This is a genomic window from Streptomyces sp. NPDC007189 (assembly GCF_040703635.1).
Classification (GTDB): Bacteria; Actinomycetota; Actinomycetes; order Streptomycetales; family Streptomycetaceae; genus Streptomyces.
In genome coordinates, this window is record NZ_JBEYEY010000001.1 from 443,040 (window position 1) to 499,088 (window position 56,049).

General features: G+C 72.8%; 51 protein-coding genes and 1 riboswitch (1 of these 52 cut by a window edge). Of the genes, 22 read left to right on the plus strand and 29 right to left on the minus strand.

The window, feature by feature from the left end:
* Positions 1-210 precede the first annotated feature (210 nt).
* The 4 genes from AB0950_RS02050 to AB0950_RS02065 all read right to left on the minus strand — a co-directional run bounded on the left by AB0950_RS02050 (position 211) and on the right by AB0950_RS02065 (position 3,865).
* Positions 211-1,311, minus strand: a complete 1,101-nt coding sequence (locus AB0950_RS02050; RefSeq protein ID WP_366777583.1) for a hypothetical protein — start codon at positions 1,309-1,311, stop codon at positions 211-213.
* Positions 1,311-1,973, minus strand: a complete 663-nt coding sequence (locus AB0950_RS02055) for an RNA polymerase sigma factor (RefSeq protein WP_360149194.1) — start codon at positions 1,971-1,973, stop codon at positions 1,311-1,313. The genes AB0950_RS02050 and AB0950_RS02055 overlap by 1 nt, the downstream gene beginning before the upstream one ends.
* 291 nt (positions 1,974-2,264) lie before the next feature.
* The gene (locus AB0950_RS02060) at positions 2,265-3,080 is read right to left on the minus strand and encodes a hypothetical protein (RefSeq protein WP_366777584.1); all 816 of its coding nucleotides are present in this window, start codon (positions 3,078-3,080) and stop codon (positions 2,265-2,267) included.
* A gap of 143 nt (positions 3,081-3,223) precedes the next feature.
* Positions 3,224-3,865 carry an RNA polymerase sigma factor gene (locus AB0950_RS02065; protein WP_366777585.1) on the minus strand — a complete coding sequence of 214 codons (642 nt, stop codon included), beginning with the start codon at positions 3,863-3,865 and terminating at the stop codon, positions 3,224-3,226.
* A gap of 336 nt (positions 3,866-4,201) precedes the next feature.
* On the opposite strand from AB0950_RS02065, the gene AB0950_RS02070 reads away from it, so the two are divergent.
* Complete coding sequence (locus AB0950_RS02070) at positions 4,202-6,826, plus strand: FG-GAP-like repeat-containing protein (RefSeq protein WP_366777586.1); 2,625 nt, start codon at positions 4,202-4,204, stop codon at positions 6,824-6,826.
* Between the two features lie 42 nt (positions 6,827-6,868).
* Here the strand turns inward: AB0950_RS02070 and AB0950_RS02075 are convergent, their stop codons facing one another.
* The 3 genes from AB0950_RS02075 to AB0950_RS02085 form a co-directional block, all read right to left on the minus strand.
* The gene (locus AB0950_RS02075) at positions 6,869-7,255 is read right to left on the minus strand and encodes a hypothetical protein (RefSeq protein ID WP_360149206.1); all 387 of its coding nucleotides are present in this window, start codon (positions 7,253-7,255) and stop codon (positions 6,869-6,871) included.
* Positions 7,256-7,449: 194 nt separating this feature from the next.
* Positions 7,450-8,013 (minus strand): hypothetical protein, encoded by a 564-nt coding sequence (locus AB0950_RS02080; RefSeq protein ID WP_360574582.1) that lies wholly within the window; start codon positions 8,011-8,013, stop codon positions 7,450-7,452.
* 92 nt (positions 8,014-8,105) lie between these two features.
* Positions 8,106-9,728, minus strand: coding sequence for a glycoside hydrolase family 20 protein (locus tag AB0950_RS02085; protein WP_366777669.1), 1,623 nt, complete (start codon positions 9,726-9,728; stop codon positions 8,106-8,108).
* A 193-nt stretch (positions 9,729-9,921) separates the two neighbouring features.
* On the opposite strand from AB0950_RS02085, the gene AB0950_RS02090 reads away from it, so the two are divergent.
* The 7 genes from AB0950_RS02090 (at position 9,922) to AB0950_RS02120 (ending at position 15,352) form a co-directional block, all read left to right on the plus strand.
* Positions 9,922-10,476 (plus strand): 2-oxo-4-hydroxy-4-carboxy-5-ureidoimidazoline decarboxylase, encoded by a 555-nt coding sequence (locus AB0950_RS02090; protein ID WP_360574583.1) that lies wholly within the window; start codon positions 9,922-9,924, stop codon positions 10,474-10,476.
* 124 nt (positions 10,477-10,600) lie between these two features.
* Complete coding sequence (sdhC, locus tag AB0950_RS02095) at positions 10,601-10,981, plus strand: succinate dehydrogenase, cytochrome b556 subunit (RefSeq protein ID WP_360149215.1); 381 nt, start codon at positions 10,601-10,603, stop codon at positions 10,979-10,981.
* A gap of 8 nt (positions 10,982-10,989) precedes the next feature.
* Entirely contained in the window at positions 10,990-11,484 is a 495-nt protein-coding gene (locus AB0950_RS02100) for a succinate dehydrogenase hydrophobic membrane anchor subunit (protein WP_360149218.1), read from the plus strand.
* Between the two features lie 19 nt (positions 11,485-11,503).
* Positions 11,504-13,258 (plus strand): succinate dehydrogenase flavoprotein subunit, encoded by a 1,755-nt coding sequence (sdhA, locus tag AB0950_RS02105; protein ID WP_360149221.1) that lies wholly within the window; start codon positions 11,504-11,506, stop codon positions 13,256-13,258.
* Positions 13,258-14,037 (plus strand): succinate dehydrogenase iron-sulfur subunit, encoded by a 780-nt coding sequence (locus AB0950_RS02110; RefSeq protein WP_360149224.1) that lies wholly within the window; start codon positions 13,258-13,260, stop codon positions 14,035-14,037. Before sdhA ends, AB0950_RS02110 begins: the two co-directional genes overlap by 1 nt.
* A gap of 103 nt (positions 14,038-14,140) precedes the next feature.
* The gene (locus tag AB0950_RS02115; protein ID WP_366777587.1) at positions 14,141-14,551 is read left to right on the plus strand and encodes a VOC family protein; all 411 of its coding nucleotides are present in this window, start codon (positions 14,141-14,143) and stop codon (positions 14,549-14,551) included.
* Positions 14,552-14,590: 39 nt separating this feature from the next.
* A complete protein-coding gene (locus AB0950_RS02120; protein WP_360574585.1) occupies positions 14,591-15,352 on the plus strand; it encodes a TetR family transcriptional regulator in 762 nt (253 codons plus the stop codon).
* Here AB0950_RS02120 and AB0950_RS02125 read toward each other — a convergent pair whose 3' ends face one another.
* Positions 15,353-16,897: an ABC transporter substrate-binding protein gene (locus AB0950_RS02125; RefSeq protein WP_366777588.1), complete on the minus strand. Its 1,545-nt coding sequence runs from the start codon at positions 16,895-16,897 to the stop codon at positions 15,353-15,355.
* Positions 16,898-17,137: 240 nt separating this feature from the next.
* Complete coding sequence (locus AB0950_RS02130) at positions 17,138-17,377, minus strand: hypothetical protein (RefSeq protein ID WP_360149236.1); 240 nt, start codon at positions 17,375-17,377, stop codon at positions 17,138-17,140.
* A gap of 91 nt (positions 17,378-17,468) precedes the next feature.
* Between AB0950_RS02130 and AB0950_RS02135 the strand changes: the two genes are divergently transcribed.
* Complete coding sequence (locus AB0950_RS02135) at positions 17,469-18,677, plus strand: D-alanyl-D-alanine carboxypeptidase (protein WP_360149239.1); 1,209 nt, start codon at positions 17,469-17,471, stop codon at positions 18,675-18,677.
* On the opposite strand, the gene AB0950_RS02140 is transcribed toward AB0950_RS02135, so the two are convergent.
* Positions 18,625-19,551, minus strand: coding sequence for a YihY/virulence factor BrkB family protein (locus tag AB0950_RS02140; RefSeq protein ID WP_360149242.1), 927 nt, complete (start codon positions 19,549-19,551; stop codon positions 18,625-18,627). The genes AB0950_RS02135 and AB0950_RS02140 overlap by 53 nt on opposite strands.
* 150 nt (positions 19,552-19,701) lie before the next feature.
* On the opposite strand from AB0950_RS02140, the gene AB0950_RS02145 reads away from it, so the two are divergent.
* Entirely contained in the window at positions 19,702-20,436 is a 735-nt protein-coding gene (locus AB0950_RS02145) for a decaprenylphospho-beta-D-erythro-pentofuranosid-2-ulose 2-reductase (RefSeq protein ID WP_360574587.1), read from the plus strand.
* 23 nt (positions 20,437-20,459) lie between these two features.
* On the opposite strand, the gene AB0950_RS02150 is transcribed toward AB0950_RS02145, so the two are convergent.
* Positions 20,460-21,029, minus strand: a complete 570-nt coding sequence (locus tag AB0950_RS02150; RefSeq protein ID WP_366777589.1) for a 2'-5' RNA ligase family protein — start codon at positions 21,027-21,029, stop codon at positions 20,460-20,462.
* A gap of 182 nt (positions 21,030-21,211) precedes the next feature.
* A complete protein-coding gene (gene trpS / locus AB0950_RS02155) occupies positions 21,212-22,225 on the minus strand; it encodes a tryptophan--tRNA ligase (RefSeq protein WP_360149251.1) in 1,014 nt (337 codons plus the stop codon).
* A gap of 146 nt (positions 22,226-22,371) precedes the next feature.
* On the opposite strand from trpS, the gene AB0950_RS02160 reads away from it, so the two are divergent.
* Positions 22,372-23,064 (plus strand): hypothetical protein, encoded by a 693-nt coding sequence (locus AB0950_RS02160; RefSeq protein ID WP_360149254.1) that lies wholly within the window; start codon positions 22,372-22,374, stop codon positions 23,062-23,064.
* A 13-nt stretch (positions 23,065-23,077) separates the two neighbouring features.
* On the opposite strand, the gene AB0950_RS02165 is transcribed toward AB0950_RS02160, so the two are convergent.
* Complete coding sequence (locus AB0950_RS02165; RefSeq protein WP_366777590.1) at positions 23,078-24,523, minus strand: glycine hydroxymethyltransferase; 1,446 nt, start codon at positions 24,521-24,523, stop codon at positions 23,078-23,080.
* A gap of 32 nt (positions 24,524-24,555) precedes the next feature.
* Positions 24,556-24,643, minus strand: a riboswitch (ZMP/ZTP riboswitch).
* A gap of 92 nt (positions 24,644-24,735) precedes the next feature.
* Between AB0950_RS02165 and rocD the strand changes: the two genes are divergently transcribed.
* Both rocD and AB0950_RS02175 read left to right on the plus strand, forming a co-directional pair.
* Positions 24,736-25,941 carry an ornithine--oxo-acid transaminase gene (gene rocD, locus AB0950_RS02170; protein WP_366777591.1) on the plus strand — a complete coding sequence of 402 codons (1,206 nt, stop codon included), beginning with the start codon at positions 24,736-24,738 and terminating at the stop codon, positions 25,939-25,941.
* Positions 25,942-26,028: 87 nt separating this feature from the next.
* Entirely contained in the window at positions 26,029-26,856 is an 828-nt protein-coding gene (locus AB0950_RS02175) for a DMT family transporter (protein ID WP_360149813.1), read from the plus strand.
* Between the two features lie 209 nt (positions 26,857-27,065).
* Here AB0950_RS02175 and AB0950_RS02180 read toward each other — a convergent pair whose 3' ends face one another.
* Positions 27,066-28,487, minus strand: coding sequence for a PLP-dependent aminotransferase family protein (locus AB0950_RS02180; protein WP_366777592.1), 1,422 nt, complete (start codon positions 28,485-28,487; stop codon positions 27,066-27,068).
* Positions 28,488-28,533: 46 nt separating this feature from the next.
* Here AB0950_RS02180 and AB0950_RS02185 point away from each other — a divergent pair, with 46 nt between their 5' ends.
* Positions 28,534-29,034 (plus strand): carboxymuconolactone decarboxylase family protein, encoded by a 501-nt coding sequence (locus AB0950_RS02185; protein WP_366777593.1) that lies wholly within the window; start codon positions 28,534-28,536, stop codon positions 29,032-29,034.
* A gap of 46 nt (positions 29,035-29,080) precedes the next feature.
* Positions 29,081-29,803: an isocitrate lyase/phosphoenolpyruvate mutase family protein gene (locus AB0950_RS02190; RefSeq protein ID WP_360149269.1), complete on the plus strand. Its 723-nt coding sequence runs from the start codon at positions 29,081-29,083 to the stop codon at positions 29,801-29,803.
* Between the two features lie 6 nt (positions 29,804-29,809).
* Here the strand turns inward: AB0950_RS02190 and AB0950_RS02195 are convergent, their stop codons facing one another.
* From AB0950_RS02195 to AB0950_RS02215, 5 genes are read right to left on the minus strand one after another with little or no spacing between them, the layout of a single operon-like run.
* Complete coding sequence (locus AB0950_RS02195; protein WP_360149272.1) at positions 29,810-30,766, minus strand: ABC transporter substrate-binding protein; 957 nt, start codon at positions 30,764-30,766, stop codon at positions 29,810-29,812.
* 1 nt (position 30,767) lies between these two features.
* Complete coding sequence (locus AB0950_RS02200) at positions 30,768-32,714, minus strand: ABC transporter permease subunit (protein WP_360149275.1); 1,947 nt, start codon at positions 32,712-32,714, stop codon at positions 30,768-30,770.
* Entirely contained in the window at positions 32,714-33,811 is a 1,098-nt protein-coding gene (locus AB0950_RS02205) for a glycine betaine/L-proline ABC transporter ATP-binding protein (RefSeq protein WP_360149278.1), read from the minus strand. The genes AB0950_RS02200 and AB0950_RS02205 overlap by 1 nt, the downstream gene beginning before the upstream one ends.
* Positions 33,808-35,340 carry a GMC oxidoreductase gene (locus AB0950_RS02210; RefSeq protein ID WP_366777594.1) on the minus strand — a complete coding sequence of 511 codons (1,533 nt, stop codon included), beginning with the start codon at positions 35,338-35,340 and terminating at the stop codon, positions 33,808-33,810. The genes AB0950_RS02205 and AB0950_RS02210 overlap by 4 nt, the downstream gene beginning before the upstream one ends.
* 51 nt (positions 35,341-35,391) lie before the next feature.
* Positions 35,392-36,912 carry an aldehyde dehydrogenase family protein gene (locus AB0950_RS02215; RefSeq protein WP_366777595.1) on the minus strand — a complete coding sequence of 507 codons (1,521 nt, stop codon included), beginning with the start codon at positions 36,910-36,912 and terminating at the stop codon, positions 35,392-35,394.
* Positions 36,913-37,388: 476 nt separating this feature from the next.
* On the opposite strand from AB0950_RS02215, the gene AB0950_RS02220 reads away from it, so the two are divergent.
* On the plus strand, positions 37,389-38,051 hold the full coding sequence (locus AB0950_RS02220; RefSeq protein WP_360149287.1) for a DUF2637 domain-containing protein: 663 nt from the start codon (positions 37,389-37,391) through the stop codon (positions 38,049-38,051).
* 250 nt (positions 38,052-38,301) lie between these two features.
* Here the strand turns inward: AB0950_RS02220 and AB0950_RS02225 are convergent, their stop codons facing one another.
* Positions 38,302-39,228: a LysR family transcriptional regulator gene (locus tag AB0950_RS02225; RefSeq protein WP_366777596.1), complete on the minus strand. Its 927-nt coding sequence runs from the start codon at positions 39,226-39,228 to the stop codon at positions 38,302-38,304.
* Positions 39,229-39,355: 127 nt separating this feature from the next.
* Between AB0950_RS02225 and AB0950_RS02230 the strand changes: the two genes are divergently transcribed.
* Complete coding sequence (locus tag AB0950_RS02230; RefSeq protein WP_366777598.1) at positions 39,356-40,807, plus strand: MFS transporter; 1,452 nt, start codon at positions 39,356-39,358, stop codon at positions 40,805-40,807.
* Here AB0950_RS02230 and AB0950_RS02235 read toward each other — a convergent pair.
* The 6 genes from AB0950_RS02235 to AB0950_RS02260 form a co-directional block, all read right to left on the minus strand.
* Positions 40,804-41,793, minus strand: a complete 990-nt coding sequence (locus AB0950_RS02235) for a malate dehydrogenase (protein WP_360574598.1) — start codon at positions 41,791-41,793, stop codon at positions 40,804-40,806. The two genes, AB0950_RS02230 and AB0950_RS02235, sit on opposite strands and share 4 nt — an antisense overlap.
* Positions 41,794-42,150: 357 nt before the next feature.
* Positions 42,151-43,539, minus strand: coding sequence for a DUF2690 domain-containing protein (locus AB0950_RS02240; protein ID WP_366777599.1), 1,389 nt, complete (start codon positions 43,537-43,539; stop codon positions 42,151-42,153).
* 245 nt (positions 43,540-43,784) lie between these two features.
* Entirely contained in the window at positions 43,785-44,453 is a 669-nt protein-coding gene (locus tag AB0950_RS02245) for a response regulator transcription factor (RefSeq protein ID WP_360574600.1), read from the minus strand.
* A 50-nt stretch (positions 44,454-44,503) separates the two neighbouring features.
* On the minus strand, positions 44,504-45,619 hold the full coding sequence (locus tag AB0950_RS02250) for a sensor histidine kinase (protein WP_366777670.1): 1,116 nt from the start codon (positions 45,617-45,619) through the stop codon (positions 44,504-44,506).
* A gap of 326 nt (positions 45,620-45,945) precedes the next feature.
* Entirely contained in the window at positions 45,946-46,410 is a 465-nt protein-coding gene (locus AB0950_RS02255; RefSeq protein WP_360149305.1) for a DUF3017 domain-containing protein, read from the minus strand.
* Positions 46,400-47,254: a bifunctional methylenetetrahydrofolate dehydrogenase/methenyltetrahydrofolate cyclohydrolase gene (locus tag AB0950_RS02260; RefSeq protein WP_360149308.1), complete on the minus strand. Its 855-nt coding sequence runs from the start codon at positions 47,252-47,254 to the stop codon at positions 46,400-46,402. The genes AB0950_RS02255 and AB0950_RS02260 overlap by 11 nt, the downstream gene beginning before the upstream one ends.
* Positions 47,255-47,506: 252 nt before the next feature.
* Here AB0950_RS02260 and AB0950_RS02265 point away from each other — a divergent pair, with 252 nt between their 5' ends.
* The 4 genes from AB0950_RS02265 (at position 47,507) to AB0950_RS02280 (ending at position 51,151) form a co-directional block, all read left to right on the plus strand.
* Positions 47,507-48,109, plus strand: a complete 603-nt coding sequence (locus AB0950_RS02265; RefSeq protein ID WP_360149311.1) for an RDD family protein — start codon at positions 47,507-47,509, stop codon at positions 48,107-48,109.
* A 149-nt stretch (positions 48,110-48,258) separates the two neighbouring features.
* Positions 48,259-49,017, plus strand: a complete 759-nt coding sequence (locus AB0950_RS02270) for an FHA domain-containing protein (RefSeq protein ID WP_366777600.1) — start codon at positions 48,259-48,261, stop codon at positions 49,015-49,017.
* Complete coding sequence (locus AB0950_RS02275; protein ID WP_360149317.1) at positions 49,014-50,546, plus strand: protein kinase; 1,533 nt, start codon at positions 49,014-49,016, stop codon at positions 50,544-50,546. The genes AB0950_RS02270 and AB0950_RS02275 overlap by 4 nt, the downstream gene beginning before the upstream one ends.
* A 125-nt stretch (positions 50,547-50,671) precedes the next feature.
* Positions 50,672-51,151 (plus strand): hypothetical protein, encoded by a 480-nt coding sequence (locus AB0950_RS02280; protein ID WP_360574602.1) that lies wholly within the window; start codon positions 50,672-50,674, stop codon positions 51,149-51,151.
* A 96-nt stretch (positions 51,152-51,247) separates the two neighbouring features.
* On the opposite strand, the gene purH is transcribed toward AB0950_RS02280, so the two are convergent.
* Both purH and purN read right to left on the minus strand, forming a co-directional pair.
* Complete coding sequence (gene purH, locus AB0950_RS02285) at positions 51,248-52,816, minus strand: bifunctional phosphoribosylaminoimidazolecarboxamide formyltransferase/IMP cyclohydrolase (RefSeq protein ID WP_360574603.1); 1,569 nt, start codon at positions 52,814-52,816, stop codon at positions 51,248-51,250.
* On the minus strand, positions 52,813-53,451 hold the full coding sequence (purN, locus tag AB0950_RS02290) for a phosphoribosylglycinamide formyltransferase (RefSeq protein WP_360149323.1): 639 nt from the start codon (positions 53,449-53,451) through the stop codon (positions 52,813-52,815). The genes purH and purN overlap by 4 nt, the downstream gene beginning before the upstream one ends.
* A gap of 305 nt (positions 53,452-53,756) precedes the next feature.
* On the opposite strand from purN, the gene AB0950_RS02295 reads away from it, so the two are divergent.
* Complete coding sequence (locus AB0950_RS02295) at positions 53,757-54,713, plus strand: hypothetical protein (RefSeq protein WP_360574605.1); 957 nt, start codon at positions 53,757-53,759, stop codon at positions 54,711-54,713.
* A gap of 33 nt (positions 54,714-54,746) precedes the next feature.
* Here AB0950_RS02295 and AB0950_RS02300 read toward each other — a convergent pair whose 3' ends face one another.
* Positions 54,747-56,049 carry the 3' portion of a DUF6350 family protein gene (locus AB0950_RS02300; protein ID WP_366777601.1) on the minus strand. It continues 584 nt past the right edge of the window, so only the last 1,303 of its 1,887 coding nucleotides appear in the window; the start codon falls outside the window, past its right edge — the gene reads right to left on this strand; it ends in the stop codon at positions 54,747-54,749.

Sequence of the window (56,049 nt, forward strand, 5' to 3'; positions counted from 1 at the left end):
GAGACCCCGGCGGAAGCCGAAACGCGGGCCGAGGCCGGGCCGAGACCCCGGCGGAAGCCGAAACGCGGGCCAAGGCCGGGCCGAGACCCCGGCGGAAGCCGAAACGCGGGCCAAGGCCGGGCCGAGACCCCGGCGGGAGCCGAAACGCGGGCCGAGGCCAGGCCGAGACGCGGGCGGGGCCCGAGGTGCGGGTCGAGGTGGGGGTCGGGGTCAGAGGGCCGTGTATGTCGGGGTCGGGGTCGGGCCGAGGGTGGTGGATGTGGTGTGGGCGGGGGCGACTGCGTGGTGGCCCTTGCCGTTGCCCTGGCCCTGGCCCTTGCCGTTGCCCTGGCCGTTGCCGTTGCCGTTGCCGTTGCCCGTGTGGGCGTCGCCGCCGTGGCCGGGGTTGCCCTCGTCGTCGCCGCCCTGGCCGTTCTCGTCGCCCTTGCCCTTGTCCTTGCCCTTGCCTTTTCCGCCGTCGCCGTTCGCGGCGCCCTTGTCGCCGCCCGTCGCGTCGTCGTCGGAACCGGCCGTGGCCAGCACGGCCTTGCAGTACCCGCTCACCCGGGAGCTGCCGCCGGCCAGGTTCTCCAGGGCGCGCCGGCGGGCGGAGTCGAGTTCCCTGCCGGCCCTGAGGTCGCGGCAGGCGGCGGTCGCGTCCTTCCACCGGTTGCCGGAGGTGCCGGTGGGGGCGCCGGAGCCCGAGGGGCTGTTCGTGCCGGTGCGGTCGTCCGGTCCCGCGGCCTCGCCGGAGCCGCCGCGGCCCGCGCCCGCGCCGCCGCTCGGTGCGCCGGGCCCCGGGGACGTGCCCGGGGTGCCCTGCGGCGAGGCCGAGGACAGCGGGGCGCCGGAGGTGCCGTCGGCGGAGACGGAGGCGGCGGGTCCGGGGCGCTCGGGCGCGAACGGCGTGGGCAGGATCCCGGTCCCGGCGGCCATGGCGACCCCGCCGACCGTGCCCACGGCCACCACGGCGGCGAGCGCCAGGCGCACGGGGCGGCCCCAGCGGGGGCGGCGGCCCGGGATTCCGGTACGGGCCGGGGCGCCGATGCGGACCAGGCCCGCGTCGGCGCCGTGGACGCGCGAGCCGGAGGTGCGAGCGGCGGTCCGCTCGGCGTCGGCGGCCTCGCGGGCCTTGCGGAACGCGGCCAGGGCGGCCTGTTCACCGGGGAGTTCACCGGGGGCGGGGGCCGCCTCCGCGGACAGCGCGCCGAGCGCAGCGGAGAGACGTTCGGCCTGGTCACGGGCGGAGGCGTCGACGGCTTCCAGCGACTCACCGCGCAGCAGGCGTTCCGCCGTCTCCCGGTTCAGCCACTTGTACTGCTCGTCGGCCATCACATGTCCTTCTGCGTCCGCGCACGCGTATCCGTCACAGTTGCGGACGACACCGCGCCGCGGCGCGGTTCTCGCTGGGGTGGGAGCGCGCCGAGCACGCCCGCCGATTCCGGATCGTCGCCGAGCAGCTCGGCCAGCCGCTTCAGGCCCCGGTGCGCCGCGGTGCGTACGGCGCCGGCGCGTTTGCCGAGGGTCTCGGCGGCGCTCTTGGCGTCGAGGCCGACCACCACGCGCAGGACGACCGCCTCGGCCTGGTCCTGCGGGAGCCGCGCGATGAGGGAGAGGGTGCTGTCGGTGGCCAGGGCCTCGATGGCCTCGCCGGCCGTGTCCGACTCGGCGGGCCGGCCGGTCAGTTCCGTCTCGTCGCCGCCTATGGCGGGGCGGCGGCCGCGCATGCGTATGTGGTCCAGGGCGCGGTTGCGGGCGATCCTCGCGGCCCAGCCGCGGAACCGGTCGGCGTCTCCGCTGAACCGGTCGAGGTCGCGGGCGATCTGCAGCCAGGCCTCGGAGGCCACGTCCTCGGCGTCGGCATCGCCGACGAGTGTGCGTACGTATCCGAGCAGCCGTGGATGCACCGCGCGGTACACAGTACGGAACGCGGTCTCGTCCCCGTCCTGTGCCGATCGCACCGCGGCGGTCAGCTCCGCGTCGTCCCCCAGCACCTGACTCCCTTACGCCTGTTTACCGGTCGGCGCGAAAGGCACGTTACGGCGTGAAACCGCTCTTCGTCCATGTCCGTAGAAGATGCAACTAACTCGTGACCGGGTACGGATGTGCGCAGGGTGAGGGCCGGCGGTGGCCGGGTGTGACAGAAAAGCCACGCACGGCGCTGTAGAAGGTACGGGCCGTGCGCGGCCCGTCCGCGCGACGGCCGGGGCCTCTCCTGTGGGGGGTGGCGGCCCCGGCCGTTGCCTTTTCCCGGGCCACGACCGCCTTCTGCGACCGGGTCTCGCTCAGCGGCCGTTGGTCGTCTTCGTCTTTCCGGTGGCCGGTTTCGTGTTCCCCGGCATCGGTCTCGGGCCTCCTGCGGTCGGGGTCGGCTTGGATGTCCCGTTGCCCGTCCCCGACTTGGCGTTCGGATTGCCCGATTTGCCGCTGTTTCCCTTGTTTTGGCCGTTGTTGGTTGTGGCGTTCGCCACCGCGGCCGCGCAGTAGGCGGCGACCTTGTCCTCGCCGCCCGCCTCGGTGACGAGCCGCTGCCAGGCCGTCGAGTCCAGCGCGCCGCCCCGCTGCCCGGACCGCTCGTAGGCGCGGCAGTGGGCGACCGTGTCCCGGGCGGTGGCCGGATGGTGCGGGCGGGCGGAGGGGGCGCCGGATCCCCCGCCGCCGGTTCCGGTGGACGCGCCGGGGGCGGCCGGCCGGAGTGAGGTGCTCGTCGACGGGTGAGCGGGTCGTCGGGTGTCCGGGTGGCCGCCGTGGCCGGATGCGGCGGAGCCGATCGCCGCGACGGCGACCCCTCCCAGTGTGAGGCTCGCGAGCGTCACGGAGAGCGTGGTCCTCAGCGACAGCCGCCAACGCCCCGGCGCTGCGGGCCGCCAGTCGTCCCGGCGCCGGGTGCGGGCGCGGGGCGCCGTCGCCTCGCGGGCGGCGCGGAAGGCGGCCACGGCCCGGCGCGCGGCCTCGGCGTCGACACCGCCGCCGCGCAGGGCGGCACCGAGCCGCGCCTCGAATCCCGGGTCCCCGTCCGCGTGGTCCGGGGCAAAGAGGGCGCCGCCGGGGTGCGCGCGCCGGCGCCCCAAGGATCCGTCGCCGCTGTGCCGTTCACCCATGCCCGTCCCTGTCCTCGTCCGCCGTACCACCGGAAGACACGTCTCCTCCCGGCCCTCGTGAAAGGCCCGGCAACACACTGGCGGCCCCAGTCCGCACCGGGCCCCCGTAACCCCCTATGGATACGGCTCCCACGCGGCGGCGTTCATGTCGGCTCCCCCAGCGTCCGCGGGCCGTCGTCCGGCGCAGCCTTGCCGTCCTCGTGCGCCGTGTGCGGGGTGCCCAGGTGCCGGGCGAGACGTTTCAGCCCGCGGTGGGCGGCCGTGCGGACGGCGCCGGGGCGCTTGCCGACGACGCGTGCGGCGGCGGGGCCGTCCAGGCCGACGACCACCCGGAGGAGCACGGCCTCGGCCTGGTCGCGCGGCAGGCTGCGCACCAGCTCCAGCGCCCGTTCGGTGGACAGCGTCTCCAGGGCCTGGTCATGGGTGCTCAGCGGGCCGGGAACGTTCAGCGCGTCCTGCTCCAGGGGCGCGGCCTGCGGCCGTACCCGCAGGCGGCGCAGATGGTCCAGGGCCCGGTGCCGGGCGATGGTCGCGGTCCAGCCCCGGAACCCGGCGCCGTCTCCCCGGAACCGGCCCAGGTCGCGGGCGATCTCCAGCCAGGCGTCGGACGCCACGTCCTCGGCGTCGTCGCCGACCAGGCCGCGCAGATAGCCGAGCAGACCGGGCTGCACCAGCCGGTAGGCCACCGCGAAGGCGGTCTCGTCGCCGTCCTGGGCCCGCGCGACGGCCGCGCCCAGCTCCCCGTCGTACGCCTGCCGGCGGCGGGGTTCCCCTCCGTGGCCCAAGAACCGTCCTCGTCCGTACCCAGCCCAGGACCCGTGCCCGCGCGCGCACCGAGTCCACGTCGTGCGACACGGCCGCACGTGCTCCATGTCCCACGATGATCAGCGCCGGGACGCACAGATGTGTCACAGGCGGCGGTCGGCTCCGGCCGGCAGGGGCGCCCGGTGAGGGGCGGTCCGGTGATGTTCGGAAGGGCCTGCGCGCTGTGTAAGTGGCACCAGTGACTGGTGGTGCCATCTATTCATCGTCTAGGGGTGGGATCAGTGAGTCCTCGCAGGACCCGTGCGTACAAACCGCTGAGTCTGAAGAGACGGGCGTGGCTGACGGCCGGAGCGGTCGTGCTGAGCGGTGCCGGCATCGTCACGTATGCGATGGCGGACCCGGCGGCGCAGTCCGGCGGCAAGGGGCAGAGCCGCAAGGCGGCCGTCCACACGCTGAAGCTCGAAGGCCGCGGTGCGGGCCGCGAGGGACTCGGCCAGAAGGACACCGACCGGTTCAGCGCCCTGCTGCTGACCTGGGACGACGCCCACACCAAGGCCAAGGGCACGCCCGAGGTGCGCACCCGCGACCGGGAGAGCGGCAAGTGGTCCGGATGGCAGAAGCTGCCCCAGGACCCGTACCAGGCGGACGGCGCGGAGGCCGCGCACGCCGGTGCCGCGCGGGGCGGCACGGCCTCGCTGTGGACCGGCGACTCCGACGGCGTCCAGGTGCGTCTGGTCAACGCCGACGGCACCGAGGCGGGCGGCCAGCCGAAGGGCATGGACGTCAGGCTCCTCGACCCCGGCACCGACCCGGCGGGCGGCCGGCAGCCGGCCGCGTTCGCGGCGGACGTCACCCCGACGGCGACCGACTCCACGTCCGCCTCGGCGACGGAGACTCCGGCTCAGACGCCGACGCAGACACCGGCGGACACGCCGACGGACACGCCGACACCGGCCGACTCCACCTCGGCGTCCACCACCCCGGCCCCGACGGACTCCGCGTCGACGACCGTCTCCCCCACCCCGACCAGCACGGTCCCCGCGCCGCGGCCGTCCACGGTCGCCAAGCCGCCGGTCATCACGCAGGCCGAGTGGGGCGCGTCCACGGACTACGACGGCACGCCGAGCTACGGCACGGAGATCAAGGCCGCCGTCATCCACCACACCGGCGTCGACAGCGACAACACGCTGTCCTGCGCCGACTCCCGGGCCCGGATGCGCACCATCCAGCAGGAGCACTTCTCCCGCGGCTACTACGACATCGGCTACAACTTCGTCGTCGACCGCTGCGGGCAGATCTTCGAGGGCCGCAGCGGCGGGATGGACCTGCCGGTCGTCGGCGCGCACGACATCGGGTTCAACACGAACACGGTCGGCATCTCCTACATCGGCAACTACATGACCGCCCAGCCCTCGCGGGCCGCGCTGGACTCGATCGCGCGGATCGTGGCATGGAAGTTCGGCATGTACGGCATCGACCCGACCGGCAAGGTCACGCTGACCTCGGGCAGCCCCAAGGGCCAGGACGGCAACCTGATCCCGCAGGGGCAGCAGATCACGCTGCCGCGGGTCTTCGGCCACCGGGACACCAACTCCACGCTGTGCCCCGGCGACGCCCTCTACAAGAAGCTGTCCCTGATCGCGACGCTCGCGAAGACGCCGGGCGTCTCGCACGCCCTGCCGACCTCGGACGTCGACCGCGACGGCCTGCCCGACCTGGTCGCCGGCACCCCGAAGGCCAACTCGGTGACGGTCGTGCCGGGCGGCGTGAACGGCCCGGTGACGGCCAGGAAGATCACCCTGACCCAGAACAGCCCGGGCGTGCCCGGCTCCAGCGAGAGCGGTGACGACTTCGGCGCCGCGACCGCCTGGGGCGACGTGAACGGCGACGGCTACGCCGACCTCGCGATCGGCTCCCCCGGCGAGGACGACACCAGCGGCCACGCCGACCGGGGCTCGGTCACCGTCATGTACGGCCCGGCCCTCGACACCGGTTTCTCGTACACCACCTCCGGCAGCGTCACGGCGACCGGCGCCAAGCTCGGCTCGACGGTCGCGGTCGGCGACTTCAACGGCGACGGCAAGGCGGACGTGTTCAGCGCCGGCACGGGCAAGGGCGGCACCTACAACGTCCGGCTGACCGGCGGCGCCACCACCTCCGGCACGCTGACCACGGCCACCGGTTCCGTGGCCTACCTGGACGCCGCGACCGGTGACTTCAACCGGGACGGATACACCGATGTCGCCCTCAACTACCGTGACGCGGGCGGCGTTTCGCGGGTGGTCCGGTTCGCGGGCTCGGCGAGCGGGCTGACCAAGCAGGGCGTGCTCAGCGTCAAGGGCGGCCGCTCCATCGCCGCCGCCGACTTCAACTTCGACGGCTACGACGACATCGTCGTCGGGCAGCCGTACACCTCGGAGTCCGGCGCCTACAAGGGCGGCCAGGTGACCATGCTGCTCGGCACCTCCACCGGCTTCACCACCACCGGCATGAAGACGATCAACCAGGACACCAGCGGGGTGCCCGGCGCCGCCGACGACGGCGACGCCATGGGCTGGTCGGTCTCCGCCGGCGACTACAACGGCGACGGCTACCCCGACGTGCTGGCCGGCGTGCCGAACGAGGACATCACCCGCGACGGCGTGAGCCGCGTCAACGCCGGCCAGGTGCTCCTCCTCAAGGGAAGCGCGACCGGGATCACCGGCACCGGCGCGACCGGGATCTCGCAGGACACCTCGGGCGTCCCCGGCTCCACCGAGAGCGGCGACCAGCTCGGTACGGCGGTGTCGCTGACCGACCTGTCCGGGTACGGGCGGGCCGACCTGACGTTCGGCGTGGGCGGTGAGGACGGCGGCGACGGCATCCTCATGTACCTGCCGAGCAACAGCTCCGGCCTCGGCTACGCGCAGACCGCGGTCCTCGGCAAGACGGCCCTGGGTACGCCCACCGACGCGGCCCTCGGCTCCAGCCTGACGCCGTGACGCTCCCGGCCGGGGCCCGCCGCGCGTGCGGGCCCCGGCCGGTCAGCGCGAGCCGGTGGCGTCCCGGCAGAGCAGGCGCAGCGAGCCGTGGCCCTCGTAGGCGCGGCGGGCCTCGTCCAGGGGGTCCCAGAGCCGGCCGTCCGGGGTGCGCACCCAGTGGTCGCCGCCGCTCGCCCACCACTCGGCGCCGCTCTGGCGGATGATCACCTCGCCCGCGTACGCGCCGAAGCCGCGCAGCACGCTCTCGACGGCGGCGTACGGCGGTCCCTCGCGGCGTATCTCGTCGATCATCCGGTCGACCCGCCACAGGCTCTGCGCCGAGTAGTCGAGCCGGATCCGGGCGCCCTCCCGCATCGTCGCCACGGCGTCCGCGGCCCACCGCACGGGCTTCGCCGCCGCGTGCGGCCTGGTCTCCTGCTGTGCTGTCACGTACTGGGCTGTCACATAGGGAAAAGCGAGGCGGCCCGCCTCGGCGTCACCGGGTTCCGGTGCGTTTCGCCGAACGTGCGGAAGTGCCCCACATCCCCCGCATGACAGTCACAGGACTCGCGCACGGCAGGGGGTTTGACCGGCGCCGGGTCGCTCGCGGTCCGGTCGCGCGGTTCCCCGCGCCTTCGGGGCGCTCAGCTCCCGGTCCCCGACTCGTTCCGCTCCCGGCGGGACACCACCGCCCGCAGCACCCGTCGCCCCTCGGTCGACAGGTCCAGCGCGCGGCGCAGGCCGTGCGTCCCGTGCGCGGCCAGCAGCTCCAGCACCGCCGTCTGGCGCCGCAGCTCCGCCGCGACCAGGGGAGGCAGGTCCGCCGTGTCGCCGGCGCGCCCGGCGTCGAGGCCGTCCGTCGAGGCGCCGTCCGCCGCGGGGTCGAGGAGCCGGTGGATGCGCAGGGAGGCGACCGAGCAGGCGTCGGCCCACTGCCGTACCGCGTCGGCGGTCCGTTCGGCGGGGGCCGCGTCCAGCATGCGGCGGGCGAGCAGCGCGGCCTCGTTGTCCTGCTCCCCGGCGGGGAGGGCGGCGCGCGCCTTGAGAAGGCCCGGTGCCCAGTCGGAGCCGTCGGCGAGGCTCGCCCACAGGGGCCGCAGCAGCTCGTCGTCGGCGCCGAGCAGCGGCAGGCACCGATCCAAACAAGCCAGCCCGCCGGCGGCCAGTCCCCGTTCGTCGGCCTGTGCGATCAGTTCCACCAGGCTCATGAAATGTCTCCCTCGCCGGGGCGCCGACCGTTACGGAGCCCGCACTTCCCTTTACTGCGTGAGACGGCGCGGGAGTGTCACAGTGGCTGTTTTCAGCCAAGCCGGTTCGCGAGACTCCGGAAGTCGGCCCAGGACAACGGCGGCGTGCCCGGGTACCACAGCTTCTGCACGGTGGCCCGCAGCGGCATCCGGATCCCGGCGGCGACCTGCGCCTCGGTCTGGGCGTTGGGGAAGTCGCACCACACCGCGAACGAGCCGCCGAGGATCTGCCCGTCGTACTGTGCCGGGACGGCGGTCGTGCCGCGCAGCACCCGCGGGTTCCACTGCTGGTAGATCCGCTGACCGGTCGGATAGACGAAGGTCTGCGGCTGGCCGAGGACGTAGTAGAGGAACTCGTCGTTGTAGTTGAGCACCTTGCGGCCCGCGCTCAGGTACTCCACCGGCTGCCGGGCGCCGATCTCCTTGCCGGTCCAGTACGCGACCTGCAGGTCCTTGGCCGCCTGCACGGACGTGCCGCGGTAGAAGCCGTCGTTCCAGGCCCGCATGGCCTTGCCGTGGGCGCGGACGGTGTTCGCGCGGTCGTTGAGCCAGCCGGTGGTGAGGTCGGCGACGCTGCCGCCGGTGCCGTACTTCTGCCGGGCGGCGGCCGCGAGCTGCGGGTAGGAGGCCTGCGGGTCCTTCACGGTGAGCGCCTGGTACTCGTCGCCGCCCAGGTGCCACTGGTTGCCGGTGAACAGGCCCGCGTACTCGTTCAGCAGGTCGTCGACGAGCTTGGCGGAGGCGGGCTTGGAGATGTCGATCGCGCCCTTGGTGACGGTCCCGCTCGCGTTGCGCAGCCGCAGGTCGGGGTGGGCGGCGAGGACGGCCCCCAGGTGCCCCGGCGAGTCCAGCTCGGGCACGACGGTGATGTGCCGGCTGTCGGCCAGGGCCACGATGTTCCTGACCTGTGCCTTGGTCAGATGGTCCCGGGAGACGATCTCGGGGTGGGTGCTGGACTCGATCCGGAACGCCTGGTCGTCGGAGAAGTGCAGCCCCAGCTCGTTGAACTTCAGGTCCCCCAGCTCGCGGATCCGGTCCTCGATCCAGGTCTCGGAGAACGGCTTGCGGGCGATGTCCAGCATGAACCCGCGCACGGGCTTGGCCGGCTCGTCGCGCACGACGCCCTCCGGGGCCGTACCGCCGCCGTGGACCTCCTGCTTCAGCGTGCGGGTGCCGTAGAAGACGCCGGCCTCGCCGGGCCCGCTGATGTCGACCCGCCCGTCCCGGACGGTCATGGTGTACGACTCCTGGTTCCCGCCCCCGCCGCCGAGCGCGAGCCGGACGTCGCCCGCCCGCACGTCGTCCTTCTCGCCCGCGTAGGTGAGCCCCAGCTCGCCGGCGATCAGCCGGCCCTCGTCGGCCAGCTCGCCGTCGCTGACGACCACCCGGTCCGCCTTCTGCGGCTTCCAGCCGGGTCCGCGCGCCGCCGTGTGGGAGCGCACCGCGGGGATCGTGCGCGGCGCCTGGGACAGCGGATAGGACCGGGTGGTGCCGGCCGGGGGCGTGGCCGCCGTGCCGGGCGAGGTGCCGGCCACCCGGCCGGACGACGTCCGCGGCGGCGCCGCGCCGCCGTCCGGCGTGCCGCCGCCCCCACCCGAGGAGGCCCATACGCCGATCCCCGTGCCGAGCGCGACGGTCCCGACGACCGCGGCGGCCACCACCGCCCGCTTCCGCATCACCTGCTGCGCCGGAGCACGGCGCTTGTGCTGGATCACCCCGCCAACGTACGACCGATACGCCCGTCACCCGTCATCCGGAGGCTCCGAAACTCTTCCGTCCGGGTGAATTTCCGCTACCTCAGCGACACACAGTGACCACTCTCGATAACCTGACGACACACATTTCACAGCATCCCCTGCCACGCCACCAGTGACGCGAGGACCCACGCTGGCCGCCCACCGCCTCCCCTCGATCCCCAAGCCCCTCGACGCCTTCAACGCGGCTCCCGCCGACGAGGCCCGCGCGCTCCTGCTGCACTGCCTGCGCAGCCTGCGCTGGGCGCACCGCCTCGCGGACCACCGCCCCTACCCGGACCTGGACTCGCTCCTGGCCGCGGCGGACGAGGCGGCGTACGACCTGTCGCCGACGGATCTGGCGCAGGCCCTGGCGGGGGAGACCCTTCCCGAACTGCCGGCGGACGCCTACTCGGCCGCCCACATGGCGCTGAGCGCGGCCCGCGCGGCCTACGAGGCCCGGTTCGGACACGCGTTCGTCATCTACCTGGGCGACGCCCCGCCGGACGAATGCCTCGACCGGGTCCTGGAGGCCATCCGGTCACGATTGGCGAACGATCCCGAGGAGGAGCGGGTGACAGCGGCGGACGAGCTGCGGCGCCTGGCGAGGGCGAGACTGACGGCGTCCCTCAGGGGCGCGGTTCCGCATCGCCGCTCCCCCATCCGGTGCCAATTTGATCACACCAGGTAGGCCCCCCGTAAAGCACGGCGCGGGGCCTCGCTACGATGCTGGGGGCCGGTGGACCGTACCCGGCCGGGCCCGACCGACACCGAAGCCGGCGCGGCCCTAATCCCCGCTCCCGGAGGGTTCTTCCGTGCCGGCTGGAACGCTGTACCGCGGCCGGGAAGGAATGTGGTCCTGGGTGGCTCACCGAGTCACCGGCGTCCTCATTTTCTTCTTCCTGTTCGTTCACGTGCTGGACACCGCTCTCGTGCGTGTCTCCCCCGAGGCCTACGACAAGGTCGTGGCCACGTACAAGACGCCGATCGTCGCGCTGCTGGAGTACGGCCTCGTCGCCGCCATCCTCTTCCACGCGCTCAACGGCCTGCGCGTCATCGCCGTCGACTTCTGGTCGCAGGGCCCGCGCTACCAGAAGCAGATGTTCTGGGCCGTCATGGGCGTCTGGGTCGTGCTGATGCTCGGGGCGATCTACCCGGTCCTCGGTCACGCTTACCGCGTTCTCTTTGGGAGCTGACGCCGCCGATGTCGAACAACACCGTCACGACTGACACCACCGCGTCCGGAGTCGGCCCCGTCGAGGGGACCGCCGGCTACTCCGTCGACAACCCGGCCCCGCTGATCGAGGCGCCGCGCAAGCGCACCAAGAAGTCCCCGAAGTCGACCCGGGGCAACTTCGAGCTGGCGGCGTGGCTGTTCATGCGCCTGTCCGGCATCGTGCTGGTGATCCTGGTCATCGGCCACCTGCTGATCCAGCTCGTGCTGGACGGCGGCGTGTCCAAGGTCGGCTTCGCCTTCGTGGCCGGCCGCTGGGCCTCCCCCTGGTGGCAGGTGTGGGACCTGCTGATGCTGTGGCTCGCGATGCTGCACGGCGCCAACGGCCTGCGCACGGTCATCAACGACTACGCCGAGCGGCCGACGTCCCGCATGTGGCTGAAGGCCCTGCTGTACACCGCCACGGTGTGGACCATCCTGCTGGGCACGCTGGTGATCTTCACCTTCGACCCGAACATCCGCTAGGCACGGGGCTGCGAGAATCATGAAGATCCACAAGTACGACACCGTCATCGTCGGCGCCGGCGGCGCGGGCATGCGCGCGGCCATCGAGTCGACGAAGCGCAGCCGCACCGCCGTGCTGACCAAGCTCTACCCCACCCGCTCCCACACGGGCGCCGCGCAGGGCGGCATGGCCGCCGCGCTCGCCAACGTGGAGGAGGACAACTGGGAGTGGCACACCTTCGACACGGTCAAGGGCGGTGACTACCTGGTCGACCAGGACGCCGCCGAGATCCTGGCGAAGGAGGCCATCGACGCCGTCCTCGACCTGGAGAAGATGGGCCTGCCGTTCAACCGGACGCCCAACGGCACCATCGACCAGCGCCGCTTCGGCGGTCACTCCCGCAACCACGGCGAGGCCCCGGTCCGCCGGTCCTGCTACGCCGCGGACCGCACCGGCCACATGATCCTCCAGACGCTGTACCAGAACTGCGTCAAGGAGGGCGTGGAGTTCTTCAACGAGTTCTACGTCCTGGACCAGCTGATCACCGAGGTCGACGGGGTCAAGCGCTCCGCCGGTGTCGTCGCCTACGAGCTGGCGACCGGTGAGATCCACATCTTCCAGGCGAAGGCCGTCATCTACGCCTCCGGCGGCACCGGCAAGTTCTTCAAGGTGACGTCGAACGCCCACACGCTGACCGGTGACGGTCAGGCGGCGGTCTACCGGCGCGGGCTCCCGCTGGAGGACATGGAGTTCTTCCAGTTCCACCCGACCGGCATCTGGCGCATGGGCATCCTGCTCACCGAGGGCGCCCGCGGTGAGGGCGGCATCCTGCGCAACAAGGACGGCGAGCGCTTCATGGAGAAGTACGCTCCCGTCATGAAGGACCTGGCGTCCCGCGACGTCGTGTCCCGCTCCATCTACACGGAGATCCGTGAGGGCCGGGGCTGCGGTCCCGAGGGCGACCACGTCTACCTCGACCTGACCCACCTGCCGCCGGAGCAGCTGGACGCCAAGCTCCCGGACATCACCGAGTTCGCGCGCACCTACCTCGGCATCGAGCCGTACACGGACCCGATCCCGATCCAGCCGACCGCGCACTACGCGATGGGCGGCATCCCGACGAACGTCATGGGTGAGGTCCTGGCGGACAACACCACGGTCGTCCCGGGTCTGTACGCGGCCGGCGAGGTCGCCTGCGTGTCCGTGCACGGCGCCAACCGTCTCGGCACCAACTCGCTGCTCGACATCAACGTCTTCGGCCGCCGCGCCGGCATCGCCGCCGCCGAGTACTCGGCGAAGGCCGACTACGTGGAGCTGCCGGAGGCCCCGGAGTCCTTCGTCGTCGAGCAGATCGAGCGGCTGCGCACCTCCACCGGCAACGAGCGCGTGGCTAACCTGCGCCGTGAGCTGCAGGAGACCATGGACGCCAACGTCATGGTGTTCCGCACCGAGCAGACGATCAAGACGGCCGTGGAGAAGATCGCCGAGCTCAAGGAGCGCTACAAGAACGTGGCGATCCAGGACAAGGGCAAGCGGTTCAACACGGACCTGCTGGAGGCCATCGAGCTGGGCAACCTGCTGGACCTGGCCGAGGTCATGGCGGTGTCGGCCCTGGCCCGCAAGGAGTCCCGCGGCGGTCACTACCGCGAGGACTACCCGAACCGCGACGACGTCAACTTCATGCGCCACACCATGGCGTACCGCGAGGTCGGCGCCGACGGCTCGGAAACCGTCCGTCTCGACTACAAGCCGGTCGTCCAGACCCGCTACCAGCCGATGGAGCGTAAGTACTGATGGCTACCCCTGTTCTGGACAAGGAAGAGGCGGCCGGCAAGCCCGAGCCCGGTTTCGCCGACTCCCCCTACATCACGGTCACCTTCCGCATCCGCCGGTTCAACCCGGAGGTCTCGGCGGAGGCGGCCTGGGAAGACTTCCAGCTGGAGATCGACCCGAAGGAGCGTGTCCTCGACGGCCTGCACAAGATCAAGTGGGACATCGACGGCACCCTCACCTTCCGCCGCTCCTGCGCCCACGGGATCTGCGGCTCGGACGCGATGCGGATCAACGGCAAGAACCGCCTTGCCTGCAAGACGCTGATCAAGGACATCAACCCCGAGAAGCCGATCACGGTCGAGCCCATCAAGGGCCTGACGGTCCTGAAGGACCTGGTCGTGGACATGGAGCCGTTCTTCCAGGCGTACCGGGACGTGATGCCGTTCCTGGTCACCAAGGACACGAACGAGCCGACGCGCGAGCGGCTGCAGTCCCCCGAGGACCGCGAGCGCTTCGACGACACCACCAAGTGCATCCTGTGCGCCGCGTGCACGTCGTCCTGCCCGGTGTTCTGGAACGACGGCCAGTACTTCGGCCCGGCCGCGATCGTGAACGCGCACCGCTTCATCTTCGACAGCCGTGACGAGGCGGGCGAGCAGCGCCTGGAGATCCTCAACGACCGTGACGGCGTGTGGCGTTGCCGTACGACCTTCAACTGCACGGACGCCTGCCCGCGCGGTATCGAGGTCACCAAGGCGATCCAGGAAGTCAAGCGCGCGCTGATCACGCGCCGCTACTGATCGTCCCGGCCGTCTTCGAGGGCCCCGCTTCCGATCCTCCGGAAGCGGGGCCCTCGGGCGTTTTTGCCGGGTTTCGCGTGCCTGCCGGTTCTAATCTGACGACATGTCAGACGAAGAGTCCTACGAGCTGCTCGGCTTCGACAACGTCCTGGTTCCCGTCGGGGACCTCGGGAAGGCCGTCGAGTTCTACGAGCGGGCCGGGTTCCGGCTGGGGTTCCGGTTCGACGAGGGCGGGATCGCGCTGCTGAAGGTCGGTGCGGAGACGCCGGGGCTCCTGCTGCGCCTGGAGGAGGAGCTGGGTCAGCGCACGCCGCCCTGGCCGGCGCCGCGCATCTGGCTGGAGGTGCCGGACGCGCGGGTGGCGGCGCGGGAGCTGGCCGCCGCCGGGATCGAGCCGCTGGACGGCGTGTTCCCGGTGGCCACCGGCTGGACCGTGGAGATCGCCGACCCGTGGGGCAACGTCCTCGGCCTCACGGACTACACCAGGCGCCCGGAGCTGGGCCGCCGGGGCTGAACACGTGGCGCGCCCGGGCCACTCGTTAGGCTCGGCACCGTGCCCGCGAAGAACGACGGCCCGAAGGCGGCCGGCTCCCCCAGCAGCAAGTCCGAGCAGACCCGCGCGCTGATCCTCGAGACCGCGATGCGGTTGTTCCAGGAGCGCGGGTACGACAAGACCACCATGCGGGCCATCGCCCAGGAGGCCGGGGTCTCCGTCGGCAACGCCTACTACTACTTCGAGGGCAAGGAGCACCTGATCCAGGGCTTCTACGACCGGATTGCCGCCGAGCACCGGGCGGCGGTCCGCGAGGTCCTGGAGCGGGAGACCGACCTGGAGGCGCGGCTCGCGGGCGTGCTGACCGTCTGGCTCGACATCGCCCGGCCGTACCACGAGTTCGCCGTGCAGTTCTTCAAGAACGCCGCCGACCCCGACAGTCCGCTCAGCCCCTTCTCGCCGGAGAGCGAGCACGCCCGCGAGCAGGCGATCGCCGTCCACCGGGAGGTGCTGGCCGGGTCGAAGGCGAAGGTCCCGGCCGAACTGAAGGACGTGCTCCCGGAGTTGATGTGGCTGGCCCAGATGGGGCTGGTGCTGTACTGGATCTTCGACCGGACGGCGGGCCGCGAGCGCAGTTACCGGCTGGCCCGGCGCGGGGCCCGGCTGACCGCCCGCGGTGTGGCGCTCGCCCGGTTCCGGGTGCTGCGCCCCCTGGTCCTGGAGATCCATGAGCTGTTCACGGACTTCCTGCCCGGCATGACCAGGGCGCTGCCGGATCCGCGCCGGGGAGGGACCAAGGAGGCCGGGGAGGACGCCGGCTGATCAGATCCAGGTCAGGCGCCACAGGCGGAAGACGCCGGTGCCGTCGTCCAGGTACTGGCCGCCGCCCACGTCCTCGGTGCTGACCACGTACTCCTTGCGCTGCCACAGCGGGATCAGCGGGACGTCCTGGGCGACGTCCGCCTGGATGTCCCGGAAGTCGTTCGCGGCCCGGCTGCGGTCGGCGTACTGCCGGCTGCCCAGGATGAGATGGTCGACCAGCTTGTTGCTGTACCCGGTGCTCATCGTGGAGCCGGTGCCGACGAGCGCGGCGCCGAAGGTGTCCGGGTCGGGGTAGTCGGCCACCCAGCCGACCGCCCACGCGTCCATCTTCCCGGCGGCCCAGCGCTTCTGGAAGTCGGTCCACTCGTATCCCTGGACGTCCACCTTGAACAGGCCGCCGGTCTCCAGCTGCCGTTTCAGCGCCGCGGCCTCCTCCTTGCCGGCGCCCCGGCCGATGCCGTAGCCGAAGGTGAAGCGCACCGGCAGGCTGACGCCGGCCTGGGTGAGCAGCTCGCGCGCCTTCTTCAGGCTCTGCGTCGGATAGTCGTCGAAGAAGGAGGTGGTGTGGCCGGTGATGCCGGTCGGGATCAGCGAGTACAGCGGGTCGACCGTGCCCTTGTAGACGGTGCTGGCCAGTTCCTCGCGGTTGATCAGCCAGGCCATCGCGCGGCGCACCCGCACGTCGTGCAGGGGCGAGTTGGCGCGGGTGTTGAGGTAGAGGTTGCGGGTCTCGGCGCTGTCGGACTCGCTGACGCGGTTGTCGGGGTCGCTCGGGTTGAGCGCGGAGAGCACGTCCGGCGGCAGCGTCCGGGTGGCGACGTCGATCTGCCGGGCCTTCCAGGCGGTGTCGAGCTTGGCGGAGTCGGCGTAGTAGCGCAGCTCGATGGGGCGGCCGGTGCCGCCGAGGTAGCCCTGGTAGCGGGCGTTCGGCTTCAGGACGGCCTTGTTGTCCTTGGTGTACGACGTCAGCGCGTACGGGCCGGTGCCGTCGACCGTGGTGCCCGTACGCAGGGCGTCGGCCGGGTACGCGTCCTTGTCGACGATCGACCCGGCGCCCGTGGCCACCTTCGAGGGGAAGGTGGCGTCCGCCGAGGACAGATGGAAGGTGACGGTCGTCGCGCTGTCGGCGGTCACCGAGGCGAGGTCGGAGAACAGCGACGCCGGGCCGACATCGGAGTTGATCTTCTTGACCCGGTCGAAGGAGTACTTCACGTCCTCGGCCGTCATCGCGCGCCCGCTCGGGAAGGTGATCCCGGAGCGCAGCGTGCACTGGTACGTCTTCAGGCCGCTGCCCTCGAAGGCGCAGCTCTTCGCCGCGTCCGGGACCGGCTCCACGCCGCCCGGCTCGAAGGTCAGCAGCGACTGGAAGACATTGCTGAACAGGGCCCAGGAACCGGCGTCGTAGGCGCCGGCCGGGTCGAGGTCCGTGACGGCGTCCGTCGTACCGACCGTGATGGTCCTGTCCTTGTCGCCCCCTGACGGCAGCAGCTGCCAGCCGCCGATTCCCACGATCGCGAGCACGAGCAGTGTCACGAGAACGCGCATGCGAACAGATCGCATGGTGGTGCCCTCCCCAGGCCCTTCACAGGCCCTACCCCTGGCCAGCACGAATGCGCCACTCCCCTAGTGGCGCGGCTCACCTAATCACACCTGTTTCAGCCAGCGGAAGGGCTTTCTGACCAGATGTGCAAGAACTTACCGAGGCGTTGTTCTCCCCGGGTTTCACAGCGTCTTCACAGGGGTGGGAGCGCGCCCTCGCCGCCTCGCGTGCCCTCCGGGTCCCGGCTATGACGTCCGGCGCAGTGCGCGCAGACCGCGCAACCCGATGACCCCGATGACCGTCCCCCATACGAAGGAAACGACCGCCAGCAGCAGATGCACCCAGAAGTACGCGGTCGGGTGGCCGTTGTCGAAGGCGAGCCCGCTGCTGTCCTTGACCAGGTTCTTGACGAAAGTGACCCAGATGACCCAGGACCACACCCCGAAGGCGAGCAGGAACCAGGAGACCGGGCGGCTGAGCTTCATGAGGTCAGTATGGCCGGTCGTGGGCCGGTTCCTTCTGGGGGGTGAGGTGGGTCCTGGGACTTCACAGCCCGCAAAAGGTACGTTTCCGATCGTGCCCGCACCGAAGAAGACCGGACGGCGATCCTTGCTGATCACCTCGGCCACCCTCCTGTCCCTGTCCGCCACCGCGCCCGCCGCCCTCGCCGCCCCCACCCCGACCTCGACGGCCACGCCCCCGGCCCGCATGTCGACCGTGGGCGGTGCCCGGCTGGGGCAGCCCGGCACCCAGGTCGACCTGGCGCCGGGCGTCCCGGTGCTGCCGAAGGACATCACCGCACGTTCCTGGATCGTCACCGACGCCGAGTCCGGCCAGGTGCTCGCCGCGCACAACGCGCACTGGGAGCTGCCCCCGGCGAGCACGCTGAAGATGCTGTTCGCCGACACCCTGCTGCCCCGCTTCCCCAAGGACGCGACGCACAAGGTGGCGCCGTCCGACCTCGTGGGCATGGGCGACGGCTCCAGCGTGGTCGGGATAAAGGAGGGCAACACCTACACCGTCCACGACCTGTGGCTCGGGGTCTTCCTGCGCTCGGGCAACGACGCGGTGCACGTGCTGTCCGCGATGAACGGCACCGTGCGGCAGACCGTCCGGGACATGCAGGACCACGCCGAGGAGCTGCAGGCCAGGGACACGCACGTGGTCTCGCCGGACGGCTACGACGAGCCGGGCCAGGTGTCCTCGGCGTACGACCTGACGCTGTTCGCCCGCTCCGGGCTGCAGAAGAAGGACTTCCGGGACTACTGCTCGACGGTGCGCGCCAGGTTCGGCGGCCGGGAGATCCAGAACACCAACCGGCTGCTGAGCGGTGACACCGACGTGCCCGTCTACCAGGGCATCGCGGGCGTGAAGAACGGCAACACCACCAACGCGGGCGCCACCTTCACCGGCGTCGCCGAGCGGGGCGGCAAGGTGCTGCTCGTCACGGTGATGCACCCCGAGAAGCCCGAGCACAACGAGGTCTACAAGGAGGCGGCGAAGCTGCTCGACTGGGGCTTCCAGGCGGACGGCAAGGTCAGCCCGGTGGGCGAGCTGGTGCCGCCGAAGAGCGCGCTGCCGAGCCCGGGCCCCAGCGCCTCCGGGGGCAAGGACGGCTCCGGCGCCAGGCCGGTGGCGGGCTCCTCCGCGCAGCCCGGCTCCCGGGGCGCCGGGACCGCCGCGCTCATCGCGGGCGGGGTGCTGGTGCTGCTGGCCGGCGCGGTGTTCCTGATCAACCGCCGGTGGCCGCTGCCGGACCTGATGCGCCGCCGCTCGCGTCCGTGACCCCGCCGGCCGCGGGCTTCGCGTCCGAGTTGTGCGTGGCCGTCCAGGCGGCGCAGAACAGGACCAGCTTCGCGGTGAAGTTGATCCACAGCAGCAGCGCCACGGGGACGCCGAACGCGCCGTACATGCTCTTCGCGGCGACCTTCTGGATATAGCCGCTGAGCAGCAGTTTCAGCAGTTCGAAGCCGACCGCGCCGAGCAGGGCGGCCACCAGCAGGCGGCGGCGCGCCGGCTCGACCCCGGGCAGCAGGGTCAGGACGTAGAGCAGGACGAGGAAGTCGGCGAGGACGGCGACGGCGAACGCGGCGACCTGCAGCAGGGCGCTGCCCCAGCCGTACGCGGCCAGGCCGAGGTGGCGGGAGACCACGCCGACGGCGGCCGAGGCGAACATGGACGCGGCGAGCGTGACCAGCAGCGCCCCGCCGAGGCCGAGCAGGATGCCCGCGTCCTTGGCCTTGGCCACCACCGGGTTCTGCTGCTGGTCGGGCAGCTCCCACACCGCGCGCAGGCAGTCCCGCATCTGGGCGACCCAGTTGATGCCGGTGAACAGCAGCGCGGCGCCCGCGATGACGCCGACGGTGCCGGCGTTGTCGACGAGCGAGGTGATGTCGAGCCGGCTGGACAGGACGCCGGGGAACTGCTCGGCGATCTTGTGCTCGACCGTCCGCTGCCGGCCGGGGCCGAGCGTGGCGGCGCTGACCGCGGCGGCCACGGTCAGCAGCGGGAACAGGGCGATGAAGCTCACGAACGTCATGGCGGCGGCCAGCCGCGTCCACTTCACCCGGTCGAGCCGCTCGTAGCAGTGCCAGGCGTGCGTCTCCGTCAGCCGGGCGACGAGCGGCCCGATGCCGGGGAGTCTCTTCAGCCAGTCCACGATCCGTCCCTGCCCCCGCGACACGCTCGTATGACATCCCACTAATCACCCGTTGTGTGGAGCGGGCGAATGTTCAGTAACTAATCACCCATATCCGAGCGATACGGTCACCGACATGCCAGGAGACACCGCCGCCATCAAGGAGCTGACGTGAAGGACGCCTTCGGTCTTCCCCGGTCCCTGCTCGTCCTCGGCGGCACGTCCGGGATCGCGCTGGCCACCGCCCGCCGGCTGATCGCCCGCTCCACCCGCACGGTGTGGCTGGCGGGCCGCCCGTCACCGGCCCTGGAGGAGGCCGCCGAGAGCCTGCGGGCGCTCGGCGCCGAGACCCGGACCGTCGCCTTCGACGCCCTCGACCCCGCGTCCCACGAGACGGTCCTCGGCAAGGTCTTCGCCGACGGCGACATCGACCTGGTGCTGCTCGCCTTCGGCGTCCTCGGCGACCAGGCCCACGACGAGCGGGAGCCGCTGCGCGCCGTCCACGTCGCCCAGACCAACTACACCGGGGCCGTCTCGGCCGGCCTGGTCGCCGGCCGCGCGCTGCAGACCCAGGGGCACGGCTCCCTCGTGGTCCTGTCCTCCGTCGCCGGCGAGCGGGCCCGCCGCGCCGACTTCATCTACGGCTCCAGCAAGGCCGGCCTCGACGCCTTCACCCAGGGCCTCGGCGACGCCCTGCACGGCACCGGCGTCCACGTCATGGTCGTACGGCCCGGACACGTCAGGGGCGAGGGGCCGCTGGCCACGACCCCGGAGGCGGTCGCCACCGCCATCGAACTCGGTCTGCGCAGACGGTCGGAGACGGTGTGGGTGCCGGGAGTGCTGCGGGTGGTGATGGCGGCGCTGCGGCACACACCGCGGGCGCTGTTCCGGCGGCTGCCCCTGTGACGGGGCGCGGCGCGGACCCGGCCCTACCAGACGGCGCTGCGCAACGGCCCTGACTGGGAAGGCACCGTGGTCCCCCCGAACGTGTACTCCCGCAGCTTGCGCCACACCCCGTCCGCGCCCTGCTCGTACAGCGCGAACCCGGTGCAGGGCCACTGCGCGTCGAACCCGGCCAGCTCCTCGAAGGCCCGGTCCATGGCCGCCTCGTCGATGCCGTGCGCGACGGTGACATGGGGGTGGTACGGGAACTGCAGCTCGCGCGCGACGGGCCCCGAGGCGTCCCGCACCCGCTGCTGCAGCAGGGTGCACTCCTCGGCGCCCTGGACGACGCGGACGTAGACCACCGGGGACAGCGGCCGGAAGGTGCCCGTGCCGGACAGCCGCATCGGGAACGGCCGGCCGGCCGCGGCGACGTCGCTGAGGTGCGCCTCGACGGCGGGCAGTTCGGCCTCGTCGACCTCGGTCGGCGGCAGCAGCGTGACGTGCGTGGGGATGCCGTGAGCCGCGGCGTCGCCGAAGCCCGTGCGCCGCTCCTGGAGCAGGCTGCCGTGAGGCTCCGGGACCGCGATCGACACGCCGATCGTTACGGTCCCCACGTCGTCTCCTGTCGTCGCGTCTGTCGTCTTGTACGGGCCGTCCCGTTCGTCACGTTCGGGCCGTGGGCTATCGACTGTACGGCCATGGAAGTCCTGTGCGCAGGCGCAGCGGAAGTGATGTGCAGCGCTCCGGCCGCCCGGACATGTGTACGGTCGTGCGCCCCCGCGCCGGATCGTGCGGCTCAGTGCTTCGCCGGCAGGAAACCCACCCGCTCGTAGGCCTGCGCGAGCGTCTCCGCGGCGACCGCGCGGGCCTTCTCCGCGCCCTTGGCCAGGATCGAGTCGAGCGTTTCGGAGTCGTCCAGGTACTGCTGGGTGCGCTCCCGGAACGGCGTCACGAACTCGACCATGACGTCGGCGAGATCGGTCTTGAGGGCGCCGTACATCTTGCCCTCGTACTCCCGCTCCAGCTCAGCGATCGACTTGCCGGTGAGGGTGGAGTAGATGGTGAGGAGGTTCGACACGCCCGGCTTGGCCTCCGCGTCGTAGCGGATGACGGTGTCGGTGTCGGTGACGGCGCTCTTGACCTTCTTGGCGGTGGCCTTCGGCTCGTCGAGCAGGTTGATCAAACCCTTCGGCGTGGACGCCGACTTGCTCATCTTGATCGACGGGTCCTGCAGGTCGTAGATCTTCGCCGTCTCCTTGAGGATGTACGGCGACGGGATCACGAAGGTCTCGCCGAAGCGGCCGTTGAAGCGCTCGGCCAGGTCGCGGGTCAGCTCGACGTGCTGGCGCTGGTCCTCGCCGACCGGCACCTCGTTGGCCTGGTACAGCAGGATGTCGGCGACCTGCAGGATCGGGTACGTGAACAGGCCGACGGAGGCGCGCTCGGCGCCCTGCCGGGCCGCCTTGTCCTTGAACTGGGTCATCCGGCTGGCCTCGCCGAAGCCGGTGAGGCAGTTCATGATCCAGGCGAGCTGGGCGTGCTCGGGCACGTGGCTCTGCACGAAGAGGGTGCAGCGCTCCGGGTCCAGGCCGGCGGCCAGCAGCTGGGCGGCGGCGAGCCGGGTGTTGGCCCGCAGCTCCGCGGGGTCCTGGGGAACCGTGATCGCATGCAGGTCGACGACCATGTAGAACGCGTCGTGGGACTCCTGCAGGGCCACCCACTGGCGGACGGCGCCGAGGTAGTTGCCGAGGTGGAACGAGCCGGCGGTGGGCTGGATGCCGGAGAGCACGCGGGGTCGATCAGAGGCCATGTGCACCATTCTCGCAGAGCTGACGGGTCGAACAGGAACGGGCTGGAAACAGCGGCGATCCGGTCCGTCACCGGGGGTGTAACAGGGGGCATGCTGGTGTGCCCGGCGAGCGATGGGGGCGCGGGATGCGGGGGCGGGGGCTGGTGATGCGGGGATGGCCGGAGCGTGTCCGGCGGTGGCCGGCGGCGCGGGCCGGTGCGGCGGCGGTGCTCCTCGCGGTGACGGTGAGCGTGACGGCGGCGGTGGCGGCGCCCGCGGCAGCGGCCGGCCGGGACCGGCCCGACGTGGCGGTGGTCGTGGCGGCCGGCGGGCGCAGCGAGGCCCGGCATGCCGGTCAGGCCGGCTTCGACCGGCTGCGCGAGCTGCTGGAACCGGAGCGCGACGACACCGAGCCGGTGCCGCAGGAGTGGACGCGGGGCCGCTACCCGCGGGTGCGGTTCACCGTGCTGTGGGGGCTGACCGGGGTCGGGGGATGGCCGCGGACCCATCGGGCGCCGGGCGGGGACGTGGCGATGCTGCGCCAGGACCAGCTGGTCCTGGCCGAGGACGGCACTCCCTGGGTCCGCACCGATCCGGCGCCGGACGTGACGGACGACGACATCCGCTGGCACCGGGCGCCGCAGCGGGTCTACGACCGGCTGGCGGGCGACCGCTTCCTCGGTCTCGGCGCGGCGCCGGCCGCCGCGGGCGACGGCGCAGGTGGTGTGCGGGACAAGGCGGTGTGGGCAGCGGCAGGGCTCGCCGCGGGGATCGCCGGGACGCTGCTGCTGCGCCGCGCGGCGGCCCGGCGCAGTGCCGGGCCGCCGCGTGAGCCGCGTCAGGAGCTGATCGACCTGTGAGCCTCCCAGGGCGTCAGCCGAGGTCGATCTCCGGGTAGAGCGGGAAGCCGGCCACGAGGTCGGTGGCGCGGCGGGAGATCTCGTCGGAGATCTTCGCGTCGAGGACGTGCGCGGCCTTGGACGGGGCGCCGGACTTGGTGGTGCCGGGCTCGGCGGCCGTCAGCACGCGGTCGATCAGGCCGGCGACCTCGTCCATCTCCGCGGTGCCCAGGCCCCGGGTGGTCAGCGCCGGGGTGCCGATGCGGATGCCGGAGGTGTACCAGGCGCCGTTGGGGTCGGCCGGGATGGCGTTGCGGTTGGTGACGATGCCCGAGTCGAGCAGGGCCTGCTCGGCCTGGCGGCCGGTGAGGCCGTAGGAGGTGGTGACGTCGATCAGGTTGAGGTGGTTGTCGGTGCCGCCGGTCACCAGGGTGGCGCCGCGCCGCATCAGGCCCTCGGCGAGCGCGCGGGAGTTGTCGACGATGCGCTGGGCGTAGTCCTGGAAGGACGGCTGCCGGGCCTCGGCCAGGGCGACCGCCTTCGCGGCCATGACGTGCGGCAGCGGGCCGCCGAGGACCATCGGGCAGCCGCGGTCCACCTGGTCCTTGAGGGAGTCGTCGCACAGCACCATGCCGCCGCGCGGGCCGCGCAGCGACTTGTGCGTGGTGGTGGTGACGATCTGGGCGTGCGGCACCGGGTCGAAGTCGCCGGTGAGGACCTTGCCCGCGACCAGGCCGGCGAAGTGGGCCATGTCGACCATGAGGGTCGCGCCGACCTCGTCGGCGATCTCGCGCATGATCCGGAAGTTCACCAGACGGGGGTACGCCGAGTAGCCCGCGACGATGATCAGCGGCTTGAACTCGCGTGCCTGGGCGCGCAGGGCGTCGTAGTCGATGAGGCCGGTGGCCGGGTCGGTGCCGTAGGAGCGCTGGTCGAACATCTTGCCGGAGATGTTCGGGCGGAAGCCGTGGGTGAGGTGGCCGCCGGCGTCCAGGGACATGCCGAGCATGCGCTGGTTGCCGAAGGCCTGGCGCAGCTCGGCCCAGTCGGCCTCGGTGAGGTCGTTGACCTGGCGGGCGCCGGTCTTCTGAAGGAACGGCGCCTCGACGCGGTCGGCGAGGACGGCCCAGAAGGCGACCAGGTTGGCGTCGATGCCGGAGTGCGGCTGGACGTAGGCGTGCCAGGCGCCGAACAGTTCGCGGGCGTGCTCGGCGGCCAGGGCCTCCACCGTGTCGACGTTGCGGCAGCCGGCGTAGAAGCGGCGGCCGACCGTGCCCTCGGCGTACTTGTCGCTGAACCAGTTGCCCATGGCCAGCAGGGTGGCCGGGGAGGCGTAGTTCTCGGAGGCGATCAGCTTGAGCATCGCGCGCTGGTCGGTGACCTCCTGGCCGATGGCGTCGGCGACGCGCGGTTCGACGGCGCGGATGACGTCGAGGGCGGCGCGGAAGGCGGTGGACTCGGTGGACAGGGGCTCTGGCATGAGGACCTCCGGACGGCGTGCGTACAGCGTTCACGTTCGGCCCAGGCGCACGGCACTGTTTCCGCCGGGCCGCTCCCCGATGGTCCGTCCCATCCCAGCGCGCCAGTCACGGCCCGCTGATCAGCCTACCGGGCGGGGCGCGCGGCCAGGTTCCGCGGTCCACCATGCGAGCGACGGTAGGAAGGAGGTTCCACTCATCATGGGAGGCCGCCGTGACCGCTGCGGAAGACCTGATCGCCGCCGCCGACGCGCACAGCGCGCACACCTACCGTCCCCTGCCGGTCGTCGTCGCCACCGCCGAGGGCGCCTGGATGACGGACGTGACGGGTCGCCGCTACCTCGATCTGCTGGCCGGCTACTCGGCGCTGAACTTCGGGCACCGCCACCCGCGGCTGGTCGAGGCGGCCAGGGCCCAGCTGGAGAGGGTGACGCTGACCTCCCGCGCCTTCCACCACGACCGGTTCGCCGCGTTCTGCGCAGAGTTGGCCGAGCTGTGCGGGATGGAGATGGTGCTGCCGATGAACACCGGCGCCGAGGCGGTGGAAACGGCGGTGAAGACGGCCCGGAAGTGGGGCTACCGGGTGAAGGGGGTGCCCGCGGAGATGGCGAAGATCGTGGTCGCGGGCGGCAACTTCCACGGGCGTACGACGACGATCATCAGCTTCTCCACCGATCCGGAGGCCCGCGCGGACTTCGGGCCGTACACGCCGGGCTTCGAGATCGTGCCGTACGGCGATCTGACGGCGATGCGGGCGGCGATGACGGAGAACACGGTCGCGGTGCTGCTGGAGCCGGTGCAGGGCGAGAACGGGGTGATCGTGCCGCCGTCCGGCTACCTCCCCGCCGTCCGGGAGCTGACCCGCGAGCGGAACGTGCTCTTCGTCGCCGACGAGATCCAGTCGGGCCTCGGCCGGACCGGGCGGACCTTCGCCTGCGAGCACGAGGGCGTGGCGCCGGACGTGTATGTGCTCGGCAAGGCGCTGGGCGGCGGGATCGTGCCGGTGTCGGCGGTGGTGTCGAGCGCGGACGTGCTCGGGGTGTTCCGGCCGGACGAGCACGGGTCGACGTTCGGCGGGAACCCGCTGGCCTGCGCGGTGGCGCTGGAGGTGATCGCGATGCTGCGCACCGGTGAGTTCCAGGCCCGGGCGGCCGAGCTGGGCGAGCGGATGCACCGGGTGCTCGCGGCGCTGCCGGGCACGGGCACGGTGACGGCGGTGCGCGGGCGCGGGCTGTGGGCGGGCGTGGACGTCGCGCCGGGGGTGGGTACGGCACGGCAGGTGGCGGAGCGGTTGATGGCCCGCGGGGTGCTGGCGAAGGACACCCACCGCACGACCGTACGGCTCGCCCCGCCGCTGGTCGTCTCCGAGGCGGACCTGGACTGGGGGCTGGAGCAGCTGCGGGAAGTGCTGGCCGGCTGAGCGGCCGGCCCGTGAGAACGGTAAGAGCACCGACCGCAGGGGCCGCCCGGACCGGCGCTCACCTAGAGTCACTCCGTGCTCTTCGGAATGGTGTGCGCCCTCGGCGCGGCGGTCTGCTTCGGCACCGCGACGGTGCTGCAGGCGGTGGCCGCGCGGCAGGCCGGTACCGGCGGGGGCGGCGAGGCGGCCCTGCTGCTGCGGGCGCTGCGCCAGTGGCGGTACATCGCCGGGCTGGCGCTGGACGGGCTGGGCTTCCTGTTCCAGATCGCGGCGCTGCGGTCCCTGCCGATCTACGCGGTCGGCGCGGCCCTCGCGTCGAGCCTGGCGGTGACGGCGGTGGTGGCGGCCCGCCTGCTGCGGGTACGGCTGAGCGGCACGGAGTGGGGCGCGGTGGCCGTGGTGTGCGCCGGGCTCGCGATGCTGGGGCTGGCGTCCGGACCGGAGGGCGGTCAGGGCGGCTCGGAGGCGCTGCGGTACGCGATGCTCGCCGTGGCGGCCGGGATGCTGCTGCTGGCCCTCGCGGGCGGCCGGCTGTCCGGGCCGGCGCGGTCGCTGCTGCTCGGGCTCGGCGCCGGGTTCGGGTTCGGGGTGGTGGAGGTGTCGGTCCGGCTGATCGGCAGCCTGGCGCCGAAGGACCTGGTGACCAACCCGGCGACTTACGCGCTGCTCATCGGGGGCGGCGCCGCGTTCGTGCTGCTGACGTCGGCCCTCCAGCGGGGCTCGGTGACCACCGCGACCGCCGGGATGGTGATCGGGGAGACGATCGGGCCCGCCGCGGTGGGCGTGGTGTGGCTCGGCGACCGCACCCGGGAGGGGCTGACCTGGCTGGCGGTCCTGGGCTTCGCGGTGGCCGTCGCGGGCGCGCTGGCACTCGCGCGCTTCGGCGAGGCGCCGGTGGCGGCCGAGGAGGGCTGAGGCGCGAACGGCGGGCGCCTCGGGACGCGCCGGCACGCCGAGGGATAGCGCGTTGGCGTCCCCGCGCCTCTCGCTCACCGGCCGCACGCGTGAACCCGCCGCCACGGCGCGGCACCACGACGGCGGTCACCGGCGGCGCCGAGCCCGCGCATCCGCCGCAACGGCGCGACGACGGCGGTCACCCGCGGCCCCCGAGCCCACCGCAAGCCTTACGGCAGCACCCGGCACAGCGCGTCCAGGGCGCCCGTCCATGCGCTGTCCGGTGGGGTGCCGTACCCGACGACCAGCGCGTCCAGCGGCTCGGCGACGGCCTCGGGGTGACGGTGGAAGGACAGGCCGTGCAGGGCCAGGCCCTGCCAGGTCGCGGCCTGGACCACCGACTGCTCCATGCCCGCCGGCAGGCGCAGCACCGCGTGCAGGCCCGCGGCGATGCCGGTGACCGTGACCTCGGGGGCGCGGGCGGAGACGGCGGCGGCGAGGGCGTCGCGGCGGCGCCGGTAGCGCAGCCGGGAGGAGCGGACGTGGCGGTCGTACGCGCCCGAGGTGATGAACTCGGCGAGCGTGAGCTGTTCGAGGACGCCCACCGTGTCGGCGGCGCCCTTGGCCGCGGCCGCCTCCTCGGCGAGGGACGGCGGCACCACCATCCAGCCCAGCCGGAGTCCGGGGGCCAGGGACTTGCTGGCGGTGCCGAAGTAGAGCACCCGGTCGGGGTCGAGGCCCTGGACGGCGCCGACGGGCTGGCGGTCGTAGCGGAACTCGCCGTCGTAGTCGTCCTCCAGGATCAGGCCGCCGGTGCGCCGCGCCCAGTCGATCACGGCGGCCCGCCGCTCGGGCTGCAGGGGCGTGCCCATGGGGAACTGGTGCGCGGGGGTCAGCAGCACCGCCCCGGCGTCGCCCGGCTCCCGCGGGTCGGTGCCGAGTTCGTCGTACGGCAGCGCGGGCGTGGCGAGCCCGGTCCGCTGGAGCACGCCCCAGTACGCGTCGAGGCCGTACGACTCGACCGCCGCCGTGCGCACCCCGCGCGAGTGCAGCAGTGTGCCGGCGATCCGCAGGGCGTGCGCGAAACCGGAGGTGATCAGCACGCAGTCCGGGTCGGTGCGCACGCCGCGCACCCGCGCGAGATAGCCGGCGAGGGCGGCGCGCAGTTCGGGGCGGCCGCGGGGGTCGCCGTAGCCGAGGGCGTCGTACGGGGCGCCGGCGAGGGCGCGGCGGGCGGCCCTGAGCCACTCGGTGCGCGGGAACGCGGCGAGGTCGGGGCTACCGGGGATCAGGCTGTACCTGGGGCGGCCCGGCGCCGAGCGGCGGGCGGCCGGACCGGCGCCGTCCGCGCCCCGGGTCGTCGAACCGGGCGGGGCTGCCGCGGTGGCCCGCTCCGCCACCCGGGTGCCGGAGCCCTGCCGGGCGGTGAGCCAGCCCTCCGCGACCAGGTCCGCGTAGGCCTCGGCGACGGTGTTGCGGGCGATGCCGAGGTCGGCGGCGAGGGTACGGGAGGAGGGCAGCCGGGTGCCGGGGGCCAGCCGGCCGGTGCGTACGGCCTCCCGGAGCGCGTCGGTCAGGCCCCGGCGCAGCCCGCCGGAGCCGGCCGGTTCCAGATGCAGGTCGACGCCCAGAGTGGCCCAGGATTCCGCCATGGAAATGGACCATACTCCTGGGCTGCCTCGCTCCTAGGGTCGAGGCATGACCACTGCACAGGAGAACACCGAGTACGCCGCCGAGCAGGCCCCGCGCCTGGCCTGGACCCAGCACGCACCCGAGGTCTACAAGGCGATGGTCCGCCTGGACGCCGCGGCCAGGCAGGGACTGGACCCCAAGCTGTACGAACTGGTCAAGATCCGCGCCTCGCAGCTCAACCACTGCGCCTTCTGCCTCGACATGCACACCAAGGACGCGCTCGCGGCCGGGGAGAGCGTGGAGCGGATCGTGCAGCTCAGCGCGTGGGAGGAGTCGCGGCACTTCTACACCGAGAAGGAGCTGGCGGCGATCGAGCTGACCGAGGCGGTCACCGTCCTGACCGACGGCTTCGTCCCGGACGAGGTGTACGAGACGGCCGCCAAGCACTTCGAGGAGGCCGAGCTGGCCCAGCTGATCGCCGCGATCGCGGTGATCAACACCTGGAACCGGTTCGGCGTGGCCACCCGGATGCCCCCGGGCCACTACCAGCCCGGGCAGCACGGGTGAGCCGTACCGAGCTGGTCGGCCGCCGCGTTCCGCCGGGGGGCCGGCCGTGAGCAAGGTGGACACGTTACGAGCGCTGCACCGCAACCGCCCCCAGGGCGACCCGCTGATCCTGCCGGGCCCCTGGGACGCGGCCAGTGCGCGCGTCCTCGCGGAGGCCGGGTTCCCGGCGCTGGCCACGCCCAGCGCCGGGGTGGCCGCCGCGCTGGGGTATCCGGACGGGGACACGCCCGCGGACGAGATGTTCGCCGCGGTCGCCCGGATCACGCGGGCGGTCGAGGTGCCGGTGTCGGCGGACGTCGAGGGCGGGTACGGGCTCGCGCCGAAGGAGCTGGTGGAGCGGCTGCTGGAGGCGGGGGCCGCCGGCTGCAACCTCGAGGACTCCCACGCGGGGGTCCTCAAGGATCCCCAGGAGCACGCCGAGTACCTCGCCGAGGTCCGCTCGGCCGCCGCCGACCGGCTGTTCGTCAACGCCCGCGTCGACACGTTCGCGCTCGGCGACAGGGATCCCGAACGGGCCATCGAGCGGGCCGCGTTGTACGTGGCGGCGGGCGCGGACTGCGTCTATCCGATCCTCGCCCCCACCGGCGTGCTGCCCCTGCTGCGGGCCGGGATCCAGGGCCCGCTGAACATGCTGGCCCGCCTGGACGGCGAGGGCCCCTCGCCCGCCGAACTCGGCGAACTCGGGGCCACCCGCGTCACGTTCGGCCCGGGACTGCAGCGGCGGACCGCCGCGGCGCTCCGGGACATCGCCGACGCCCTCAGGGAATAAGGGCGTTCAGGACAGCCACTTCTTCCACACGGAGGGGTGGCTGTCCACCCACTTCTTCGCCGCGTCCTCGGGGGACAGCTTCTGGTCGGCGATCATCAGGGAGACCTCGTTCTGGTCCTCGGTGGTCCACCGGAACTTCTTCAGGAAGGCCGCCGCCTTGCCGCCCGACCGGGCGAAGCCGGCGTTGAGGTACTTCTGCAGCGGGGTGTGCGGGTAGGAGCAGGCGACCTTCGCCGCGTCCGCGTCGCAGCCGTCCTTGTACGGCGGCAGCTTCACCTCCGTCATGGGGACCTTCTCGAACAGCCACTGGGGGGCGTACCAGTAGGTCAGGAAGGGCTTCTTCTCCTTGGCGAACTGCTTGATCTGGGTGATCTGGGCGGCCTCGGAGCCGGCGAAGACGACCTGGTAGTCCAGCTTGAGGTTCTTCACCAGGGCCTTGTCGTTGGTGACGTACGACGGGGAGCCGTCCATCAGCTGGCCCTTGCCGCCGCTCTCCGCGGTGCGGAACAGGGAGGCGTACTTGTCGAGGTTCTTCCAGTTCGTGATGTCCGGGTGCTGCTTGGCGAGGTAGGTGGGGACGAACCAGCCGATGTGGCCGGTCACCCCGAGGCCGCCGGCCCGCCGAATCGTCTTCTTGTCCTCGACGTACCGCTTCTCCTGGTCGGGGTGGCCCCAGTCCTCCAGGAGGGCGTCGACCCGGCCCTGGCTGAGCGCGTCCCAGGCGGGCACCTCGTCGACCTGGACGGTGTCCACGTGGTAGCCGAGCTCGTGCTCCAGGAGGTACTGGGCGACGGCCACGTTGGCCTGCGCGCCCACCCAGGACTGCACGGAGAGGGTCACGGACTTCGTGCCGCCGGCGTTCGCGAACGGCGAGGCCTGCTTGGTCATGTCGGCGGCGCCGCAGCCGGTCGCGGTCAGCAGCACCAGCGAGCCCAGCACGGCGGTGGTCGTACGGCGTCGCATGTCAGGCTCCCTTCCTCGGGCGTCGCTCGGTCGGCTGGGTCACCCGGTCCAGCATCAGGCCCAGGCAGACGATCGCGGCGCCGGCCACCAGGCCGGTCGCCAGGTCGCCCTGGGCGAGGCCGAAGACGACGTTGTAGCCGAGGGCGCCGCCGCCCACCAGGCCGCCGATGATGACGACGGCGAGGACCAGGACGACGCCCTGGTTGACGGCGAGCAGCAACGACCGCCGGGCGAGCGGGAGCTGGATCTGCCACAGCTGCTGCCGGCCGGTCGCGCCGAGCGAGCGCGCCGACTCCAGTGCGGCCGGGTCGACCTGGCGCAGGCCCTGCGCGGTGATCCGGACGACGGCCGGGAGGGCGTAGACGACGGCCGCGGCGACGGCGGGGGCGCGGCCGACGCCGAACAGGGCGACGACCGGGATCAGGTACACGAACTGCGGCATGGTCTGGAAGACGTCCAGGACCGGGCGCAGGGCGCGTTCGACACGGTCGCTGCGGGCGGCGGCGATGCCGGTCGCGAAGCCGAGGACCAGCGTCACGGCGACGGCCGCGAGCACCTGGGAGAGCGTGTCGAGGGCGGGTTCCCAGACGCCGAGCACGCCGATCGCGGCCATGGCGAGGACGGCGGTCAGCGCGGTGCGCCAGGTGCCGATCGACCAGGCCAGGGCGGCGACGATCAGCAGCACCGACCACCAGGGCAGCCACTCGAGGCCGCCGCGCACCGGGTCGAGGATCCAGGTGGTGAAGTGGGCCGCCCAGTCGGCCGTGCCGCCGACGACCGGGACGCCGGAGTAGAGGTGGTTGGTCATCCAGTCGACGGCGCGGTCGACCGGTGCGGCGATGTCCAGCGTCCAGCCGGACGGCCAGTCGAGGCGGCCGAGGAGCCGGGCGGCCAGGGCGGCGGCCACGGTGACGGCGAGGGCGTAGGCCCAGCCGACGGTCTTCGGGCGGGCGGCGGAGTCGTCCGCCGCTCCGGCCGCCGCCGTCACGCGGTCCAGGACGATCGCCAGCAGCACGATGGGGATGCCGGCGGCGAGGGCCTGGCCGACGTCGACCGAGGCGAGCGCCTGGTAGACGCGGTCGCCGAGGCCGCCGGCGCCGATGACGGAGGCGATGACGGCCATGGACAGCGCCATCATGATCGTCTGGTTGAGGCCGAGGAGGAGTTCGGCGCGGGCCAGCGGGATGCGGGCGGTCAGCAGCCGCTGGCGGCGGGTGGCGCCGAGCGACTCCACGGCCTCCAGGACCTCGGGGTCGGCGCCGCGCAGGCCGAGGGCGGTGAGGCGGGCCATCGGCGGGGCGGCGTACACGACGGTGGCGAGGACGGCCGCGGGGACGCCGATGCCGAAGACCAGGACGACGGGGAGGAGGTAGGCGAACGCGGGGAGCACCTGCATGGTGTCCAGGACCGGGCGCAGGGCGCGGTCCATGCGGTCGGACAGGCCGGCGGCGAGGCCGAGCAGCGCGCCGACGGCCACGGAGGCGAGGACCGCGACCACCATCAGGGCGAGGGTCTGCATGGTCGCCACCCACATGCCGAGGGCGCCGCAGGCCAGGAAGGCGACCGCCGTGCCGGCGGCGAGGCGGGGGCCGGCGACCCGCCAGGCGACGAGGGCGCCGAGGACCGTGACGCCGGGCCAGCCCGCGGCGAGGAGGGTGAGGTAGACGGCGCGTACGGCGAGGACGACGGCGTTGCTGAGGTAGCCGAAGAAGTACAGGAACAGCGGGTGGCTGTCCCGGTTGTCGATGACCCAGTCGCTGGCGCTGGTGAGGGGCTTGGTGACGCTGACCGTCAGGTCGTGCGGCCAGGCGGCGCCGGGCCAGTGGCCGGCGGCCCAGGGGGCCAGGACCGCGGCGAAGAGGGCGAGCAGGAGGAGTTTGCCCGCGGTACGGCTCTTCAGGACGCGGGGTGTGCCGGTACGGGAGGCCGGGGCGGTGAGCGCTGCCATCAGACGGCCTCCGGGCTGGTGCGGGGGGAGGGCAGGGTGGCCACACCGGAGACCACTCCCAGCAGCCGTTCGTGGTCGACCACTCCCAGGCACCGGCCCTCGTCCATCACCCGTGCGGGCGCGCCAGCACGGGCCACTGCCTCGATCGCCTCGGCGACCGTCGCCTCGGGGCGGACCGCGGGGCCGTTGTCCGCGTCCTCGGCGGCGGCCGGGCGCATGGCCGTACGGCAGGTCATGACCTGTTCGCGCGGTACGTCGCGGACGAACTCGCGGACGTAGTCGTCGGCCGGGGAGCCGACGATCTCCTCCGGGGTGCCGAGCTGGACGACCTTGCCGTCGCGCATGAGGGCGATGCGGTCGCCGAGCTTCAGGGCCTCGGACAGGTCGTGGGTGATGAAGACCATCGTGCGGCCCTCCTCGCGGTGCAGGCGGACCACCTCGTCCTGCATGTCGCGCCGGATGAGCGGGTCGAGGGCGCTGAACGGCTCGTCGAACAGCAGCACTTCGGGGTCGACGGCCAGGGCGCGGGCCAGGCCCACCCGCTGGCGCTGGCCGCCGGAGAGCTGGCCGGGGCGGCGGTGCTCCATGCCGTCGAGGCCGACCTTGGCGACGACCTCGGCGGCCCGCGCGCGTCGTTCGGCCTTGCCGACGCCCTGGATCTGCAGGCCGTACGCCACGTTGTCGAGGACCGTGCGGTGCGGGAGCAGGCCGAAGTGCTGGAAGACCATGGCGGCGCGGTGCCGGCGCAGTTGGCGCAGGCGGGCCCGGTCCATCGCGCGGACGTCCTCGCCGTCGATGGAGATGGTGCCCGCCGTCGGTTCGATGAGGCGGGTCAGGCAGCGCACCAGGGTGGACTTGCCGGAGCCGGACAGGCCCATGACGACGAAGACCTCGCCCTTGCGCACGTCGAAGGAGACGTCCCGGACGGCCGCCGTGCAGCCGGTGCGGGCGCGCAGGTCGGCGGGTTCCAGGGCGGCCAGTTCGGGGTCGGCGGGGATCCGGTCCGGCTTGGGGCCGAAGACCTTCCACAGGCCGGAGACGGAGAACACGGGGGCGCCGGTGGTGGGCGGCTTGCGGGTGGGGACGGTGAGGGTCATCGGGCGTCACCTCCGATCAGGTCGACGGCCCTCTCCCCGACCATGAGCACCCCGATCATCGGGTTGACGGCGGTCATGGTCGGGAAGACGGACGCGTCGGCGATGCGGATGCCGTCGAGGCCGCGGATCCGCAGCTCCGGGTCCACTACGGCGAGTTCGTCGTCGGCGGCGCCCATCCTGCAGGTGCCGGCCGGGTGGTACACGGTGTGCGCGACCTTGCGGGCGTACTCGCTCAGTTCGGCGTCGCCCTGGATCTCGGGTCCGGGGCACACCTCGCGCTTGAGCCAGCCCGCGAGCGGCTCGGTCTGGGCGATCTCGCGGGCGATGCGGATGCCGTCGACCAGGGTCCGGCCGTCGTAGTCGTCCTCGTCGGTGAAGTAGCGGAAGTCGAGGGCGGGCTTGACGGACGGGTCGGCGCTGGTCAGGTACAGGCGGCCGCGGCTCTTGGGCTTGGGGATGTTCGGGGTCATGGAGACTCCGTGGCGCGGGCGCTCGTAGCCGAGGCGCTCGGGGTTGTCCGTGAACGGCACCTGGTAGAAGTGGAACATCAGGTCGGGTCCCGCGTGCCCGGGGTCGCGGCGCACGAACAGGCCCGCGTCGGAGTCCATCGCGGAGTTCTCCGGGATGGGCCCGTGGGTCTCCCAGACGATGACCGACTCGGGGTGGTCCAGCAGGTTCTCGCCGACGCCCGGCAGGTCGTGCACCACCGGGATGCCCAGGGCCTGGAGGTCCTGGCGGGGGCCGACGCCCGAGTGCAGCAGCAGGCGCGGGGAGTCGATGGCGCCCGCGCACAGCACGACCTCGCTGCGGGCGCGGATCAGCAGGTCCTCGCCGTCCTCGGTGCGCACGTGGACGCCCTCGGCGCGACCCTCGGTGATCTCCAGCTTGTACGCCCAGGTCTCCAACAGGATCGTCAGGTTGGGCCGCTCGTCCATGACCGGGTGCAGGTACGCCACCGAGGCCGAGGACCGCTTGTTGTTCTCGGGGTGGTAGGCGAGGTCGAAGAAGCCGACGCCCTCGGTGAACGGCTTGCGGTTGAAGCCCTCGATGCGGGGTACCCCGAGTGCGGCCTGGGCGGCGTCGACGAAGTCGCGGGCGATGGCGTTCCGGTCCTTCTCGTCGACGGAGACGATGTTGTTCTTCAGGCGGGCGAAGTAGGCCTCCATGGGAACGGCGCCCCAGCCCTTGGCGCCGGCCTCCTCCCACTCGTCCCAGTCGGAGGGCAGCGGCTTGAACGAGATGAGGGTGTTGTGGGAGGAGCAGCCGCCGAGGACGCGGGCGCGGCTGTGCCGGATGTGGGAGTTGCCGCGGGGCTGCTCGACCGTCGGGTAGTCGTAGTCGAGGTCGCCGCCGAGCAGGCCCATCCAGCGGCGCAGGGTGAGCACGTCGTCGCGGCCGACGTCGCTCGGGCCGCCCTCGATGACGGCGACGGTGACGTCGGGGTTCTCGGTGAGGCGGGAGGCGATGACGGAGCCCGCGGTGCCGCCGCCGATGACGACGTAGTCGTAGACGTGGGGGGTGTGGGACATGGGGGTACTACTCCAGGGGGTGTTTCCGGGGAAGCTCGGGGGACAGGGGGCTCAGCCGGCGAACCAGCGCACCGGCTTCGGCGCGAGGTTCTGGTAGACGTGCTTGGTCTCGCGGTACTCGGCGAGCCCGGCGGGCCCCAGCTCGCGGCCGGTGCCGCTCCTGCCGAAGCCGCCCCACTCCGCCTGCGGCAGGTAGGGGTGGAAGTCGTTGATCCAGACGGTGCCGTGGCGCAGGCGGCCCGCGACGCGCCGGGCCTTGCCGGGGTCGGACGTCCACACGGCGCCGGCGAGGCCGTACTCGGTGTCGTTGGCGAGGAAGACGGCCTCGTCCTCGGTGCGGAAGGTCTCCACGGTGAGGACCGGGCCGAAGACCTCCTCCCGGACGACCTTCATCTCGCGGTGGCAGGCGTCGAGGACGGTCGGCTCGTAGAAGTAGCCGGTCTCGGGGCGCTGAGGTGACGGCTCCGGGCGCTTGCCGCCGCAGCGCAGTACGGCGCCCTCGGCGAGCGCGGAGGCGACGTACGCCTCGACCTTGGCGCGCTGCTGCTCGGAGACCAGCGGGCCGCACTCGACGCCGTCGGCGGTGCCCCGGCCGAGCCTGATCCTCCGGGCGCGGCGGGCGAGTTCGGCGACGAAGCGGTCCCGGACCGACTCCTCGACGATGAGCCGGCCGCCGGCCGAGCAGACCTGGCCGCTGTGGATGAAGGCGGCGTTGAGGGCCTGGTCGACGGCGGTGTCGAAGCCCTCCTCGGTGGCGCAGGCGTCGGCGAAGACGACGTTGGGGTTCTTGCCGCCGAGTTCGAGGGCGACCTTCTTCACGGTGGGGGCGGCGGCCTGGGCCACCTTGGTGCCGCTGACCAGGCCGCCGGTGAAGGAGACCAGGTCGACGCCGGGGTGCTCGGCGAGACGGGCGCCGACGGTGTGGCCGGGGCCGGTGACGATGTTGGCGACGCCCGCGGGCAGGCCGGCCTCTTCCAGCAGCTCGATCAGCGCGACGGTGGTCAGCGGGGTGATCTCGCTGGGCTTGACCACGAAGGTGTTGCCGGCGGCGAGGGCCGGGGCGATCTTCCAGCTGGCCTGCAGGAGCGGGTAGTTCCAGGGGGTGATCAGCGCGCAGACGCCGACCGGCTCGTGCACGACGACGCTGTGGATGTCGGGCGAGCCCGCGTCCACGACCCGGCCGGGCGCCTCGGCGGCGACCAGGTCGGCGAAGTAGCGGAAGGCGTCGGCGACGCAGTCGATGTCGATCCGCCCCTCCTCGACGGTCTTGCCCGCGTCCCGGCTCTCCAGCAGGCCGAGTTCCTCGCGGTCGCGGACGAGGAGGCCGGCGACGCGGCGCAGCAGGTCGGCGCGTTCGGCGACCGGGGTGCGGGGCCAGGGGCCGTGGTCGAAGGCCTGCCGGGCGGCGGCGACCGCGCGCTCGGCGTCCTTCTCGTCGCCCTCGGCGACCACGGCGAACGGCCGGGCGTCCGCGGGGTCGAGGATCTCGCGGGTCGCGCCGGATATCGCCGGCAGCCACTCGCCTCCCGCGTGGATGGTCGCCTGGGGGTGTCGTTCGGTTCTGTCCGCCATTGCTCGGTGTTGCCTTCCGTTCCTGATCGATGCCCCTGGGTGACAGGCGTGTCACGCTCGGGGACCGTCGCCGCCTGCCCAGGACCGGCGCGTCGCATGCGCAATCGATGACCAAAAGTGCGCGGCATCACATCAGCGCATCCCCCGATCATCGACGGACCGGGCATTTGATTTCCACTCTCGCGGAATATTTACGGAATGCGATGACCCCCCTTCCGGGTTACCCGCATTCCCCCGAATGCCCCAAAGCCCTCCTCCGTCGATCATCGTTAAGCGACCGTGATGCGATTGGACTGGCACCCGAGCGAGGATCACCGGACGACCACGCCGCACTGGGGCGGCGAAGCGGATCCCACGTCCTGCTCGGACCTGCTCGATGATTTCCTGAAGAGAATCAATACGATGGAAAAGGAATATCGGCGGACCATGACAGATCTGTACACGGCATCCTGAGTCAGGGGCGGAAGGATTTACCGATGGACAGAATTCAGCAGGACGCCGGTCTCTACGATCACACCTGGAACACCGTCCCGGAACCGGGCATCGCGCAGAACGACTGGGACCCGGTCGAGGAACTGGCGCAGATGCTGGCCGCGCCGACCACCGTGAACCCCGTCACCACCCCGCTGGACATTCCCTCCCCGCGCAGGAGCAGCCGCCGCCGGCTGCGCCAGGAATCCCATCTGCTCGACGGCGGCCGGCGTTTCACCCACATCACGCTGCTGATCGCGACGGTCACGCTGTGCGCGGTGGGGATGCTGGCCTGGTCCGTCTGCTACTCCTACGGGCAGCTGCGCGGAATCGCCTCGTCGGTGCTGCCCACGCGCCTGGCGCAGTGCTGGCCGCTGACGGTGTACGGGCCGTGGTTCGTGGCGGCGCTCTCGGTCGTGCGGGCCACCGCCCAGCGCCGGAGCGCGCGGCGGTCCTGGTGCATCGTGCTGGCCGCCTCCGCGATGGCCGTGGCGTTGTGCGTCAGCCACTCGTCCCATGCGCTGCTCTCGTTAGTGATCTTCGGTATCCCGCCGGTCACCGCGCTGGTGTGCTTCTGGGAACTCGTCGGCCAGATCTCGACCAAGAGCCGGCCACGACACGCCACCCGCCCCGATCCAACGCTGCCCCCCAAGAAAGAAAACCTCTGACCGGGGCCGCGCGCCGCCCGGAGCCAGGTCCTGGCGTCGAACTCCCGCCGTCCGCCCGGAGGGCGGGCCTCGCGCCCGCTGCGGAGCAGCTGGATGCATGCCATAGGTGCGTGCTCTGGGGGTCCCTCCGGCCGAAGGCTGGGGAGTGCCGGGCCCTGGCCCTCGTACGGGATGCACTTCGGCCCGGGCCCCGATCCAACGCTGCCGCCCAAGAAAGAAAACCTCTGACCGTGGCCGCGCGCCGCCCGGACTAGGTCCGCGGGACGGTGTGTGACGTCTCGGTCATCAGATCCCGTACGCACTTCCGCAGCCAGGCGTGGGCGGGGTCGGCGTCGTGCCGGGGGTGCCAGGCGAAGCCCACCTCGGCCAGGGGCAGCCGGAGCGGGATGTCGAAGACGACCAGGCCGAGGGTGTCGGCCATCGAGCGGCCGTAGGAGGTGATCAGGCCGATCAGGTCGGTCTCGCGCAGCACGAACAGCGAGGCCGGGAAGCTGCCGACGGTGCCCACCACCCGGCGGGCGAGGCCGAGTTCGGCCAGGGCGTCGTCGATCGGCCCGCGCTGCCTGCCGCGCCGGGACACCACGAGGTGCCCCGCCGCACCGGCGAACCGCTCGGGTGTCACCTCCCCCTCCAGCAGCGGGTGTCCGGGCCGTACGACGCCCAGCATGCGCTCCTGGTACACCGTCTCCACGTGCACTTCGGGCGAGGTCGTGTCGATCACCCCCACCTCCAGATCGGCGGTGCCCTGGCGCAGGTACGGCGCGTCCACGTGGCTCTCGGTCAGAAAGCGCAGCCGGATGCCGGGCGCCTCGCGGGCGGCGCGGGCGAAGAGGGCGGCGCCGTGGGTGGCGGCCATCGCGTCGTGACCGAGGATCGTGAAGGTGCGGGTCACCGTGCGCAGATCGGCGTCCCGGCCCGGCGCGAACAGGGCCCGGGCCCGCTCCACCACCGCGCTCACCTCGGCCCGCACGGCCAGCGCGTGCGGAGTGGGCACCATCCGCCGGCCGGCCCGCACCAGGATCGGATCGCCGAGCGCCCTGCGGATCCGTCCGAGGGTCCGGCTCATCGCGGGCTCGGACAGATGCAGCCGCTGGGCGGCGCCCTGCACGCTCTGCTCCTCCAGCAGCACGTCCAGCGCGACCAGCAGATTCAGATCCAGCCCCGTGGATTGCGTCATGCGCAGGTATCCCTTGCGAAGGTTGCACTGGAAAGCAGGTCGGTGGCGAGCCTACGGTGAGAGCGCGCCCGAGCGCATCCGCCTGAAGGCGCACCTTCCCACCCACCACCCAGCTCCCGGAGGAGCCGTGCCCACGCACGCCCTGAAACGCCCCACCCTGCTCGCGCTGTGCGCCTGCGTCCTGGTCGCGCAGAGCATGGTCGCCGCCATCAACCTCCTGATCCCACAACTGAGTTCGTCCACACTGCACCCCTCGCACACCGAGATCCTGTGGACCGTGGACGCCTACGTCATCGTCTTCGCGGGCCTGCTCATCCCGGCCGGCGCGCTCGGCGACCGGTACGGCCGCAAGGGCGCCCTGCTCGCCGGGCTCGCCCTGTTCGCGGCGGGCGCCGCCACCAGCGCGCTCGCCTCCGCCCCACCCGTGCTGATAGCCGGCCGGGGCCTGTCCGGCGCCGGAGCCGCCCTGATCACCCCGGCCACCCTCTCCCTCCTCATGCGGCTGTCCGCGCCCGAGCACCGGGCCCGCGCGATGGGCGCCTGGACGCTGTCGATCGGTCTGGGCGGCGCGGCGGGCAACCTGGGCGGCGGCCTGGCCGGGCAGTTCCTCAGCTGGCGCGCCCTGTTCGCGGTGATGATCCCGCTGGCCGCCGTCCTCGCCGTGGCCGTCGCCCTGACCGTCCCCCGCACCGAACGCTCCACCGGCAACCCCGACCCCCTCGGCACGCTGCTGCTCACCGCGGGCCTGGTCGCGGTCCTGTTCGGCATCATCGAGGGCCCGACGTACGGCTGGTCCTCCGCGCGCATCCTCGGCGCCTTCGCCGCGGGCGCCCTGCTGACCGCCGGTTTCACCGTGCACGCCCTGCGCGGGCCCTCCCCGCTCTTCGACCCGCGCGTCTTCGGCTCCCCGCGCCTGAGGGCGGCCTCCCTCGGCACGGCCACCTGCTTCTTCGGCCTGTTCTCCCTGTTCTTCGTCAACTCGCAGTATCTGCAGGAGATCAAGGGCTTCGGGGTGGCGGTCACCGGGGTGGCGATCCTGCCGCTGGTGTTCGGGATGGCCGGCGCGCAGAAGCTGGCCACCCGCTGGGCCGGCCGCCCCCGCGCGGTCATCGGCGCCGGTCTCGCCCTGATCGGCCTCGGCCTGCTCGGCGCGTCCAGCGCCGACGCGGGCACGCCCTACCCGGTGTTCGTCTGCTGGCTGCTGGTCATCTCGGCCGGCGCCGGACTGTCCATGCCGGCCCTGACCATCGGCGTGGTCACCTCGCTCCCGCCCCACCAGGCCGGCCTCGGCTCCGGCCTCGGCACGACGGCGCGGGAGACGGGCGCGGCCCTGGGCGTCGCCGTCACGGGAACGGTCGTGTCGGCCCACACCGACCTGCTCCACGGGATGGGCCCGGCGCTGCGGACGGTGGGGGTGGTGGTGCTGGCGGCCACGGCGCTGGTGGTGGCCGGGTACGGAAAGCGCCCCGAAGGGGCGCGGGGCACTGCACGGGTGACCCGCCAGAGGGCCGCACACGGCAACGCCCGGCACCCCCAACGGCGGGATGCCGAGCGTTTGCCCGACCTGCGGAACTCTTAGATGAGGCCCAGCGAGCGCACCGCCTCGCGCTCCTCCGCCAGCTCCTTCACCGACGCGTCGATGCGGGCACGGGAGAACTCGTTGATGTCCAGGCCCTGGACGATCTCGTACTTACCGTCCTTGCAGGTGACCGGGAAGGACGAGATCAGGCCCTCCGGAACGCCGTAGGAGCCGTCGGACGGGATGCCCATGGACGTCCAGTCGCCGTCGGCGGTGCCGTTGACCCAGGTGTGCACGTGGTCGATCGCGGCGTTCGCGGCGGAGGCGGCCGACGACGCGCCGCGGGCCTCGATGATCGCCGCACCGCGCTTGGCGACGGTCGGGATGAAGTCCTCGGCGAGCCACTTCTCGTCGTTCACGACCTCGGCGGCGTTCTTGCCGGCGACCGTGGCGTGGAAGATGTCCGGGTACTGGGTGGCGGAGTGGTTGCCCCAGATGGTCAGCCGCTTGATGTCGGCGACCGACGTACCCGTCTTCTTCGCGAGCTGCGTCAGCGCCCGGTTGTGGTCCAGGCGGGTCATCGCGGTGAAGCGCTCGGCCGGTACGTCCGGCGCGGCGGCCTGCGCGATGAGCGCGTTGGTGTTGGCCGGGTTGCCGACGACGAGGACCTTGATGTCGTCCGCGGCGTGGTCGTTGATGGCCTTGCCCTGCGGCTTGAAGATGCCGCCGTTGGCCTCGAGCAGGTCACCGCGCTCCATGCCCTTGGTGCGGGGGCGGGCGCCGACCAGGAGGGCCACGTTGGCGCCGTCGAAGGCGACGTTCGGGTCGTCGGTGATCTCGATGCCCTGGAGCAGCGGGAACGCGCAGTCGTCGAGCTCCATGGCCGTGCCCTCGGCGGCCTTCAGGGCCGGGGTGATCTCCAGCAGGCGCAGCTTGACCGGCACGTCCGCGCCGAGCAGCTGGCCGGAGGCGATGCGGAAGAGCAGGGCGTAACCGATCTGGCCGGCCGCGCCGGTGACGGTGACGTTCACGGGAGTGCGGGTCATGGCGTTCTCCGTATGACAGCTGGCGGTGGGGCGTCCCTGCCCCGGGCGGATGATCGATCTCTTGGCGTCAAGAGATCGATCCAGCGGTCAGGCTATCGCGCATCCGGTATGCGAGACGTCCGGGGCCGTGTGGATCACCCCACAAGTCGGACACGTGTCGAACCAACAGGCGGCCGCCCGTCCGGGAGAGGGGGAGAGGACGGAGGCGGCCGCCAGGTGGGGGGTACCGGAGGACCGGACTCCCGTGGGGGGTTATCGGCCGCGTGCCCAGAATCCGGCCCGCCATGCGCGTCCCGCGGGAAATTCCCCCGCACGATCTCCCGGCGCCTGCCGACTCCGCTCCCCACCTCGCCGGCGCTACTTCGTGCAGCCCGTCCGGCCGGACGCCAGCGTGGCGCAGGCCTTCGCCTCCGCCGCGTTCCGCACGGCGACCATCGGGGTGTACGCGATGGTGTCGCCGACACCGGAGGTCTCGCCGGTCTGCCGTGCCTTCCCGGCCAGGACCTGCACCTGGTCGCCCGCGGCGGCTCCGGTGATCCGGCCCCAGGCGGTGCCGCAGGTCTTGCTGTAGCGGACCTCCAGGGTGGTGGTGCCGAGGACGGCGGTCTTGGCGGTGGTCACCAGTTCGCCGCTGCACCCCATGGCCTCGGCGTCCTTGCCGTCGCAGGCGGAACCGGCGCACTTGACGCCGGGCGGCGGGCTCGTGTGCGTGGAGGCGGTCGGGGACGGCGACTTGGCGGCGGTCCCGTGCTTCGTGCCGCCCCGGTCGGTGAGGAAGAAGACGGCGCCGATGACGACGGCGACACCGACCAGCCCCGCGAGGAACATGATCACCCGCTGCCGTACGGCGTTCCCCGGGACCGGGGCGCCTCCTGCGGCGCGGGGCGCCTCGGGGCCGCCGTCGTACGGCGTCGAGACGGTCGGGGTCCGGCCCGGTTCGCCGGCCGAGGCACCGGGCCGCGCACCGTTCACGTCGCCTGCGCCGCCCCCAGCCACGTCGGCACCCGGCCGCCCACCCGTCTTGGACGGCCCCTGATACCCGGCGAGCCCCCAGGAGTTGCCCCCCGAACCGGAGCCCTCTTCCGGCCCACGCCCCGAACCATCAGCCGACCCGCGCCCAGAGCCATCGCCCGCGCCCCGCACCGCACCATCGCCCGCGACCCGCCCGGAGCCACCGGCGGCACCCCGCCCCGAGCCGGAGCCCTTGCCCCGCCCGGAGCCATCAGCCGCCCCACGTCCGCCCCCGCCCAGCCGGTCGCGCCCCCCGGCGTCCCGGGCGTCGGCGTCCGGGGCCGTTGGCTGGGTGGGGATTGTCGGGGAGATGCCGGACGGGCCGGCGATGCCCGGGAACGGGCCGGCGCCGTCGGCCTTGCGGCTGGAGGGGCCGCCGGTCGCCTCCGCCGCGCCGAACTCCCCGAGCGCGGCACGCGCCTGGGCGATGCGGATCGCCTCCATCGTGCGGTCGTGCCGCATCTCGGCCCGGCTCCAGGCGCGTTCGGCCAGCTCCCACATCGTCGTCAGATGCACCGGATTGGTGCCGGTGACCTCGGCGAGCGCGACGACCGCGCCCTTGGGCGCGAGGAGCCGGCCGCCCAGGTAGCGCTCCCAGGACGTCTTGCTGTAGCCCGTGCGGTCGGCGAGTGCCGCGACGCTCAGCCCGCTGCGGTCCACGAGCCGCCGCACCTGGCTGGTGAACTCCCTGATCTGCGGATCCAGTTCCTCGGGCAGGTCTTTCCAACGAGGCATCGCTTCCCCCCTGCTCTCCCCCCGGCTTTCCCCGTCCTGGCTACCCACAAGGATGCACCGCCTAAGGAACCCAGTTCCCGCGATGGGGGCGCGCGGGTGCACGGACGGAGCGCGCGGAGACCATAGCGGAACGGTCACTTCCGTGCCACAGCGCAAGGACAGGCGTTGAACAGGCAGTTCCTGGGCGGAAGGCTGTCTCCCGGCGGCGGTTCGCCCTTCCTCGGGGGAGAGGGCGAGCCGCCGCGTCAGCTGCCCGGGGTCACCAGTCCCGTCTCGTAGGCCAGCACGACCGCCTGGGCCCGGCTGCCGAGGTCGAGCTTGCTCATCGTGCGGTTGAGGTGGGTCTTGACGGTGGCCTCGCTGATGAAGAGGCGGTCGGCGATCTCCACGTTGGACAGCCCGCGGGCGGTGAGCTTGAGGACCTCCCGCTCGCGGGAGGTGAGCGCGTCGAGACCGGGCGAGGCGACGGCGGCCGGGTCGGGAGCCTGCTGCCGGGCGAAGGCCTCCACCAGGCGCCGGGTGACGCTGGGCGCGAACAGCGCGTCGCCGCCCTCGACGGCGGTGATCGCGGCGAGCAGCCGCTCGGGCCCGGAGTCCTTCAGCAGGAAGCCGGAGGCGCCGGCGCGCAGGGCGCCGTACACGTACGCGTCGAGGTCGAAGGTGGTCAGCACCAGCACCCGGGGCGGGCGGCCGTCGGCCTCGGCGAGGATGCGCTCGGTGGCCTCGATGCCGTTGATCCCGGGCATCCGGATGTCCATGAGGATCACGTCGGGGCGGGTCTCGGCGGCCAGCCGTACGGCCTCGGCGCCGTCCGCGGCCTCGCCGGCCACCTCGAAACCGGGCGCGGCCTCCAGCAGGCCCACGAGTCCGGCGCGGATGAGGAACTGGTCGTCCACGACGAGCACTCTGATCATGCCGTACGGTCGTCCCCTCGCCGTGCGCCGTCCCGTTGCCGGCGCCGTCCCTACCGCTCCGCCTCCGCCGCGCCGGTGCCGCCGCGCTCGGCGGCCGAGGTGGGCAGGGTGAGACGGACCTCGTAGCCGCCCTCGGAGCGCGGGCCGACCGTGATCGTCCCGCCGTAGAGCTTGGCCCGCTCGCGCATGCCGATCAAGCCGTGTCCGCCGCCCGCGGGCACTCTGGCCGGATCCGCCCCCTGCCCGTCGTCGGTGATCCGGACGGTCAGCTCGTGGGCACCGTACCGGAGTTCCACGCGCGCGTGCGCCGGGCCCGCGTGTTTGAGGGCGTTGGTGAGGGCCTCCTGGACGACCCGGTAGGCGCACAGTTCGACGCCGGGCGGCAGCGGGCGCGCGGTGCCCGTCACGGCGAGGTCCACGGGCAGCCCGCCGGCCCGCACCCGGTCGGCGAGTTCGCCGAGCCGGGCCAGCGTGGGCATGGGGGCCCGCTCGGGCGCCTCGGGGTCCTCCTCGCGCAGCACCTGCAGCATGCGGCGCAGCTCCTCCAGGGCCTCGCCGCTGGTGTCCGCGATGGTGCCGAGCGCGCCGCGCGCCCGGTCGGGGCGGGAGTCGAACACGAAGCGGGCGAGCCCGGCCTGCACCGAGATGACGGACATGTGGTGGGCGACCACGTCGTGCAGTTCCCGGGCGATGCGCCCGCGCTCCTCGGCGACCGCGCGCCGGGCCCGCTCGGCCTGCTCGGCGCGCAGCCGCCGGGTGAGTTCGGCGGAGCGGCGGGCCAGATGCCCGAACCAGACCAGCACCGAGCAGTACAGCAGCGCCTGCCCGAGCACGGACGCCATGGACGGGGTGTCGCTGACCACCCCGGCGTACACCCATACCCCGGCCATGCAGGCCGCGCAGACCAGGGCGGTGCGCACGGGCCGTACGGAGGCCACGGTGTAGAGGGCGAGCATGGAGCCGAAGGTGCACACCACCGGCCAGTAGCCGAGGGTGACGTAGGCGATCAGGGCGGTCTGGACGGCGGCGAAGACGGCGAGGGGCCGGCGGCCGCGCAGCGCGACCGGCAGATGGGAGAGGGCGACCAGGGCGTAGGCGCGGGCGTCGAGTTCCGGCCAGCCCTGCGACCGCGACTCCTGCCCGAGCAGGACCGCGACCACGGTCATGGCGACCGCGATCAGCGTGTCCACCAGGATCGGGCGGGGGGTCGTCGCTCGCACCGCCGCAGGGTAACGCCCGAGGCCGGAGGCGGGAGTCAACCCCGCGCGGTACCGCGGAAGTTGCAGGAACCGGCGGGCTACGCCCCCGGGTGGTACGGCGGTTCAGACCGCCGGTGGAGGCGCGGGCGGGGCGGGCGGCCGTACCGTCGGCGGCAGCGGGGGTACGGGGGTGCACCGGTGGCCCGCGCCCCTGGGGGAGGCGCGGGCCACCGGCGGCGTGCCGTTCTCTTTCCCGGCGCCGCTTGTCGCTGCTTGTCGCGGCCGGGCGTGCGCTATCTGCTGTTGCTGAGCGTGACGTGCAGGAGATCCTTCAGGAACGGGATCTGCAGCCACGGATTCGGCTGGGCCATCATCGCGAGCAGGACGATCGCGAGGCCGAGGATGCCGTAGGTGGCGATGTCCGTGAAGCGGGAGCGGACAGCGAGCATGCCGACGCTCGGCAGTGTCCAGCGCAGCACGGCGCCGGCCAGCAGGGCGGCGCCCGCCAGCAGGATGCCGGCGCGGAACAGGTCGAGGGCGGTCAGCAGCAGGCCGGCCGCCACCCCGATGAGCACCACCAGCAGCGGCCACTGCCGCGCCGGGGCCGGGGCGTCACCGGAGGCGGCCCGGCCGCCGCCCTCCGGCCGCGCCGTGTCCCTGGTGATCCGCGGAAAGCGGCGGCTGGTCCGCTCCGGCCGCTCCCCGGCGCCGTGCGTACCGCGGGTGAACGCCCCCGCGGGGGCTCCCTCAGCCGGCACTGCGCTCCGCCGCCTCGACCACGTTGACCAGCAGCTGTGCCCGGGTCATCGGGCCCACGCCGCCGGGGTTCGGGGAGATCCAGCCGGCCACCTCGGTGACGTCCGGGTGGACGTCACCGACGATCTTGCCCTCGGCGTTGCGGGAGACGCCGACGTCCAGGACGGCGGCGCCCGGCTTGACGTCCTCGGCGCGGATCAGGTGCGGGGAGCCGGCCGCCGCGATGATGATGTCGGCGCGCTTGAGGTGGGCGGACAGGTCGCGGGTGCCGGTGTGGCACTGGGTCACGGTGGCGTTCTCGCTGCGCCGGGTGAGCAGCAGCGGCATCGGACGGCCGATGGTCACGCCGCGGCCGACCACGACGACCTCGGCGCCCTTGATCTCCACGCCGTGGGCGCGCAGCAGGGACAGGATGCCGTTCGGGGTGCAGGGCAGCGGCGCGGGCTCGTTCAGCACGAGCCGGCCGAGGTTCATCGGGTGCAGGCCGTCGGCGTCCTTGGCCGGGTCCATCAGCTCCAGGATGCGGTTCTCGTCGATGCCCTTGGGCAGCGGCAGCTGGACGATGTAGCCGGTGCAGGACGGGTCCTCGTTCAGCTCCCGGACGACCGCCTCGATCTCCTCCTGGGTGGCGGTGGCGGGCAGCTCGCGCTGGATGGAGGCGATGCCGACCTGCGCGCAGTCGCGGTGCTTGCCGGCGACGTACTTCTGGCTGCCGGGGTCGTCCCCGACCAGGATCGTGCCGAGGCCGGGCGTGACGCCCTTCTCCTTCAGCGCCGCCACGCGGGCGGTCAGATCGGACTTGATCGCGGCTGCGGTGGCCTTGCCATCGAGAATCTGGGCGGTCATACCCCCATCCTCGCGGATGACCGCCTCCCGGTTCCAATCCGGGTGGCCGGACGCCCTCTCGTCACCGCCGCCGCGTGATCAAGGATGTTGCACTTGCACAACAGCTCACGCCGCCAACTGGACAAGATTCGGCCTTTACCGTGACGATGAGCGACGCAGTACCGCGGTCTGGTTGGGGGGCAAACCGCTCAGATCCTGATGTTCCTCCGCTCCTTCCGCGTCGTCCCCGCAGAGCAACGGAGGAAATCCGCCATGAGTTTCGGCTCACCCAACCCCTACGGCCAGCCCCAGGATCCCCAGCAGCCCTACGGCTACCCGCAGCAGGGCCAGCCCGGTTACGGCTCCCCGCAGCAGCCCGGCGTGCCGCCGCAGCAGGGCTACGGCTACCCGCAGGCGCCGCAGGCCGGATACCCCGGGTTCCCCCAGCAGGCCGGATACCCCGGTTACCCCGGTTACGGCATGCAGCCGACGTACGCGAACTGGGGGCAGCGCTTCCTCAGCAGGCTGATCGACACCATCCTGTTCGCGGTGCCGTACGGCGTGATCATCCTCGGCGCCAAGGCCACGCCGATCCTGTCGGTCATCGGCTTCCTCGGCCTGATCGGCCTCTTCGTCTACCAGGTGATCCAGGAGGGGAAGACCGGCCAGACCATCGGCAAGAAGGCGATCGGCACCCGCACGCTCAAGGAGGACACCGGTCAGCCGCTCGGCGGCGGCATGGCGTTCGTGCGGCAGCTGGCCCACTTCCTGGACGGCCTGCCCTGCTACCTCGGTTACCTGTGGCCGGCGTGGGACGCCAAGCGGCAGACGTTCGCCGACAAGGTGTGCGGCTCGATCGTCGTCAAGGACCAGTGAGCGCACGCGCGACAGCACAGTTCGCGCCAATTCACCACCGAGGGCCGTGTCTCACCCGTCCAGGGGAGGCACGGCCCCGGTGTGTCCCCCTAACCTGACTGCGGTGGCCGCTTAGGCCCGGGGGGCCGTCAGGCACGGGGAGAGGCACCTTGTACAGCATCATCGTCGTACCTCCGCCGACCACGGAGGACCGACAGGACCGCACCGCGCAGATCCGGCTCGCCCCCGGTGAACGCCTCAGCTTCGGGCGGGCGCCGGAGAACGGTCTGACGATCCCGCACGACGGGGTCTCCCGCCGGGCCGGTGAACTCTGCGCGCAGGGCGCGTTCTGGATACTGAGCAACCTCTCCGCCCGGCAGACGTACGTCGTGGAGAACCCCGAGGGCGCCGGCGAGCACATCAAGGTCGGCCCCGGCCGGCTGGACGCGCCCATCCCGTTCGAGTTCTCCCGGATCGTGCTGCCCGCCGCCGGGGACCTGCTGACCGTCGAGGTGTGGGCGCCGCGCCACGACTATCTGCGCGGGGGCGCCGGACCGGACGGCGACACCACCGCGCCCGCCTTCTCCGTCGACCGCACCAAGCGGTACTTCGCCGTCCTGGCCGCCCTGTGCGAACCCCGGCTGCGCGGCGACCCGCACGCCCCGCTGCCCACCGTCGACCAGGTCGTCGACCGGCTCCGCCCCGCCTGGCCGGCCGCCTCGCGCGCCTCGGTGCAGTGGAACATCGACTACCTCGCCGTGAAGCTGCGGCTCAAGCCCGGCCCGGAGACCGCGGAGACCGGTCCGCGCCTCAACGGCAAGAAGGAGTCCCTGGTGTCCCTGGCGCTCCGCTTCGACCTCGTACGGGAGGACGACCTGCTCGTGCTGTCCGGGTCCGCGTCCGGGTCCGCGAGCCGGGCGGCCCGGTGACCGAGCCGTACGCCGTGCCGGTGCCCCGGGGCTACCGGGTCGGCGTCTGGGAGGTGCGCGAGCCGATCGCGACCGGCGCCTTCGGCAGCGTGTACGCGGGCCGGCGCACCCACGACTCCGGGCAGCTGCCGGAGACCGCGGCGCTGAAGTTCCTGCCCACCGGCACCGGCACTCCGCGCCAGCTGGCCCATCTGCGCGACCTCATCGAGCGCGAGGTCGGCCTGCACCGCAGGCTGAGCCGGCCGCGGCTGATCCGGATGTACGAGTCCCTCGTCGTCGACGACCCGGACCGCCCCGAACTCGACGGCGCCACCGTGCTGGTGCTGGAGCGGGCCGGGAGTTCCCTGGCGGCGCTGCTCGCCGCCGCGCCCCGCCCCGAGGCCGGGCCCGCCCTGCTCGCCCAGATCTGCGAGGGGCTGGCCCAACTGCACCGGGCGGGCTGGGTGCACGGGGACCTGAAACCGGCCAACGTGCTGCTGATGGCGGACGGTTCGGCCCGGCTCGCCGACTTCAACATGGCCGCCGAACTCGAGGGCACCCACGCCTACACCCCCGCCTTCTCCACCCCCGACTACACCCCGCCCGAGCTGCTCTGGTCGGAGATCGGCGAACGCGGCCGCCGCATCCGCCCGTCCGCCGACGTCTGGGCCTTCGGCGTGCTCGCCCATCTCGTCCTCACCGACTCCTTCCCGCTGTCCGGCGCCACCCCGACGGCCCGCCGGGACGCGGCCGCCGCCTACGCGCGCGGCACCGACGAACTACGCCTCTCCCCCGGACTCCCGGACTGCTGGCGGGAGATCGTGCGGGACTGCCTGGCCCGCACGCACGAGGCGCGCGTCGGCACCGAGGAGCTGCTGCGCCGGGTGGAGGCGGCCGCCGGCACGGGCCGCCCGCCGCGCCTGCCCCGGCTGTTTCCGCGGCGCAGACGCCGGCGGACGCTCGTCGCGGGCGCGGCGCTGACGATCGCCGCCGTGACGGCCCTCGGGTACGGCATCGGCGCGTGGCCCGACACCGGCGGCACGGACGACAAGGCCCTGGCCTCGTACGGCGCCTTGGAACTGCGCACCGACAAGGGCGTCCCGGCCGCCTACCGCAAGCTCATCGTCGACGCCGCGCACGGCTGCTCCCAGCCCGAGGTCAGCCCCGCGCTCATCGCCGCGATGCTGAAGGCGGAGAGCAACTTCGACCCGGACCTCTCCGACCCCGAGAACCAGGAGTACGGCATCGCCCGCTGGACCCCGTCCGTGCTGCGCTGGTGGATCCAGGACAACGGCGTACCCGCGTCCGCGACCCCCACGCCACCGCTGTCGCCCTCCGTCTCCATCCCGGCCATGGGCCGCTACCTGTGCTTCATGGACGCCCGGCTGAAGCCCGGCCTGCCCGGCGACAAGCGGATCCTGATCGCCGCCGCCTACCGGACGTCGTACTCGAAAGTGAACGCCACGGGCGGCATTCCCCCGAAGTACCGCGCCTACTGCGCCCGTGTCGCCCACTACCTCAAGGAGTACACGCCGCCGGGAACGAAGTGACCCTGAGACTTCCGAGGTACCGGCGCGAGGGTACGGCTGGGACGGTGGGACCACTCCGCCGGGAACGCCGGTCAAGGCCGGGAAGGCGACGGCGTCGTGGCGGAGCGACCGACACCTTCGTTCACATGGGGGAACACGTGAACATCGTCAAGCCCGCCGCGCTGCTCGTCGCGGCCACCGCCCTGCTCGCCGGCTCCACGGTCGCGGCGACCGCCGCCGTGCCGGACGGCACCCGGGTCACCGGCGTCCAGCAGGTGGCCGACCAGGTCCTCGCGGGCCACCCGAAGCCGCTCTCCGTCTCCGCCGACCAGGTCCGCTACGACGGCCTCACCCTGACCAAGGCCCCGAAGCTCGCCGCCAGGAAGGACCTGGACTGCGCCTACGGCCACCTCTGCATGATCGTCCGGGGCACCAAGTTCGACTTCTACAAGTGCCAGACCTGGACCGTGTCCAACTGGACCGGCGACGGCCCCTACACCAACAACCAGACGCCGGGCACGGTCGCCCGCTTCTACAACCGGGACGGCAGCGTGCGCTGGACCTCGACGGCCTACGACGCCGGCACCGCGACCTGGGACCCGATCTGGTCGCTGCGCCCCTGCTGACCCGCAACAGCGCGACGGCCTCCGGCTCCCTCGGGGGAGGGCCGGAGGCCGTCGCTTCGCCTGCGGGCACTGGTCATTCGCCCTGCGGGCGGGTGATCAGTGGAAGAAGTGGCGGGTGCCCGTGAAGTACATGGTCACGCCCGCCTTCTGTGCGGCCTCGACGACCTGCTCGTCACGGATCGAACCGCCCGGCTGGACGATCGCCCGGACACCGGCGCCGATGAGGATCTCCGGGCCGTCCGGGAAGGGGAAGAAGGCGTCGGAGGCCGCGTAGGAGCCCCGGGCGCGCTCCTCGCCCGCCCGCTCGACGGCCAGCTTGCAGGAGTCGACGCGGTTGACCTGGCCCATGCCGACACCGACCGAGGCGCCGTCCTTGGCGAGCAGGATGGCGTTGGACTTGACGGCCCGGCACGCCTTCCAGGCGAAGGCCAGCTCCTTCAGCTCGTCCTCGCTCAGGGCCTCGCCGCTGGCCAGCGTCCAGTTGGCCGGGTCGTCGCCGTCGGCCTGGAGGCGGTCGGTGACCTGCAGCAGGACACCGCCGTCGACCTGCTTGGCCTCGACCCGGTTGCAGGGCGCGCCCGGGGCCTTCAGGACGCGGATGTTCTTCTTCTTGGTGAGGGCCTCCAGGGCCCCCTCCTCGTAGTCCGGGGCGACGATGACCTCGGTGAAGATCTCCGCGACCTGCTCGGCCATCTCCTTGCTGACCGGCCGGTTGACGGCGATGACACCGCCGTACGCGGAGACCGGATCGCAGGCGTGCGCCTTGCGGTGCGCCTCCGCGACGTCCGAACCGACCGCGATACCGCAGGGGTTGGCGTGCTTGATGATCGCGACGCAGGGCTCGTCGTGGTCGTACGCGGCACGGCGCGCGGCGTCCGTGTCCGTGTAGTTGTTGTACGACATCTCCTTGCCGTGCAGCTGCTCGGCCTCGGCGAGACCGCCGGTGCCGTCCACGTACAGCGCGGCGCCCTGGTGCGGGTTCTCGCCGTAGCGCAGGGTGTTCTTGCGCTCGTAGGTGGCGCCCAGGAAGTCGGGGAAGCCCGACTCGTCGACGGGCGCGTAGGAGGAGGCGAACCAGGAGGCCACGGCCACGTCGTAGGCGGCGGTGTGCCGGAAGGCCTCGGCGGCCAGGCGCTTGCGTGCGGCCAGGTCGAAGCCGCCGTCCTTCACGGCCGCGAGCACGTCGGCGTACCGCTCGGGGCTGGTGACCACGGCCACGGAGGGGTGGTTCTTGGCGGCGGCGCGGACCATCGACGGGCCGCCGATGTCGATCTGCTCCACGCACTCGTCGTCGCTCGCGCCCGAGGCGACGGTCTCGCGGAAGGGGTAGAGGTTGACGACGACGAGGTCGAACGGCTCCACGCCCAGCTCGGCCAGCTGCTCGCGGTGGCTGTCAAGGCGCAGGTCGGCGAGGATGCCGGCGTGCACCCTCGGGTGCAGGGTCTTCACCCGGCCGTCCAGGCACTCGGGGAAGCCGGTCAGCTCCTCGACCTTGGTGACGGGGACGCCGGCGGCGGCGATCCGGCCGGCCGTGGACCCGGTGGAGACCAGCTCCACGCCGGCCTCGTGCAGCCCGCGCGCGAGGTCTTCGAGCCCGGTCTTGTCGTAGACGCTGACGAGCGCCCGGCGAATCGGCCGCTTGTTGCTCTCGGCGGTGGCGGTCACTGGATAACTACCTTTCGTCCCTCAATGCGATAGCCGTTGCGGGCGAGCCGCCCCACGACCTCGACGAGCAGCCTTCGCTCGACTTCCTTGATGCGCTCGTGCAGCGCGCTCTCGTCGTCCTCGTCCCGGACCTCGACCACGCCCTGGGCGATGATCGGGCCGGTGTCGACGCCGTCGTCGACGAAGTGGACGGTGCAGCCGGTGACCTTGGCGCCGTACGCGAGCGCGTCACGGACGCCGTGGGCTCCGGGAAAACTGGGGAGCAGGGCGGGGTGGGTGTTCACGAACCGCCCGCCGAAGCGCGCGAGGAACTCCTTGCCCACGATCTTCATGAACCCGGCGGAGACGACGAGGTCGGGCTCGTACCCGGCCACGGCCTCGGCGAGGGCGGCGTCCCACGCGTCCCTGCTGTCGTAGTCCTTGACCTTGCGGACGAAGGTCGGCAGCCCGGCCCGCTCGGCGCGGGCGAGTCCCTCGACGCCCTCTCGGTCGGCCCCTACGGCGACGATCCGGGCGCCGTACTCCTCGGCTCCGGTGCGCTCGATCTCGTCCAGGAGCGCCTGCAGGTTGGTGCCGGATCCGGAGACCAGCACGACGAGGCGCTTGACCGCTGGGCCAGCGGGGGTGGCGGCCACTGTGGGGCCCTTTCTCGGGTGGCGACGGTACCGGCCGGCGCTTTGCACCTCGCTTTGTACATTCATACGAATGCTTCGCGCCCCTCGATACAGGGAAGTCTACGAAGCGGCCGACCGTCAGCAACGATACCGGCACACGGGAAGACCCCCACGGGACGGGGGCGTGGCCGGAAGGTAGCGTTCGGGAGGGAATCACGGAGGGCGGCCTCGGGAACGCGGTGGTGGTACGACACGTTGTCGGGGTGGAGCCCATATCGGACTGCCGTGTTCACAGCCGTATTCGCCTAGGGGAAGACGCTCTTTTGATGCCCGATCGCAGCCTGCGACTCCGCACGTTCCCTCCGACTCCGTCCCAGGGAGGCGAGCGCGGCTCAGCGCTGCTGCGAGAGCGCCCCGCGCCGCCGTCGGAGGCAGGGGCGGGTGCGGGGGCGCAGGGCGATGCCGGGCAGGGTGGACAGACGGGTCCGGGTGCCGGGCAGGGTGGGCACGGGGGCCCGGGCGGGCATGGCGGTCCCGGTGGGCATGGCGGACAGGGTGGTTCCGGTGGGCCTGGCGGTCCTGGTGGGCGTCCGGGTTCCGGTGGGTCCGGTGGGTCTCAGGACGACAATCCCTTCGCACCGCCGCCCGAGGGCGCGCCGGACCAGCCGTGGCGGCCCCGCCACCCCGAGGGCTCACAGGGCTCGCAGGGTTCCGGACAAGGACACGGCGGCTCCCCGTGGGGCAACCAGTGGAGCGACCGTCAGCCCGGCCGCTCCCCGGGCGGCTTCGGCGAGCGGCCCGGTGGCCTCGGTGAGCGGCCCGGCGGCGGTCCGCAGGGCGGCCCCGGCGGACCGGCCGGCTCCGGCATGCGCTGGGACCCGACCGACCCCGCCCAGCGCCGCGCGCGCTACGCCCTGCTGTCCGGCATGTGGGCCGTCTTCTTCGCCCTGTTCAGCTGGCCGTACGTAGCCCTCCTGCTGGGCGTGCTGGCCGTGTACTGGGGCGCCAGCGCCCTGCGCGCCAAGCCGCGCCGGTCCGACCCGGACACCCCGGCGCCCGCGCCGGGGGCGACCCCCGCCCGGCCCCAGGTGACGGCGGCGGTCAGCGGGCTGGTCACCGCGGGTCTGGCCCTGGTCCTGGTGGCCTCGACCTTCACGGTCCAGTTCGTCTACCGCGACTACTACACCTGCGTGAACGACGCCCTCACCCACGAGGCCAAACAGTCCTGCGACCGGCTGCTGCCGCAGGAGCTGCGCGGGGTTCTGGGCACCGGGAACAGCTGAGGCCCACGGGCGCCGTAGTGGCCTTGCGGGCGGTCAGCCGGCCGTGTCAGGGGGTTCCGGGGCGTCCGGCGAGGGCTCGGTGCGGTCGGGGCCCGCCCTGGGGGCCGGCGGCTCTGGTGGGGCCGCGGCCTCCCGTAGGGCCGCCCAGCGTGAGGCGCGGGCCAGGTCGTCGTGCCAGTCCGAGGGGAACGCGTCGTCGGTCGGGAGGACGTCGTACGACTCGTCGTCCTCGGTCATGGTCTGCGGCCGGGCGGTGGAGACCCTGCCCGCGTCCGCTTCCTTGCCGCTGCCCGGCTGCGTGCCCTTGCCCTGCGTGCCCTTGGCCTGTGTGCCGTTGTCCGTGTGCGTGGCCTTGGCCTTGCCGGTCCCGTCGGCCGCCCGACCCGCCTCCTCGGCCTCGCCCGGGTCCGCGGGCTCGGTGTCGCCCTCGGGCTCCGCCTTGTTCTCCGCCTTCGCCGCGCCGTCCGCCTTCGTGGGGTTCTTGGCCTTCGCCGCGTCCTTGGCCGTCGCCGGGTCACCGGCCTTCCCGTGGTCCTTGGGGTTCCCGGCGCCCGCCGCCCCCGTCCGCGCCCCCTGCGAGGGGATGTCCCCACCCGGTTTCCGCAGCCTCCACAGGCGCCACACCCGTACGGTCAGCGCCACCGGCATGCCGGGCAGTGCCGTCCAGGCCCCCACCGCTCCCCCTGCCTGCCACCACACCGGCCCGAAGCGGGCCAGCGCCGACACGCCCAGTGGGCCGCCCGCCATGCAGGCGAGCAGGGCGAAGGCCGCCGCGCAGAGCGTGGCCGTCAGCAGCATGACCCCGGCGGTGCGGGCGGCGGACCAGCGGGCCGACGCCGGCGCGCCCGGCGCCGGCCGCTTGACCGCGCCCCGCGCCACGAACCACCCCGCCGTCACCCCGGCCACCACCGGCACCAGCCCCGCCGCCCAGTTCGGCGGTGTCCCGGCGCCCGCGTCCGGCACCGCCGCCAGCAGCGGGAACGGCGGCAGCAGCGGGGCCGGATCGGAGGCGAGTGGGTTCACCAGGTGCCCCGCGCCGAGGAAGAAGCCGGGGCCGAGGCCGTAGGACGCCGCCCAGACCGCCGCGTTGGGGATCAGCGCGACGCCGAGCAGCAGCACGGCGAACCGTCCCGTCCACCCCTCCGTCAGCTGGAGGAAGGACGCCCGCGCCGCGCCGCCGTGCCACACCAGCGACACCGCGAGCACCAGCGCCCCGCCGCCGAGGAGCACCGCCACGGCGGCCCCGCCGGCCCGTACGGCCGTACCGAGCCGGGCGCGTTCGTCCTCGCCGAACACCACCCGCCGCACCTGCCCCGGCAGGACCGCGAGCGCGCCG

What these genes read in the sequence shown, in the direction of transcription:
- AB0950_RS02250 (WP_366777670.1), bottom strand. Translation starts at nt 45,619, where the DNA reads ATGACCGTGGTCGCGGTCCTGCTCGGGCAGGAGTCGCGGTCGCAGGGC.
- AB0950_RS02110 (WP_360149224.1), top strand. Translation starts at nt 13,258, where the DNA reads ATGGCTACCCCTGTTCTGGACAAGGAAGAGGCGGCCGGCAAGCCCGAG.
- AB0950_RS02180 (WP_366777592.1), bottom strand. Translation starts at nt 28,487, where the DNA reads ATGGCGGAATCCTGGGCCACTCTGGGCGTCGACCTGCATCTGGAACCG.
- trpS (WP_360149251.1), bottom strand. Translation starts at nt 22,225, where the DNA reads ATGGCCTCTGATCGACCCCGCGTGCTCTCCGGCATCCAGCCCACCGCC.
- AB0950_RS02100 (WP_360149218.1), top strand. Translation starts at nt 10,990, where the DNA reads ATGTCGAACAACACCGTCACGACTGACACCACCGCGTCCGGAGTCGGC.
- AB0950_RS02125 (WP_366777588.1), bottom strand. Translation starts at nt 16,897, where the DNA reads ATGCGCGTTCTCGTGACACTGCTCGTGCTCGCGATCGTGGGAATCGGC.
- AB0950_RS02240 (WP_366777599.1), bottom strand. Translation starts at nt 43,539, where the DNA reads ATGCCTCGTTGGAAAGACCTGCCCGAGGAACTGGATCCGCAGATCAGG.
- AB0950_RS02195 (WP_360149272.1), bottom strand. Translation starts at nt 30,766, where the DNA reads ATGCGACGCCGTACGACCACCGCCGTGCTGGGCTCGCTGGTGCTGCTG.
- AB0950_RS02260 (WP_360149308.1), bottom strand. Translation starts at nt 47,254, where the DNA reads ATGACCGCCCAGATTCTCGATGGCAAGGCCACCGCAGCCGCGATCAAG.
- sdhA (WP_360149221.1), top strand. Translation starts at nt 11,504, where the DNA reads ATGAAGATCCACAAGTACGACACCGTCATCGTCGGCGCCGGCGGCGCG.
- AB0950_RS02265 (WP_360149311.1), top strand. Translation starts at nt 47,507, where the DNA reads ATGAGTTTCGGCTCACCCAACCCCTACGGCCAGCCCCAGGATCCCCAG.
- AB0950_RS02165 (WP_366777590.1), bottom strand. Translation starts at nt 24,523, where the DNA reads ATGCCAGAGCCCCTGTCCACCGAGTCCACCGCCTTCCGCGCCGCCCTC.
- AB0950_RS02130 (WP_360149236.1), bottom strand. Translation starts at nt 17,377, where the DNA reads ATGAAGCTCAGCCGCCCGGTCTCCTGGTTCCTGCTCGCCTTCGGGGTG.
- AB0950_RS02220 (WP_360149287.1), top strand. Translation starts at nt 37,389, where the DNA reads ATGGACAGAATTCAGCAGGACGCCGGTCTCTACGATCACACCTGGAAC.
- AB0950_RS02235 (WP_360574598.1), bottom strand. Translation starts at nt 41,793, where the DNA reads ATGACCCGCACTCCCGTGAACGTCACCGTCACCGGCGCGGCCGGCCAG.
- AB0950_RS02080 (WP_360574582.1), bottom strand. Translation starts at nt 8,013, where the DNA reads ATGAGCCTGGTGGAACTGATCGCACAGGCCGACGAACGGGGACTGGCC.
- AB0950_RS02115 (WP_366777587.1), top strand. Translation starts at nt 14,141, where the DNA reads ATGTCAGACGAAGAGTCCTACGAGCTGCTCGGCTTCGACAACGTCCTG.
- AB0950_RS02295 (WP_360574605.1), top strand. Translation starts at nt 53,757, where the DNA reads ATGCCCGATCGCAGCCTGCGACTCCGCACGTTCCCTCCGACTCCGTCC.
- AB0950_RS02205 (WP_360149278.1), bottom strand. Translation starts at nt 33,811, where the DNA reads ATGACCCTCACCGTCCCCACCCGCAAGCCGCCCACCACCGGCGCCCCC.
- AB0950_RS02210 (WP_366777594.1), bottom strand. Translation starts at nt 35,340, where the DNA reads ATGTCCCACACCCCCCACGTCTACGACTACGTCGTCATCGGCGGCGGC.
- AB0950_RS02160 (WP_360149254.1), top strand. Translation starts at nt 22,372, where the DNA reads ATGCGGGGATGGCCGGAGCGTGTCCGGCGGTGGCCGGCGGCGCGGGCC.
- AB0950_RS02060 (WP_366777584.1), bottom strand. Translation starts at nt 3,080, where the DNA reads ATGGGTGAACGGCACAGCGGCGACGGATCCTTGGGGCGCCGGCGCGCG.
- AB0950_RS02085 (WP_366777669.1), bottom strand. Translation starts at nt 9,728, where the DNA reads ATGCGGAAGCGGGCGGTGGTGGCCGCCGCGGTCGTCGGGACCGTCGCG.
- AB0950_RS02185 (WP_366777593.1), top strand. Translation starts at nt 28,534, where the DNA reads ATGACCACTGCACAGGAGAACACCGAGTACGCCGCCGAGCAGGCCCCG.
- AB0950_RS02050 (WP_366777583.1), bottom strand. Translation starts at nt 1,311, where the DNA reads ATGGCCGACGAGCAGTACAAGTGGCTGAACCGGGAGACGGCGGAACGC.
- AB0950_RS02215 (WP_366777595.1), bottom strand. Translation starts at nt 36,912, where the DNA reads ATGGCGGACAGAACCGAACGACACCCCCAGGCGACCATCCACGCGGGA.
- AB0950_RS02225 (WP_366777596.1), bottom strand. Translation starts at nt 39,228, where the DNA reads ATGACGCAATCCACGGGGCTGGATCTGAATCTGCTGGTCGCGCTGGAC.
- AB0950_RS02280 (WP_360574602.1), top strand. Translation starts at nt 50,672, where the DNA reads ATGGGGGAACACGTGAACATCGTCAAGCCCGCCGCGCTGCTCGTCGCG.
- AB0950_RS02245 (WP_360574600.1), bottom strand. Translation starts at nt 44,453, where the DNA reads ATGATCAGAGTGCTCGTCGTGGACGACCAGTTCCTCATCCGCGCCGGA.
- AB0950_RS02175 (WP_360149813.1), top strand. Translation starts at nt 26,029, where the DNA reads ATGGTGTGCGCCCTCGGCGCGGCGGTCTGCTTCGGCACCGCGACGGTG.
- AB0950_RS02200 (WP_360149275.1), bottom strand. Translation starts at nt 32,714, where the DNA reads ATGGCAGCGCTCACCGCCCCGGCCTCCCGTACCGGCACACCCCGCGTC.